We start from the raw sequence: 51,729 nt of genomic DNA, 5'->3' as shown, positions 1-51,729 counted from the left end.
AAGCAATGAACGGGTCATTCTCCCAAAAACAAACGGGACAGATATACCCACAATCTTCATTTGCCGGAACATTATAGGTAAAATATCCGCAGCAAGGACATTGATATTTCATCATTTCGTATTTTTAGCTCCCCATTATAATTTCATATTTGAATAACAGCAAATTATCAAAAATATCATTCCTAAAATCGCAAGACTTTCGCATATAGAAACTATTTTGAAATTCCTCAAACTCATTTTTCCTTTTTTATATTCGTCATAACACAAATAAATTGTAATCGCTGCAAATACAATCGTTATAATCTCGATAACCGGCATCTATATCCCTCCTAAAATTGATTTGTCGCTCGTCATGCAATCTGAAAGTTATTATTTCAAAATAAAGGGTAGTATTATCATAACAATTCCTGATAGAGCAAATAAAATACCGCCAATTTTTGTGGTTTTCAGATATAACTCAGATGGCTCATCTGCACGATAAGATTTCCATGCTTCTGTTAATTTCCACACTAAATCTGGCTTTAAAAAAATAAACACACCTAAAACAAAAATTATAACTCCACCACTAATAGACCATAACATAGGCGTCCCTCCCGTTATTCAAGTCCAGTTTGTTATTGATTTCATTATACTTTATTACCTATCGAAAAGATAGCGTATTTTATGAAACTTGTCAGATGGGAACAGCTTGCAGCGCAAGGTGTCCCCAGATGGCAAGTCCACAAAAGGGTAGCTGGCGGCAGCCAGCGCAGGGGAAGCGTAGCGTCCCCTGTTTGATTTGGAGCAGACCATGACTGCGGAAAATCACAGCCCTCCGGCGAGGAGCCTTCGGAGAACGCAATGCACCAACCTTTGGGTGGTGTATAATTGCGCCCTTAGTAAACTAAGGGGTTTCCGGCTTCTCCCGTTCCAGCAGTTTCTTCAATAGTTCCTGCGTGTCCTGCCTGTGAAAAATGAGTTTCAACAACAGCATGACATCATCATCTGTCAGGCGTTCCGGCTCTTGCAGAAAACTTTCCAGCATACCGCCACGAGTACAGAGCCGGTGCGTCCGTTCCTTTCGGGTAAGCTGCTTTAACTGGTGCTGCAATGCCTTTTCATCATTGATGGCTTTCCGCAGTTTCTTTTCGCTTTTCTCCAGCTCCCGGTTGAGCTTTTCCAGCTTTGAGGTATCAGGCAAGGGCAGCGTCCTCCTTTCCCGGTATCAACACATAAATCCTGTTTGGTTCTCCAACGCCCTGACGCACCCGCATGATAAGTCCGGCGTTTTCCAGTTCATTCAAAGAACGCTTGACCGTCATAGAGCTGCGGGACAGGACTGCGGCAATGGCTGTGACAGGGAAGCAGACAAACAGGATTCCGTTCTCGTCCTCCTGCCCATTGGAGAGCATAGCGTCCAACATCCGGCAGTACATGACCTTTGCGGTGCTGCTGACTGGAAACCCTGTCAACGCTCTTGGAAAAGCCATACAGGGCGGCAATGGTGTGTCTATCGTCATAAATTCAAAATTCATTCGGTGTGTTCCTCCTTTTTCTTTGCTCGTTTGGATAAATAACGGGGGCAGTCAATCACAACCGCCCGGAAGCTCTGCTTGCACCCATGCTGGCATTTCCGGCATAATTCGTTGTAAGTGACACGCCCCCGGTCATTGAGGTAAAAAGAAAGCTCATGCTTCCTCTTTTTGCTCATTCTCGGCATATTGCGCTTCCTTCCGTTTTCGTGTATGGTTTCGGGGCGATTTTCGGCAAAATTACAGCCATAGAGCCGCCTAAAATCTCCCGAAGTATCAGCGATAGGGTAGACTATCCCCCTATCAGATTGTCGTGTTTCGGTATCATTTCGGTGTCAGTTCGCCAGTTCTCCCCGGTGTCGTTCCTCCCCTGAATCTCACAGCGGCGTATCGCTCCCTTTGGTATGCTCGTTTCGGTCAGGGTTCCTCCACATCCCTGCCAAAAGTCATGGCACTACATCGCCGGGGAAGCATATCCCACACAGGCTGGTCATTCGATTGGAATAATCCATCGATGAACTACCTGTATCATAGAACATTTTTGTGCCCTGTGCCGTATGTCCACAAAGTAGGAATTAGGGGTAAAAATCAGAAATTTCCACGATTGCGGAATTGATATGGTATAATCAATTCAACGGTTATAAATGTTGTCAGAAGGGGGAACTGCTTCAATGAACGGAGCTACTACAATACAGGAACGGCTAAAAGATTTACGATTAAACAAAGGATTAAAACTGGAAGAACTGGCAGAGCAAACGGGTATTTCAAAATCGGCTCTTGGCAGTTATGAAAAAGATGACTATAAGGAAATCAATCATGGCAACCTTATCCTGCTGGCAGATTTTTATGAGGTGTCCCTCGATTATCTCTTTTGCCGGACAGAGAACCGGGCGGAGATCAACACGCCATTAAGGGAGCTGCATTTGAGTGATGAGATGGTAGCACTTCTGAAAAGCGGTCGGATTAACAACCGTCTGCTGTGTGAACTTGCCACACATAAGGATTTTATCAAGTTTCTTGCAGACATTGAGATTTATGTGGACGGGATTGCCACCATGCAGATTCAAAACCTCAATGCACTTGTTGATACCGTCCGGCATGAAATCATTGAACGGTATCGCCCCGGCGAAGATGACCCCCATTTGAAAGTGCTGCAAGCCGCCCATATCAGTGATGATGAATATTTCAGTCACATGGTACGGGATGACCTCAATCTCATTATCCGGGATATTCGAGAAGCCCATAAAAAGGACAGTGAGAGTGCACCCCAGACCACCGTTGCCAATGAACTGAAAGAAAATCTGGAAGCGGTCGAAAACTTCAAGGGTAGCCGGGATGAAAAGCTCGTTGTCCTTTACTGCAAACAGCTTGGTATCAACTATAAAAATCTGTCAGATGAAGAATTTCGCTGGCTAATTCGGATTCTCAAAAAGTCAAAGAAAATGGGAACGCCTATCAGCCAGAGGAAAAAACGATAAAGAAAAACCGCTGTTGCATGGTTTGTTGGCTTCCATGTAGCAGCGGTTTGTGCTGGGGTTATTCAGTTAAGTTTTCAGAGTGGAAAACTGGAAGTTACAGCACCATTTTCCATAACAATGATGAAATAAATGGTTGAAGGAAGAACATAATAAGTGCTACCGATACACATATTATGTAAAAGTCACCCATTTTTGAATTTGAAAAGATTCGCTTCGTAAAATTATCAGTTATCCTATGTACAATAAAATATCCAATTATAGTACCAACAGTATTTGTAATAATATCGTTTATATCACTCGTTCTAAAAGTAAAAATCTGTGATATTTCAATTAAACTTGTAACTATAAATCCCATTAAGGCAATATTTTTAATGTTTCTAAATTTATCCCACAATATCGGCAAAAAGAAACCAAATGGAACAAATAAAAGTATATTCAAACAAGCATTAATGAAATCCGAAACCATATCCAAAAACGGGATAATGTTCACTGCAAAATCAATTTTCAGAGATGCTATATTAGGAAAGCCTACAAGTGCTAAGACTGCAGTAAAATAAAACCCAAATACCATATAAATAATAGTTCGTTTCCAGCTATGAAAACATAACTTGTTATATATGCACCAAATAGGAATTATAAAAACAGCTGCCGCAACAATTTCGATAAGTGCACTATATATTCTATACACGTTTTTCTACCTCCAAAACTTCTAATTTGTCATAATCATTCTACGCGTGTTTTCCCAATAACAATGTAAAACAACGGTATCATTATAATCATTGCTGCTATGATATGTACATATATGAAACTTTGTGTTCCTGTAACAAGAAACAAACTTGTTATTGTATAATTCCATAACCAATGAAATCCTGTGGGCATCCAAATACTCTTTGTAGTGTAAAACATTTCATTAGCAAATATTCCATATAGAAAAGGAAAAATAAACATTACCAGAACAGAAATATTATCGGTATTAAAAATATGTGGTAGTGTAAAAATAAGTGCAGCTATTACGCAACTCAAATACTTATTTTTACATTTTTGCAGCAACAGCCCAAAAATAATTCCTCTAAAAATAACTTCTTCAATAAAGGACACGAAAAAGTAAAATATGAATTTCCCTTTATGATTCATCAACAGTGATAAAAAATCAGTGTCTTGAAGAATTATATTTGATTTGACTGATGAATAAACTATAAACAATACAATGATTGGCATTATAGCTCCAACTGCAAAATTCAGAAAGTCTATTTTTCTAAAATATAACCCTATGCTTTTTAACATAACGCACCTTTTAACCTCTGATTTGTCATAATCCTGACACCATACTATTATGAATAAATTATCTCATGCAAAACAATTTCTTCTGCCCGATTGTGGATATTATTGCACCGCCGCACCCATTCCATTTGACGGGTACACTTTAATTCCTCGGTTACGCCCTCGGCAATTTTCATCTGCTCCATGATGGTGTCTAACCGTTCCTGTGCCTGTTCGTTCAGGTCTGAAAGATATGTCCATAACTCCCCAGTCAAGGTCAATGTGTTCAATCGGGCTGGATGGATTTCCCTTAAATATTCCCGGTGCAGCCGTCCATACTTTCCAATGGGGCGGTGTTCTTCCGGCAGTTTCAGGTCTGGGATGTAGTAATCTCCAACAAAGATATAATCAATTCCGTTTTCCGTTATTCTTGGTTTCAATTCGCTCATGTTTTAATCTCCTCATTCTGGCTCATTTTTTTGCAAGTCTGGCTCTCCAGAAATATTGGTAAATCTTTGGTAAATTTGAGACTGAAGCACAAAAAACGCTTAAAAACGGGGCTTATGAGACGATTTGAGACTTTTCATCATGCCCGGTAAATCCTGCCGTGGCAGATGAATAATACTTTTATCATTGTTTTATTTCTCCTTGATTTTCCCCGGAATGCCCTGTTTTGCAAGGGATTCCGGGGATTTGTAGAATGTGTGTTTGGGATGGCATCTTGGCAAAATAGGGCAAGATGGAGCAAGTTGTTGCGGGCTGTTAGTAGTAAAATTAGTAGTAAAACGAGGTAGGCTTACTACTAAGGATTTTAAATACACATATCAAACTCTGTAATGGTCTTAACAAATTCTTGTAACTCTGTTAGCGTTGAAAATTCTCTAAATGACTTTTCTTCACTTCTTGGTTGTTGCTGAAGAATCGCATCAAACAAGGCTTCCAAACTCACTCTAGGATTTTTCCACAGCATTGTTTCTTCAAATTTATTACAATACAGAAACATTTTTACATCATAAAATTCAGACCATTTTTTTCTCTGCTCACCTTCATTTTTTGCCAAATTTATAATTGTAAATGGAGCAATATCTTTCATCTGGCTTAAATGATTGGCTGATTTCATCAATTCCACCGCTTCAACATCCGTAACAGGAGCACCATAACCATATACTGTAATCCCCGCCGCCCTAGACAACACAGATTTCGCCAAATTCCATTCATTAACAATTATCGGCTTGCTATTATAGTCTTTCTTTCCTATAGGATATAGCAATGGCATTTGCTCAAGTTCTTTAAAACATTTCGGACAAAGACAATTTGCATACCCTTTTATTTTGCACTCATAGCACAAACCGACTCCAGCATTACCATGCGGAAATATTAACTCAGGTAAATTCCCAACACATATATTTCTTTTATATGCTTGCATCAAAAATGGATCCCAGTTAAATGATATTATTGCATCTTTTTCAGTCAACGACAAAATCAAATAATCATATAATGTTGGTTCATCTGGAATCTGCAATTTGCTAAAATAATCGCACACTTCATATTCTAATTTTTTCTGTAAATCTCTATACTCAGTTTTTCCATTTATATCAGAAAATAATTTTTCAAAATCCTCCATCTGTTCATCCGAAAAATTATATTTTTTCAATTCATCCGTAAGGCCAAGAATGTTGTGTATATTTTTTAATAATGGAACTTTCTTTCCATTTTTATCTATCTCACAAGCAGCAATAGATGCACCTGCACCTACAATGACCACATGCGGATCTATCAAACGCTTTCCTACATGATTCGGTAATCTATATGGTAAAATATCTTGAAGTGACATTTGATAACCTCCTATCTGCAGCCATTATAAATGAGCTAACTAATGCTGCTTAATTTCCCAACATATTAGCCTTTGAATATAATGTTTTAATGGTTTCCATAACTTCATCTGAACTGAGGATTTTCTTCAATGCATCTTTAAATTCATCTATATTTTTACATTCATACTGCGGGCAAAAAAAATCCATATCCTCAGAGAAAGATTTCCCTACTGAAATCGCAACTGGATAATTCTGTTCAAAATTAGAATACATAATTAGCACTGTCTTACTATAGTCATCCAATGCCGGAACTATTACATTAAATATTGTTGCTGCACCATATTCAACTTCATGATTTGTCACTTTCATATAAATAGGTTTTCCATAAAGCACAAATCCCGTTTTATCTCCTAATGCAGATATCTGCTCTTTTAAGATTGTTTCTGGAAAGTCGCTAGTATTTTTTTCCAAATCTTTTACATTTTTAAATCCCCATAAATCTATAGCCATATTTTCATCCTCCTATAATTTCAAATTTTATTGGCAAATGATCAGAATATTTTTCTTTATCAATTGTTGTATTGGGAACAAAGTTGTGATTCTCTGTCTTTTCTATTATTTCAAAGTAGTCCCAGTTAAACTTATCAATATAACATGGTCTTAATAATACTGAATCAAATGAATACCAGTATATTGCATGGTCATCTTTGTCTCCTGAATTATAGTAAGAACCTTGAACTAATTTATTTGCACCCATTAAAGCCCAGATAGGATTAAAATAAAGATATGTTGTTCTCCCATCAATTTTTCTAGTTTTCTTAGCCGCATGACTAGCTGACATTGTTGCATTAAAACCATAACCGCTACATATTCCAGCCTCATATGGTTGCATATTAAAATCCCCTACTATAATTGTCCGTTTTTCATTATTTTCAAAAAATTCTTGTTCATATTTATTCAATTCCCTAGCTATGTCATTCGCACGGTTATATTGTGCCTCATTAGATTTTGTCTTTTTACTCAAAAGATGAACAACTACTAATAGACAATCAACTTTATCATATTTTTTTATCTTATAAATGGAATAATGCCCATCTTCTTTATATGGAATAATCTTAATTTCTTTCTTTGCCAACACTCTAATATCATTTTGCGGGCTAATCTGAATATCGTTCCATTCATTACCACTTAATTTGAGATGATTCAATATTGCAGTTATATCCAAATTTTCAGCTTCAGCCAAAGAAACTATATCTAATTGATTTTCCTTTATCATATCAATTAGTGGACTAATTAGATTTTTATTATATATGTTCCAAAATAGAATTTTGATTATTCTCACCTCTTTTTCATATAAACTTCCAATTATATTATACCAATAGATTATTTGCAACGGTGTACAAAGGGAACATAATAAAAAACTTAATAATGGACTGCCAATCTTACACAAAGTACCGCCCAAACGAGACTACGGGCGGTATTTTTGTATCATGGCGGAGAAAGGAGGAACTTCCCACGGGGGCTTGACTGAAAAGTTGAGCCCCTTTTTTCATGCCAAAAAACAGGAGGTAAATGCTTATGGCAGATGATAAAACCACAAAAACGCCGGAACAGCCGGTAACGGATAGCGGGCCGGGCAAGGAAACACCGCCTAATCCCCCAAAAGAGTCGGAGAAGGTTTCCGTTTCCCCGGAGCCGGAAAAAAAGACGGAACCAGAGGTAAAGACCCCACAGGTTTCTGTCTATAACTTCGCTGAAATTATGAAGGAAAAGAAAGCCGAGGAACGAGCGGCAGCTCCCGGCGTGGAAAAGCCTGACCCGGCAAAAGCGGAGAAACCGGAAAAGCAGCCGGAGGCTCCGAAAAAAGCAGAGGAAAAACCCAAAGAGCCGGAACAGCCGAAGCGCCGGGGCCGTCCCCCGAAAGCAGATAAGGACAAGGACGCAGCCTCGAAATCCAAAGCTCCCGCACAGAAAACGGAAAAGGCGGTCAAAAAGGAACCGGAGAAAAAAACGGCTCCAACGGTACAGGCCGCTCCCGCTCCGAAGGAACCCGAAAAACCGAAGGATGCTCCACGCCGGGGCAAGGAGCAGATCGTCTATATCAAGCTGAACGAACTCCACGCCTTCAAGAACCATCCCTTTGAAGTCCGGGACGATGAAGAAATGCGGGCTATGGTGTCCAGCGTTAAGGACAAGGGCGTGACCCAGCCCGCTATCGTCCGTCCCCGTGAGGATGGCGGCTATGAGATCGTGTCCGGCCACCGCCGCCAGAAAGCCAGCGAGCTTGCCGGATATGCGGATATGCCCTGTATCGTCCGAAACCTGACAGACGATGAAGCCATCACGCAGATGGTCGAGGATAATCTCAACCAGCGTGAAGAAATCCTCCCCAGTGAGCGGGCCAAAGCCTTGAAAATGCAGCTTGAGGCTATCAAGCACCAGGGCTCCCGCACTTCGGGCCAGATTGACCCGAAGGACGCAGGAAAACGCTCCAACGAAATTGTGGCCGAGCGTAATAAGATGGCGGTCAAACAGGTGCAGCGGTATATCCGGCTCAATGAGCTGGTTCCCGACTTGATGAAGCTGATGGATGAAAAAAAACTGGGCTTTACTACGGCGGTGGAGCTTTCCTATATCGGCAAGAAGAACCAGAACTATATCGCCGTTGCCATTGACAGCCAGCAGTCCTCGCCTTCACAGGCGCAGGCAAAGCGTATGCGGGAACTGGACGAAAAGAAGCTGCTCAACGGGGATGTGATCGACGGCATTATGATGGAGGACAAAAAGGAGGTAGACAAAGTGATTTTGACAGGTGCGGAACTGAGCAAGTATTTCGGCAAGGAAACTACGCCGAGGGAAATGAAGGACCAGATCATCAAGCTGCTGGACGACTGGAAGGGTCAGCAGAAGGAACACGAAAAACCGGAGAAGAAAACCGAACAGGAAAAGTAAGCTAAAACTTCGGGTCAGCATGGCCCGAGGATTGCGGGGCTCTGCCCCGCGCCCCGAAGCTCTGGAGATATAAATGATTCCCCGTCGCCAGTTATTCCGTAGCATAGCCGGGAAAATCAGTCAAGGGCAGCGCCGCCGCAGGCGGTGCCAGAGGCACCCTTGACGGATTTCTCCCGGTTATGCTTTTTCCCGGTCAAGCGACGGGGATATAAATTCTCCAGAGCCGTTCCCCTTCCCGGGGGAAGGGGCGGAGGGATTGGGCGAACTCTTGCTTTTCCCTAAACCAAAACAGAAATGGAGGCTCAACCAATGAAACGACCTTTAGCGTACCTGACCGCCGCATGGAGCGGCGAGCCGGATGTTGATATGGAGCTGGCGGCTCACTACTGCCGCCTTGCTTATGAGGCGGGCTTTTCCCCGATCTGCCCGCTCTTGTACCTGCCGCTGTTTTTGAATGACAGCGTTCCCGAGGAACATAAGGCCGGGATTGATATGCGCCGGGATATGCTGCGGCGTTCTCATACCCTGATCGTCTGCGGCAGCGTTGTGGACGAGGATGTGAAAAACGATATTGCGGTTGCCGGACGGCTGGGCATTGCGGCGACAACGCTGGAAGGGGTGCTTGCCGTGAAGGGACACGGCACCCCGGGCCATGCCGGACATTAAGCTGGGGAGCCTTTTCGACGGGATCGGCGTGTTCCCTCTGGCTGCTTCCCGGTGCGGTATCCGTCCGGTCTGGGCCAGCGAGATTGAAAAAGCGCCCATCTCCATAACCAAAAGGCACTTTCCCGATATGGCGCATTTGGGAGATATTACGAAGGTGGACGGCGGGAAAATCCCGCCGGTCCATGTGATAACCTTCGGTTCCCCCTGTCAGAACCTTTCTCTGATCGGCAACCGCTCCGGCCTTGCCGGGGCAAAATCAAGCCTGTTCTATCAGGCGTTTCGTATCATACAGGAAATGAGGGATGCTACTGATAACCTATATCCAGCTATCGCTGTTTGGGAAAACGTCATGGGAGCGTTTTCTACAAATGACCGGATGGACTTTAGAGCCGTCCTATCCGCCTTCTCGGACACCGAAGTTCCAATGCCTCCTTCGGGAAGATGGGGAAATGCCGGAATGGTGCGAGGGGGAACGCCTGATGTGTGCTGGCGGCTCATGGACGCCCAGTATTGGGCAGGCACCCGAAGGCTGGCACGAAGGCAGCGGATTTTCGTCGTGGCGGATTTTGGAGGCAGACGTGCCGCAGACATACTATTTAAGCCCCGTCCAATGCTCCCACTTCCTCCGCCTTGCGGAGAGGGCGGGCGGGCCGCCGCCGAAGGAGATCGAACAGCTTCTTTTGAAACAGGGCGGCAGATACCAGTCATCCACCCCTTTCAGTGCTTCCGTATGCGGGGAGCGGCAAAAAGGCAGGAAGAAACGGCCTTCCGAAACAGCTTCGGATTACCAACTGACCCTTTTCCCACTCTTTTAGCCAGTGACGTGACGCCCTTCGCCTTCTGGTATGAGGGCGACCCGGAGGGCGGCTGTATCCGTTTTCTGACGGAAACGGAAAGCGAACGGCTGATGGGGCTGCCAGAGGGCTGGACAAAGTACGGGGCGGACGGCGTGGAGATCCGGCCTCTGCAACGCTACAAGGCGCTGGGGAACGCGATTGCCCTCCCTTGCGCCGATTACATTATGGCCGGGATCTATGAGGTGCTGGCTGACCGGGCCGGAAAGGAGGAATGAGCCCATGTTTGAAGCCTATATAACCAACACCGCCCTGTACCCCTTGATGGGGATTGAGGTAGGGACAACGGTACATTTCCCCACGACGACACAGGAGTTGCAGGCCGCCCTTGCCAAAATCGGGATAGACGGGAAACGGTACAGCGAAGTGTTCTTTACCAGCTTTGACAGCGATGTGCTGGGGCTCTACGATCATCTCTACGAATGTGAGAACATCGACGAGCTGAACGAGCTGGGCCACGCCCTGCTGGAAGTACGGGATAAGGGCGGACTGGAAACCTTTGAAGCCGCTCTTGTCTTGGGAAACCACACACGGAGCGTGAAGGATTTGATAAACCTGACGCAGAACCTTGACCTTTACCGCTTTTACCCGGATATTTCCGATGATGAAGGGCTGGGCCGCCTTTACGCCGACGAGCTTGGGACCATCGACATACCGGAGCACATTCAGAACTACTTCGATTATGAAGCATACGGGCGGGATGTGCGTATCAACGAGGGCGGCGTATTCGCTCCCGGTGGATATGTGTCGGCAGTCCCGGAGGGCTTCAAGGAGTATTACCACGGGCCGCAGGACATTCCGCCGGAACACCGGATATTTGCCTATCCTGAAAAGGCCGAACCTGTCCACTCCATTCTCGTTGCACTCAAACGGTTTCAAGAAGCCCCGCCCGCTCCGAAAAAGGACAAGGCGGGGCCTTCCCATGAAGAACGGTAGGACTTCGGGCCAGCATGGCCCGAAGCATGAAGGAGGTGCATACCATCAACTATTACCCTATCAATGAAGGAGCCGCCCGCCGGGCAAAGGAAATGAACAGCTTTTCCGACTACAAGGAAGGGAGCGCAACGGCGGAATACCGGGCAATGGTGGACAAGGCCGCCGCCATAGCGGAAAAGCAGAAATCCCGGGTGGCCCCCATGTACCATGAGAAGATCGACCATTTGTTAGACACCTATGCCCGAAAGCTGGCTGAAAACATGAACCAGGGCTTTGCCATTGACGCAAGGGTTCCCTCTGTGATGATCGCCGGACCTGCCAATTTCCCGGTGGGGAAGAAGGAAAAACAGAACCGGGCCCGGGACAGCAACATGGAGGAATGGCAGTATATTCAAGGGCTGCTGGATAAGATACGCAGTACCGGCATGGGCGGGATCAGCGCCGATGACCCGGCAGCGATTGAAAAGCTCCAGAAGAAGCTGGACGGGCTGGAACGCTCCCAGCTCATTATGAAGGAGGTCAACGCCTATTACCGCAAGCATGGCAAACTGGATGGCTGTGCGCTGCTGTCGCCGGACCAGATCGAAAAGCTGAAAGCAAGCATGGCGTCAAGCTGGCGGAGCGACCCGAGGCCCTTTGAAAGCTACCAGCTTACCAACAACAACGCGGAGATCCGCCGGGTAAAGGCCCGTATCGAACAGCTTTCCAAACAGGCACAGCAGGAATTTTCCGGCTGGGAGTTCGATGGGGGTCGTGTGGAAATGAACCGGGAGGACAACCGCTTGCAGGTGTTCTTTGACGGAAAGCCTGACGCGGACACCCGGGCCGAGCTGAAAAGCAGCGGCTTTCGTTGGGCTCCCAGCGTGGGTGCATGGCAGAGGCAGCTCACGGACAACGCCATCCGGGCGGCTGACCGGCTGGAATGTATCAAGCCGCTGTCCGGCGAAAAGCCCTCCCAGCTTCAAAAGAAGCCCTCTATCTTGCAGACCATGCGGGAACAGGGCGAAAAAGTCCAGACGGAGCCGGAAAAGAAAGCTCCGTCCGGCAGGGATGCCGAGCGGTAAGCCTCGGGCCACATTGGCCCGAGGCTTTCTGTTCGCCGAGATTGTACGGGGGCCTCCCGGATAGCGGGAACCCCGACGGAAAGGAGGTTTTATGCAGGAAGAAGTAAACCAAAAAACGGTTGCCCTTTCGATCAGGACAACGAAGCTCACGGGAAAAGTGCTGGCTGCCGCTCTTGGGAAGGTGGTGCGGACGCTGCAAAAGCACCACCGGAAGGCGCTGACCCCACAGGGACGCCAGAGTGTGAAAAAGCTGATGAACCACTATGGCGGCAAAAGCGCCATGCCCTATGTGGGAGCCCCGAAGGATTTTGACCGGATCGCGAAGGAGTTCCATGTGGACTACGCTTTCCATAAAGTGAGCCCCGGCCATTACCTGCTGTTTTTCAAAGCCAATCAGGCGGACGCTATCACGGCGGCCTTCCAGAAGTACAGTGCAAAGGTGCTGGACAAAGAGCAGGACAAGCCTTCTATCCTCGGCCAGCTTCGGAAATTCACGGAGCAGATCAGGACGCAGGCAAAGGAGAAGCAGCGGACCAGAGAGGCGGTGAAGGACGGACGTTGAGTGACAAGATCAGAAAATATGTGCTCCCCAACCTGCCGTACCTCTTTGTGTTCTGGTTTTTTTCCAAAATCGGGACGGCCTACCGGACTGCACCCGGCACAGACTTCGGGACAAAGCTCATGGGGATGCTCGACACCTTCCCGAAAGCCTTTGAAACCTACTGGCCGGGGCTGGGCGGTATTGACCTGCTGGTGGGCCTTGCCGGTGCGGCTGGGATGTATCTGCTGATACAGTCAAAGATCAGGAAGGCAAAAAAATTCCGGCGGGATGCGGAGTACGGCACCGCCCGCTTTGGAACAAAGGAGGATATAAAGCCGTTTGTAGACCCTAAATTTCAGAACAATGTCATTTTAACCGGGACGGAGTTCCTTACCATGAACACCCGTCCGAAGGTACCTGCCAATGCCCGGAACCTAAACGCCTGTGTCATCGGCTCGTCCGGCTCGGGAAAGACAAGGTTCTGGCTGACCCCGCAGCTCCTTCAAGCCCATTCCTCGTATGTGGTGGTAGACCCGAAGGGCGGCACCCTCGACCAGTGCGGGCGGTTCCTGCAAAGGGAAAAATACAGGGTGCGGGTGTTCAACAGTATCGACTTCTCCAAATCCATGCACTACAATCCGCTGGCCTATATCAAGACGGAAAGCGATGTTTTGAAATTCGTTACCGCCCTGATTGCCAATACCAAAGGCGATGGCAAGGAGGGCGACGAGTTCTGGACAAAAGCCGAAACCCTTTTGTACTGCGCCCTTGTGGCCTATATCGTCTTTGAGGGGCCGGAGGAAGAACGCAACATGAATACGCTGGTGGAAATGATAAACAGCATGGAAGTCCGGGAAGATGACGAAACCTTCAAAAATGCGGTTGACTATATGTTCGATGGGCTGGAACGCCGCAGTCCCCAGCACTTCGCTGTGAGACAGTATAAGAAATACAAGCTGGCCAGCGGCAAGACAGCTAAAAGCATACTGATTAGCTGCGGAGCCAGACTTGCCCCCTTTGACATTCCCCAGCTTCGGGAGATCATGTCCTATGACGAACTGGAGCTTGATAAGCTGGGGGATGAAAAATCAGCGCTGTTCTTCCTTATCAGCGACACGGACACCACCTACAACTTTTTGGTTGCCCTCGCTTTTTCGCAGATGTTCAACCTTCTGTGTGAACGGGCTGACAATACCTATGGCGGGCGTCTGCCCTACCATGTGCGGGTGCTGTGGGACGAGGCTGCCAACACCGGGCAGGTGCCGGGGCTGGAGAAAATTGTGGCTGTCATCCGTTCCCGTGAGATCAGCCTGACACTCTTTTATCAGGCTATGAGCCAGTGCAAGGCATTGTACAAGGACCATTCTGAAACCATCATGGGCAACATGGACAGTATCGTGTTCCTCGGAGGCCGGGAGGCTTCCACCCTAAAGGATATTTCGGAAAACTGGCTGGGCAAGGCCACCATCTCCATGCAGACCGAAGGCCGGAGCCGGGGGCAGTCTGAAAGTTACAGCCAGAATATGCAGCGGCTTGGCCGGGAGCTGATGACTACCAGCGAGATCACCACCATGCCCGGGGATAAATGTATCTTGCAGCTTCGGGGGCTCCCGCCCTTCCTGTCCCCGAAGTATGACTTGAAAAAGCACCCGAATTACAAGTACACAGCCGAATTTGATAAAAAGAAAAACGCCTTCCGCTTGGAAAGCCTGTTCCGCCACCGGCCATTGAGACTAAAGCCGGAGGACGAATACACGGTGTACGAAGTGGACGGCTCCGACACGGACGAAGAAGCTGACCTGTTGAACTTCGATGATCTGGACAGCGACGAGTTCGTGTAACTTCGGGCCATGATGACCCGAAGCGCCGCCGATGTGGGCGGCTTTTTTTGTACCCAAAACCATCAAACAAACAAAATGGAGGAACGTATATGGAATTTTTCAATCAGGCAATCGACATTCTTAAAATTCTGGTCATGGCTCTTGGCGCCGGTCTGGCGGTGTGGGGTGTCATCAACCTTCTGGAAGGTTACGGGTCGGACAACCCTGCGGCAAATGCTCATGTACGGTAAAGAAGCAAGCAACCGAAAACAATAGATAGACCGCCAGCACTACACTATTCCGAACCAAAGACCAAAAGATAAGCATTTTGAGAAAATCTAAACTTTTGGATTTTCCTACAATGCCGACTACGGCGGAATCCCTCCCACTCCTTATATATTTCTTTCTGTATACATTGAATTTGTATTTAGTAAAATGCAGACAACACCACGGATCGGCTTTTGGCTGGACAATTCCAACCAAACACCGCAGCAGACAGTAGAAACCATTCTGAACGTTAGGAAGCCGGTATGATTGTTACATATAAGGGGAAGAAAAATTTCTTTTAGATACTTGTTTTCCTAAAACTGATGTGATATAATAATTAAACTGATGTGATATAATAATTCAATTCCAGAAAAGGAGTAAAAAATATGCGGCAAGGTATTCTTAAATAAAACTATAATCAAATAGTGGGAACAAAGGATTATGATAGTCCCTTTTGTAGGGGCTTAGTTTTTTGTACCCAATTTAAGAATACTTTTGCCTTATCAATTTTGACATATCCCCAAAAACAGCACTCACAAACAGGTGTATGCTGTATATGTGTATGTCCGCAAATTATCATCCCCAGTGGTAAAAGTATTTTACTGCTGGGGATTTTTATGCCCTTCGGGGCAGTAAAGGGAGGACAATCACATGAAAATAATCAATATTGGAATTCTTGCCCATGTAGACGCTGGAAAGACGACCTTGACGGAGAGCCTGCTATATGCCAGCGGAGCCATTTCAGAACCGGGGAGCGTCGAAAAAGGGACAACGAGGACGGACACCATGTTTTTGGAGCGGCAGCGTGGGATTACCATTCAAGCGGCAGTCACTTCCTTCCAGTGGCACAGATGTAAAGTCAACATTGTGGATACGCCCGGCCACATGGATTTTTTGGCGGAGGTGTACCGCTCTTTGGCTGTTTTAGATGGGGCCATCTTGGTGATCTCCGCTAAAGATGGCGTGCAGGCCCAGACCCGTATTCTGTTCCATGCCCTGCGGAAAATGAACATTCCCACCGTTATCTTTATCAACAAGATCGACCAGGCTGGCGTTGATTTGCAGAGCGTGGTTCAGTCTGTTCGGGATAAGCTCTCCGCCGATATTATCATCAAGCAGACGGTGTCGCTGTCCCCGGAAATAGTCCTGGAGGAAAATACCGACATAGAAGCATGGGATGCGGTCATCGAAAATAACGATAAATTATTGGAAAAGTATATCGCAGGAGAACCAATCAGCCGGGAAAAACTTGTGCGGGAGGAACAGCGGCGGGTTCAAGACGCCTCCCTGTTCCCGGTCTATTATGGCAGCGCCAAAAAGGGCCTTGGCATTCAACCGTTGATGGATGCGGTGACAGGGCTGTTCCAACCGATTGGGGAACAGGGGAGCGCCGCCCTATGCGGCAGCGTTTTCAAGGTGGAGTATACAGATTGCGGCCAGCGGCGTGTCTATCTACGGCTATACAGCGGAACGCTGCGCCTGCGGGATACGGTGGCCCTGGCCGGGAGAGAAAAGCTGAAAATCACAGAGATGCGTATTCCATCCAAAGGGGAAATTGTTCGGACAGACACCGCTTATCCGGGTGAAATTGTTATCCTTCCCAGCGACAGCGTGAGGTTAAACGATGTATTAGGGGACCCAACCCGGCTCCCTCGTAAAAGGTGGCGTGAGGACCCCCTCCCCATGCTGCGGACGTCGATTGCGCCGAAAACGGCAGCGCAAAGAGAACGGCTGCTGGACGCTCTTACGCAACTTGCGGATACTGACCCGCTTTTGCGCTGCGAGGTGGATTCCATCACCCATGAGATCATTCTTTCTTTTTTGGGCCGGGTGCAGTTGGAGGTTGTTTCCGCTTTGCTGTCGGAAAAATACAAGCTTGAAACAGTGGTAAAGGAACCCACCGTCATTTATATGGAGCGGCCGCTCAAAGCAGCCAGCCACACCATCCATATCGAGGTGCCGCCCAACCCGTTTTGGGCATCCATCGGACTGTCTGTTACACCACTCCCGCTTGGCTCCGGTGTACAATACGAGAGCCGGGTTTCGCTGGGATACTTGAACCAGAGTTTTCAAAACGCTGTCAGGGATGGTATCCGTTACGGGCTGGAGCAGGGCTTGTTCGGCTGGAACGTAACGGACTGTAAGATTTGCTTTGAATACGGGCTTTATTACAGTCCGGTCAGCACGCCGGCGGACTTCCGCTCATTGGCCCCGATTGTATTGGAACAGGCATTGAAGGAATCAGGGACGCAACTGCTGGAACCTTATCTCTCCTTCACCCTCTATGCGCCCCGGGAATATCTTTCCAGGGCTTATCATGATGCACCGAAATACTGTGCCACCATCGAAACGGTCCAGGTAAAAAAGGATGAAGTTGTCTTTACTGGCGAGATTCCCGCCCGCTGTATACAGGCATACCGTACTGATCTGGCCTTTTACACCAACGGGCAGAGCGTATGCCTTACAGAACTGAAAGGGTATCAGGCCGCTGTCGGCAAGCCAGTCATCCAGCCCCGCCGTCCAAACAGCCGCCTGGACAAGGTGCGCTATATGTTTCAGAAGATAATGTAACGTCTTGCGCAATGCAAGCGTTCATTGCTGGCTATTGCGAAATATCATTGATAAAATCAGTATCAGAGAGGAGAAACTATTTTGAACCAGGAACAGACGAATATTACAACAGGAAAGCAAATACGTCATCTGCGAACACAATTGGGAATGACACAGGAAGAACTAGCCGGGGAATTGAATGTTACCCGGCAGGCACTATCGAATTGGGAGAGAGATGTTAATGAACCCGATTTAAATATGTTGAAAAAAATTTGCTTTCTTTTTGGAGTCAACATGGACGATTTTGCGAAGGAGGTAATAACAAAGATGGAAACATATGAAAAAAAGGAGAAACGACAATTTAATAAGTACGATATGGCAATTGGACTTTTTTATGGTGTCGGGATATTTCTTGGCATTGGTATTTTCTTTGTTGGCGGTTTTATGACAATGTCGGGTGCAGGGTGGGGAGCATCACTATTTGGCGGTGGCTGTTTTTCTCTTGTATTTGGCTTGATATGCCATGCAGTTATTACATTGAGAAGAAATGACAAATGATGACATATCCTGCTTTCTAGACTTTTCGGTCATATCGCGTAAAAAAGCCGCTGCTTTTGGCTTTCCAATAGCGGCGGCAAAGGGAAATATCCTTTGAATACCTTACAGAAGAAAAGTTTTGCAGCATTATAAAAATAAAAGCCTATACCATTTTGGAAAGAAAAGATACATAATAGTCAAGACGGCAACAATCAGAAGTTATGGAGGGTAACAATGGAATATAGTAAGGAAGATTTAATGGAAGCAAAAAGGCAAATTTTGGGAGTGGGAGAGAACATGGGAACAGAGGAAAGTAAAAAAATCTGGGAGAAAAACGCACAATTTTGGGATAATGCAATGGGTGACAAATCTAATGAATTTCACAGAGAGGTAGTGCGTCCCAAAGTAACGGAACTTCTATCTCCTAATCCTGCGGATTACATTTTGGATATTGCGTGTGGCAATGGAAATTATTCTTCGTATCTTGCACAAAGAGGCGCTTCGATTGTCGCTTTTGATTACAGCAAAAAAATGATAGAATTGGCTAAAAGACGGCAATCACAATATGCAAAACAAATTGAATTTTGTGTAGCGGATGCGACCAATAGAGAAAGTATATTAGAATTAAAAAGAAATCGAGCCTTTACGAAAGCAGTTTCTAATATGGCAATTATGGATATTACGGATATTGAACCACTTCTTATGGCTGTTTATGAACTGTTGGAGGAAAGCGGAATTTTTGTCTTTGCAACGCAACACCCTTGTTTTATCACGTTGACTGAAAAATATATGACACCGCACAGTTACTATGGTATAGCGATTGAAGGGCAACCGGAGGAGCAGATTTATTATCATCGTTCCATACAAGATATTTTTAACCTTTGTTTTAGAGCTGGATTTGTCATTGATGGATTTTATGAAGAATGTTTCAAAAACAACAAAGAAATTCCTATGGTAATGATAGTAAGGCTTAAAAAGGTAAAACGTGATAGCTTAAAATAAATTCAAGTTTGCCGGATAAATAGCAAACCTGGCCGAGCCAGTCAACGGTCAAGATGAACGGGCTTCGCCCGCCGTTGACAGCCCCGCCCGGTTTTGCAGTTAGGCAGTCAAGGAGCGACAGCCTAAAGTGCTGCCGCCCCTTACTATCATAAAAAGCAACTACTAACCAGCCACAGCCCTTTTGGGAGGAAAGGGGGATTTTCCATGACCTGTACAGAAGAATATCGGGAACATATCGAGTACACTTTCCATGCCTTTTGCAAAGTCGTTATCCGAAATGCAACGATCAACGCAGCGAGGACACGGAGCAGGAAGCACAAAAGAGAAATATCCCTTGAATACCTCACAGACGAAAAGCACTACCCTTTAGGCACGACAGATGAATATTTCCAAGCCCCGGAGCCGGACGAGGAATACATACTTACCCTTTGCGGCGATACGGTCATTTTCAGCAGCGGCTTACTTGCGGAAGCCCTGTCACGGCTGGACGAACGGGAGCGGGAAATGATTTACCTGTCCTTTTTCAAGCGTATTCCACAGCACGAAATTGGCAGACAGTACGGGCGCAGCCGCAGCACAGCGGGCTACCATATCCGAAAAGTCCTACGGCAGCTCCAAGCGGAAATGGAGGGAATGGCATATGAGAAATAATAGGCTTCTCCCCTATGAAACAATCGTCCAAGCCACCAGCGGGGAGCCGGAAGCGGTGGGAACTGTATTGCAGTATTACCGCCGCCGCATACAATGTGCCGCCCGTGTGAATGGACGGGTAGACCAAGATACAGAGGACTACATCACCCAGACGCTTCTCACAGCTATTTTCAAGTTCCGCTTTGGGAGATAGCCCTACCGCCTACAACTGAATAACCGCCGCTTCGCCGGCAACCAGAAAGCAGTAAATCTATTCAACAGATTTGCTGCTTTTTTTCGTTCCTGTTTGGCATTTTTGAAAATCCCCAGTATGAAAAAACAAAAGGGAAAATTGCCGCCGCAGTTGGCAAAATCCCTTACTTATCCGTGGAGGGTATCAAAGAAAAAAATACTGCCATTGTCCGCCTTTTTCGGCTTGCGTGGTGTTGTAGGGAATAAGGGGAAATTCTAAAAATCTCCGTCCATTTTGCTTTGCGTGGTGTTGTAGGTAGTGAAAGGAAAATTTTCAAGATATGCCGGAATAGCGGGTAGCAAAGCCCTTTTGAAACGTCTTGTTAGCGGAAAGTACGGAAGCCGGGGAACGCCGGAGTTTTTCAGAGCAAGATTCTACCGCAGTACCAAAATTCGCTTATCGCTCATTTTGCCCCTGCGGGAATCTTGTTGGGGAGTGCCTTCCCCAAACCCTGCTTATGCGGCTTACGCCGCTGGAAAATCCCTCAAAATAATTTTTCGGATTTTTCAAAAACAGTTCCGCTTTACACCCTGTTTTTCTCCTATTAGTGAGAGGACACCACGCACAGCCGAAGGAGGTTTTACCATGCGAAAACGATATAACACGCCGCACCGCAGCCGGGTAGTCAAGACACGCATGACCGAGGAAGAATACGCCGAGTTTGCGGAAAGGCTTTCTGCTTACAACATGAGCCAAGCCGAGTTTATCCGGCAAGCCATAACCGGGGCAGCCATACGCCCCATCATAACCGTTTCCCCCGTCAATGACGAGTTGCTTGCCGCTGTCGGGAAGCTGACCGCCGAATACGGCAGGATCGGCGGCAACTTAAACCAGATAGCCCGGACGCTGAACGAGTGGCACAGCCCCTACCCGCAGCTTGCCGGGGAGGTACGGGCGGCGGTTTCCGACCTTGCTGCCCTAAAGTTTGAAGTCTTGCAGAAAGTGGGTGACGCTGTTGGCAACATTCAAACATATCAGCTCTAAAAATGCGGACTATGGCGCAGCGGAAGCCTATCTCACATTTGAGCATGACGAGTTTACCATGAAGCCCACCCTTGATGAAAACGGGCGGCTGATACCGAGGGAGGATTACCGCATTTCTTCCCTCAACTGTGGGGGCGAGGATTTCGCTGTTGCCTGTATGCGGGCTAATCTCCGCTATGAGAAAAACCAAAAACGGGAAGATGTGAAAAGCCACCACTATATCATCAGCTTTGACCCACGGGACGGGACAGACAACGGCTTGACCGTAGACCGGGCGCAGGAGCTGGGCGAGCAGTTCTGTAAAGAGCATTTCCCCGGACACCAAGCCTTAGTCTGCACCCACCCGGACGGGCATAACCACAGCGGCAATATCCATGTGCATATCGTCATCAACTCCCTGCGGATTTATGAAGTCCCGCTTCTGCCCTACATGGACAGACCAGCCGACACACGGGAGGGCTGCAAGCACCGCTGCACCAACGCCGCTATGGAATATTTCAAGAGTGAAGTCATGGAGATGTGCCACCGGGAGGGGCTTTACCAAATCGACCTCCTAAGCGGCAGCAAGGAACGGATAACCGAACGGGAATACTGGGCGGCAAAGAAAGGACAGCTTGCCCTTGATAAAGAGAACGCTGTCAGAGAAGCCGCAGGACAGCCGACCAAGCCCACCAAGTTTGAAACGGACAAGGCGAAGCTGCGCCGGACGATACGGCAGGCACTTTCCCAAGCTGGCAGCTTTGACGAATTTTCTTCCCTTTTGCTGCGGGAGGGTGTGACCGTCAAGGAGAGCCGGGGGCGGCTTTCCTACCTCACGCCGGACAGGACAAAGCCTATCACAGCCCGGAAGCTGGGGGACGATTTTGACAAGGCTGCTGTCCTTGTCCTGCTTACGCAGAACGCCCACAGAGCCGCCGAACAGAGCAAAGCCATACTCGAATACCCTGCCGCGGTTAAAAAGCTGTCACAAGGGGAAAAAACCACAAAAACCACCCCGGCAGACAACACCTTGCAGCGCATGGTTGACCGGGAAGCCAAGCGAGCCGAGGGCAAGGGCGTGGGCTATGACCGCTGGGCGGCAAAGCACAACCTAAAGCAAATGGCAGCTACCGTTACCGCCTATCAGCAGTACGGCTTTTCTTCCCCGGAGGAACTGGACGAAGCCTGTTCTGCCGCCTATACCGCCATGCGGGAAAGCCTTACAGAGCTGAAGCAGATGGAAAAGACGCTGAACGGGAAAAAGGAGCTGCAACGGCAGGTGCTTGCCTATTCCAAGACCCGCCCTGTCCGGGACGGGCTGAAACAGCAGAAAAACGCCAAAGCAAAAGCAGCCTACCGTCAGAAGTACGAAAGCGACTTTATCATAGCAGACGCAGCCGCCCGCTATTTCAGGGAAAACGGCATTTCCAAGCTGCCGAGCTATAAAGCCCTGCAAGCAGAGATTGAAACCCTTATCCAAGAGAAAAACAGCGGCTACAACGATTACCGGGCAAAACGGGAGGAATACCGCCGCTTACAGACTGTCAAGGGCAATATCGACCAGATTTTACACCGGGAGCGCAAGCCTGTGAAAAGGCAGGAACAGGAACGATAAAAACCGCCCCAAAATGTACCCGAACCTATACAGAACAAGGGGGCTGCCCCGTACCCTATCCGCAAATACCAAAGGATTTTTTAACGGGCTTATAGGGCAGAAAAAACCCGAAAATGATACCGAGATGATACAGAATTACCGCCGATACCGCCACACCAGCGGAAACGGCAGAAAGGAGCGCACCCATGCCAAGAATGAGCAAGAAACGGCGGCTGGAATGGTCTTTTTTCCTGCGGCAAGTGAAAGTCGGGAATTCCACCTGCGATCGTATCACATACAATGACCTCTGCCGGGGCTGTACCCATAGCTGCAAGCAGAGCTTCCGGGCGGTTATCATACTCTGCCCCCACTACTACTCCAAACGCCGGAAAAAGGAGGACAGGGACAATGGCAGATAACCGCAAGTATTACTACCTCAAGCTGAAAGAGAACTTTTTTGACAGCGACTCCATTGTGCTGCTGGAAGATATGAAAGACGGGATTTTATACTCCAATATCCTCTTGAAGCTGTACTTAAAATCGCTGAAAAACGGCGGGAAATTGCAGCTTGACGAGCATATCCCCTACACAGCGCAGATGATAGCGACACTGACCCGCCACCAGATAGGGACGGTTGAGAGGGCTTTAGAGATTTTCCGGCAGTTGGGGCTTGTGGAGCAGCTTGACAGCGGGGCTTTCTATATGACCGACATTGAGCTGATGATAGGACAGTCCTCTACCGAAGCCGAGCGGAAACGGGCTGCAAGACTGGAAAACAAGGCACTTTTACCGCCCCGGACAAAAGGCGGACATTTGTCCGACATTCGTCCACCAGAGATAGAGATAGAGTTAGAGAAAGAGATAGAGATAGAAAAAGAGAGAGAGGGAGAAACGGGACACCCCGCCCCCGCCGCTTATGGCAGATACAACAATGTGATACTGACCGATACAGAGCTTTCCGGGCTAAAAACAGAGTTGCCCGACAAGTGGGAGTATTATATTGACCGGCTTTCCTGCCATATCGCTTCCACCGGGAAACAGTACCACAGCCATGCAGCCACCATTTACAAGTGGGCGCAGGAGGACGCTGCCAAAGGCAAGGCTGCCCCGAAACAGGGCATACCCGATTATTCATGCAAGGAGGGCGAGAGCTTATGAAAAACGGAATTGAAGCTATGATTACGGACATTACAGCCACTACCGCCGAAGCGGAGGACTACACAGGCGAGGACGGGCTTTTATACTGCGGTAAGTGCCATACGCCCAAAGAAGCCTATTTTGCAGAGGGAAAGACTTGTTTCGGGCGTGACCGCCACCCGGCAGAGTGCGACTGCCAGCGGGCAGCCCGTGAAAAGCAGCAAGCCGCCGAAAGCCGACAGAAGCACCTTGAAAAAGTGGAGGACTTGAAACGCCGGGGCTTTACCGACCCTGCTATGCGGAACTGGACATTTGAGCATGACAACGGCAGAAACCCGCAGACCGAAACCGCCCGCTTTTATGTGGAGAGCTGGGAAACCATGCAGGCTGAAAATATCGGCTACCTGTTTTGGGGCGGCGTGGGGACGGGAAAAAGCTACCTTGCCGCCTGTATCGCCAACGCCCTTATGGAAAAAGAGGTTGCCGTCTGCATGACAAACTTTGCAACGATACTGGGTGACCTTGCCGCCAGCTTTGAGGGCAGGAACGAATATATTTCCCGCCTTTGCAGCTACCCTCTGCTGATACTTGATGATTTCGGTATGGAGCGAGGAACAGAATACGGGCTGGAACAGGTTTACAGCGTGATTGACAGCCGTTACCGAAGCGGCAAGCCGCTGATCGCCACGACCAACCTCACGCTGGAGGAATTGCAGCACCCGCAGGACACGCCCCACGCCCGTATCTATGACAGGCTGACTTCCATGTGCGCCCCCGTCCGCTTCACGGGCAGCAACTTCCGAAAGGAAACCGCACAGGAAAAGCTGGAACGCTTAAAGCAACTGATGAAGCAGCGAAAGGAGAGCCTATGACAGAAACGAAACAGACAAGCACCACCAAAACAGACCGCCGCCCGGACTGTGTGACGGAAATCCGCATGGGCAACTCCGTCCTTACCGTTTCCGGCTTCTTCAAGCAGGGCGCAACCGACACCGCAGCCGACAAGATGATGAAAGTGCTGGAAGCGGAAGCTGCTACACAAAAAACGGCGATTTGACCGACCATAAAGAAGCAGATTTGACGCTTTTGCCGCTATACAGACAGCCGCCCCATGTGGTACAATCAAGGTACGGAATAGTGGGGCTGGCTGTCGGAAACGGAGGATTTTATGTTAAGACAGACCAACCAACAACCAATTACCGCCCTTTACCCAAGACTATCCCATGAGGACGAGCTGCAAGGCGAAAGCAATTCCATTTCCAATCAGAAGCGTATCCTTGAAACCTATGCAAAGCAGAACGGCTTTTCCAATCTGCGCTGGTACACGGACGACGGTTATTCTGGTGCGAACTTTCAAAGACCCGGTTTTCAAGCCATGCTTGCGGACATTGAAGCCGGAAAAGTCGGGACAGTTATCGTAAAGGATATGTCGAGGTTAGGGCGAAACTACCTGCAAGTGGGAATGTACACGGAAATGATTTTCCCACAGAAAGGTGTCCGCTTCATCGCTATCAATGACGGAGTGGACAGCGCACAGGGCGACAATGACTTTGCCCCGCTGCGGAATATCTTTAACGAATGGCTGGTGAGAGATACGAGCAAGAAAATCAAAGCAGTAAAACGCTCAAAAGGCATGAATGGCAAGCCCATCACAAGCAAGCCTGTGTATGGCTACCTCATGGACGAGGATGAAAATTTCATTATTGACGAGGAAGCTGCACCCGTAGTCAAGCAGATATACAACCTCTGTCTTGCCGGGAATGGTCCGACCAAGATAGCCCGTATGCTCACAGAGCAGCAAATCCCCACGCCGGGAACGCTTGAATACCGCAGGACGGGCAGCACCCGCCGCTACCACCCCGGCTATGAGTGCAAGTGGGCGACCAATACCGTAGTGCATATCCTTGAAAACCGGGAATACACAGGCTGTCTGGTAAATTTCAAGACAGAAAAACTTTCTTACAAAGTCAAGCACAGTGTAGAAAATCCCCCGGAAAAGCAAGTGATTTTCGAGAACCACCACGAGCCTATCATAGACACCCAAACATGGGAACGGGTGCAGGAGCTTCGCAAACAGCGCAAACGCCCAAACCGCTATGATGAAGTGGGTTTGTTCTCCGGCATACTGTTCTGTGCGGACTGCGGCAGCGTGATGTATCAGCAGCGATACCAGACGGACAAGCGCAAGCAGGACTGTTATATCTGCGGCAACTACAAGAAACGCACCCATGACTGTACGGCGCACTTTATCCGCACCGACCTCTTGACCGCTGGTGTACTCTCCAATCTGCGGAAAGTGACCAGCTATGCGGCAAAGCATGAAGCCCGGTTTATGAAACTCTTGATTGAGCAGAACGAGGACGGGGGCAAACGCAGGAACGCCGCCAAGAAAAAGGAACTGGAAGCCTCCGAGAAACGCATAGCCGAGTTATCCGCTATCTTCAAGCGGCTGTATGAGGACAGCGTGACCGGGCGCATATCAGACGAGCGTTTCACAGAGCTGTCGGCAGACTATGAAGCAGAGCAACGGGAGCTGAAAGAAAGAGCCGCTGCTATTCAAGCGGAGCTTTCCAAAGCACAGGAAGCCACCGTGAACGCAGAAAAGTTTATGAATGTTGTCCGGCGGCATACCAGCTTTGAAGAACTTACCCCTACTCTGCTGCGGGAGTTTGTAGAGAAAATCGTTGTGCATGAGTGCAGCTATGACGAGAACAAGACCCGCAGACAGGACATTGAGATTTATTATTCTTTTGTTGGCAAGGTGGACTTGCCCGAATAACCGCCCGACCTATCCGACACAATGCGCAAGTGCCGGATAGGAACGGCAAAATTTTTTACACTTCTATTACTTCTTTATCGCACATCAGTAAAATCACAGGGCATTAAGCAGCTCATGGCTGGCGGCGGTGTCGTTCTGATCGGCCTTCAGCTTATCCCTCTGCTGTCCGGTCTGTTCAGCTAAGTGTCACCCGTTGTCCCTTTTTCCAGAAGGAGCTGATGTATGGACTTTATCATCGACGCAATCGTTGAATGGCTGAAAGGTCTGCTCGTCGATGGTATCATGGGAAATCTGGACGGCCTTTTCGATAACGTCAATCAGAGCGTTGGCGAGATCGCCACACAGGTCGGCACGACCCCGGCGGACTGGAACGCCGGGGTCTTTTCCATGATACGACAGATCTCTGAAACTGCCATCCTGCCAATCGCCGGGGTCATCCTCACTTTTGTAATGACCTATGAGCTGATACAGATGCTCATAGAACGCAACAACCTCCATGAAGTTGACACATGGATGTTTTTTAAGTGGGTGTTCAAAACCTTTGTGGCTGTGATGATCCTGACGAATACCTTCAATATCGTGCTGGCGGTCTTTGATGTGAGCCAGCATGTGATACAGCAGTCAGCGGGCATTATCCAGAACGGGACAGAGATCACGCCGGATGTGCTGGACAGTCTACGGACAGAACTTGAAGCGATGGAGTTGGGTCCTCTGTTCGGACTCTGGCTACAATCCTTCCTGATCCAGCTTACCATGATTGCCTTAAATATCGTGATCTTCGTCATCGTATATGGCCGTATGACTGAAATCTATTTACTCACAAGTTTAGCGCCTATCCCGTTTGCCACAGTCCCCAACAGGGAAACCGGACACATGGGGCAGAACTATTTCCGCTCCCTCTTTGCGGTGGGCTTTCAAGGTCTGTTGATCTTAGTCTGTGTCGCAATCTATGCGGTGCTGATCCAGAGTATCGCCACCGACGGCGACCCCATCGGGGCGATCTGGGGCTGCGTGGGATATACGGTGCTGCTGTGTTTTACCTTATTCAAAACAGGCAGTCTTGCAAAATCCATCTTCGGCTGCCATTAAGAGACTTCGGGCCATGCTGACCCGAAGCGGAAAGGAGGATCATGCCGAAAGAAAAATTTTCGATAATCTATGCAGATCCACCGTGGCGGTATGAGCAGAAAAACAGGCAGGGATCAGCAGAGCTTCATTATCCCACTATGAGTATTGAAGAAATTTGTTCCCTTCCAGTGGCCGACTTGGCTGCAAAAGACAGCGTTTTGTTTCTGTGGGCAACATTCCCACAACTGCCGGAAGCCTTAAAGGTCATTAAAGCATGGGGCTTTTCTTATCGTTCTGTGGCTTTTGTATGGATAAAGAGGAACCGGCGCTCCTACTCATGGTTTTACGGTCTGGGGTATTGGACCAGAGGCAATGCAGAAATTTGTCTTTTAGCAGTAAAAGGACATCCGAAGCGTAAGTCTACCGGTGTTCACCAGCTTATTGTTTCCCCGATAGAGCGCCACAGTAAAAAGCCGGACGAGGCCAGGCGGAAAATTGTAGAACTGATGGGCGATATACCACGAGTGGAATTGTTCGCCAGAGAAAAAAAGCCCGGATGGGACGTGTGGGGAAACGAAGTTGAAAGCACTGTAAACTTGTAACAGCTTCGGGTCATGCTGACCCGAAGCGGAAAGGAGAAATCCATGCAGGAAAAAAATGCGGGCGGAACACCAGCTGCCCCTATAAAGCTGGATGTAAGCGTGCGGGTCATCGAACCTGTGAAAAACCTCATGGGCTTTGCCAGCGTGAAATTCAATGACTGCTTTGTGGTGGAAAATCTGAAAATCGTACAGGGCAGCAAGGGGCTCTTTCTTGGGATGCCCAGCCAGCCAGACGGCAAAGGCGGCTACCGGGATATGGCCTACCCTGTCACAAAGGAGTTCCGGGAACAGCTCAACACCGCTGTTCTGCAAGCCTATGAGGCAAAGCTGGAACAGATGGCGGAGCGTGGCTCTGTGGGGCGTGCATCCATCAGCGACCAGCTCAAAGCCGGAAAAGCGGCTGCCGAACAGGCAAAGGCAGAACGGCCTCCGAAGGAAAAGCCCAGCCGCAGCGCAGAGCGTTGACCTCGGGCCATGCTGGCCCGAAGCAGAAAGGAGGCGGGAACCATGCCACGCAAACGGACGGGCTATGACGCGGCCTGCTATTACGACGGAAAACTGCTGGGCCGCTGTACCAAAGCGGACAGCGATGCCTATACCCTGTTGATGAACGCCTGCGGCGGGGAGGCCGCCCGTGTCCTGCGGGAATACGCCTACTTTTCCCCGGAACTTCGCGCCATATTGGAAAAGGCGGCGCTCATGCAGGCGGACCGGAGCCGGACGGGCGGAATGTTCCATGCGCCGAAAAGTTCCCCGTGGGGTGATGTGCAGAGCTGTGAAACCCTCTGTCCAGGGGTGTTTCTGGTATCTACCGCCAGCCACGGCGGAACGATGGTGGCAAACGAGGTAGCCGCCGTCCTCTCCCCAGCAGCGAAAAAGTGCGGCTTCAAGGATAAGGGCTATATCTGCTATGAGGAGGACGCGCAGGAAAGTGTGGTGCTCCGGGAACTGTTGGACAAAAAGCTGTGGAACATACCTGACCGCATTAAGGACAAAGGGCAGTTTGAAGAAAACCTCAACCAGTCCATCCGGCAGTATAATCCCGAATACTGGCGGGCAAGGCAGAGCGGACGTAAGGCCGCCGAAGCCGCCCGCAGTACAGCCCCGGCCAAAGAGGCCGCAAGATGACCTCGGGCCATGCTGGCCCGAAGCAGTAAAGGAGGTGTACCCAAATGGCCTATGTGCCAGTACCAAAAGACCTTTCCAAAATTAAGACAAAGCTGGCCTTCAATCTGACGAAGCGCCAGCTTGTTTGTTTTTCCGGCGCAGCGGCGGTGGGGCTCCCGGCCTACCTGCTTTCCCGTGACAGTATCGGGAACAGCGCCGCCATGTTCCTAATGATCGGCCTCATGCTCCCGTTCTTCTTTCTGGCTATGTATGAGCGGGACGGCCTGCCATTGGAAAAAGTGCTGAAAAACATCATCCGCACCCGGTTCCTCTATCCCCGGGTGCGGCCTTACAAAACCGAAAACTTCTATGCGCTGCTTAGCGCCAGAAAGGAGGCGCAGCCGATTGCAAAACAGCAGAAGGGCCGGAAAGCCCGCAGGCAGAAAGCCTGAAAAGCAGGGCCTTACCGGCCTGTTCACAAAGGGAAAGAACATTCCCACCACCGCCCAGCAGACCCTCCCTTACCGGGAAATGTACCGGGATGGGGTGTGCCGGGTAACGGACCGCTATTACACCAAAACCATTGAATACGAGGACATCAACTACCAGCTCGCACAGTCCGAAGATCAGGCGGCCATCTTTGACGGGTGGAGCGCCTGCCTCAACTACTTTGACAGCAGCCTTCCGTTCCAGCTTTCCTTCCTCAACCACCGAAGCCGCCCGGGCAGCCGGTACAGCGTGAACATCCCCATGCAGGATGACGATTACAACAGCGTCCGGTGTGAGTATGTGGAAATGCTGGAAAACCAGATCGCCAAAAGCAACAACGGCATTGTCCGCACAAAGCTCCTGACCTTCGGCGTGAACGTGGACGACCTTTCCACCGCCAGGGCAAGGCTGGAACGTGTAGAGGCGGACATTTGCGGGAACTTCAAAAAGCTGGGCGTCAAGTGCCGCTCCCTTTCAGGGCTGGAACGGCTGGAGCTTCTTCACGGGCAGCTCCACCCCGGCAGCGGCTCCCCCTTCCGGTTTTCATGGGATATGATCCCCAAAACCGGGCTTTCCACCAAAGACTTTATCGCCCCGGACAGTTTCGATTTTCGTTTCAGCCGACTGTTCCGGGTGGGGACGACTTGGGGCGCTGCCTCCTACTTGCAGATTTTGGCCTCGGAGCTCTCGGACAAGCTGCTGGCGGAGCTTTTGGAAATGGATGCGGAAATGACCATCACCCTCCATATCCAGACCGTTGATCAGGCCGCCGCCGTAAAATCCATCAAGGCCAAAGTCTCCGACATTGACAAGATGAAGGTGGAGGAACAAAAGAAGGCAGCCCGGTCAGGGTACGACATGGACATACTTCCGCCCGACCTCGTAACATACAGCAACGACGCAAAGACCCTTCTGGAAGATTTACAGAGCCGGAATGAAAGAATGTTCCTGCTGACCTTCCTTGTGGTAAACATGGCTCCGACCCGCCGGGAGCTGGACAATGACCTGTTCACGGTGTCCGGTATCGTCCAGAAATACAACTGCACCTTGAAGCGGCTGGACTTCCAGCAGGAGGACGGTTTTCTTTCCAGCCTTCCGCTGGGCCATAACGGCATTGAGATCAAGCGCGGCATGACGACCAGCTCCACGGCCATTTTCGTTCCCTTTATGACGCAGGAGCTCCGCATGGATGGCGAAGCCGTCTATTACGGGCTCAACGCACTTTCCCATAACGTCATCATGGCGAACCGGAAAAAGCTCAAAAACCCCAACGGCCTGTTCCTCGGCGTGCCTGGCTCCGGCAAATCCTTTGCCGCAAAGCGGGAGCTTGTGAATGTGTTCCTTGCCACAAAAGACCGCATTATCGTGGTGGACCCGATGGGCGAATATTCGCCCCTTATCAGGCGGCTGGGCGGACAGGTCATCGAGATCGCCCCGGACAGCCCCCACCACATCAATCCGATGGACATTGATTTGAGCTTCGACGAGGAAAACCCGATGGCGCTGAAAGCCGACTTTATCCTGTCGCTGATGGAGCTGATCGTTGGCGGCAAGGACGGCTTGCAGCCGGTGGAGCGTACCGTCATTGACCGCTGTGTGCGCCAGATGTACCGGGAACACTTGCAGGACCCGGAAACAAGCAAAATGCCGACCCTCCAAACCCTGTATGACCTGCTCTGTTCCCAGCCGGAGGGCGAGGCGGTGCGGCTGGCGACGGCTCTTGAAATCTATGTGTCCGGTTCCCTTAACGTGTTCAACCATGAAACCAACGTGGACTTAAACCGCCGTCTGGTATGCCTTGACTTAAAAAAGCTGGGAGCCGGGCTTCGGACGATTGCCATGCTCATTATGCAGGACTTGGTAAACTCGCAGGTGTCCATGAATTTCCTCCGCGGTATCGCTACATGGTGCTACTTTGACGAATTTCATGTGCTGCTCCGTGACCGTCTGACGGCAAGCTATTGTGTAGCGATCTGGAAAATGCTGCGGAAAAAAGGGTGCGTTCCGAGTGCTTTAACGCAGAACGTAAAGGATTTTCTGGCAAGCCCGGAGATCGAGAACATCTTTGAAAACTCGGACTTCCTTGTGCTGCTCTCGCAGGCACAGGGGGACCGGCAGATTTTAGCCAAACAGCTTGGGATCAGCCCCCACCAGCTTTCCTATGTGACCCATACCAATTCCGGCGAAGGGCTGCTGTTCTTCGGGAACACCACCATCCCGTTTGTTGACCGCTTCCCGCAGAACACCGAGCTGTACGCCATTATGACCACCCGCCCGGAGGACAAAAAACAGGAAATGAACCGGGCATAACACACTTCGGGCCATGCTGGCCCGAGGTTTGGAAAGGAGGGATACATCATCGGAAAGAAACCGGACAAACGGAGTTTTCAAAGGCCGGGGCCGACGGAGGATACCGGGGGCAATCGCCCCGGACCGGCGGAACGGGAAGGGCCTTCCCCTGCACCATCCCGACGCCTGCGGTTTGAGGACGAGGATACCGGGCAGGACAGCCCTTCGGGCCACGATGGCCCGAAGTCCAAAAGCGGCAAGTTTCAAGAGGACAGCCGCAAAAGCCGTCCCTCTGACCGCATGAGGCAGGAGGATGAAGCGGGCGGGCCGCAGGATACCAGCAAGGCACAGGAGCCGGAGGGCTCCGCAGAGAATGCCGGGAGCAAAAAGGACAAGTACCAGAAAGCACAGGCAAAAGCGGAACACGCCGGGAAAAAGCTGGGAAAGGCTCGGGAGAAACTGGACAAGACCGAGGCAAAACGGGCAGCGAAGAAACCGCCGGGGCTTGCAAAAAAGGCAGTCCGGGGAGCCCGTACAGAAGCATGGTTCTATGTCCACAACAAGATCCACGAAGTCGAGCATGAAAATGTGGGTGTGGAAGGAGCCCATAAGTCGGAACTTGTGGCCGAGGCCGGAGCCCGGAAACTGACCCGGTATGCCAAACGCCGCTGGCAGGAACACCCGGCCCGGAAGGTGGCAAAGTGGGAACGGAAGGACATAAAAGCCCGGGCCAATATGGATTTTCAGAAGATGGCCTCCGAGCACCCGGAGCTTGCCAGCAATCCGCTTTCCCGTGTGCAGCAGAAATGGAAACTGAAACGCCGGTATTCCAAAGAAGCAAAGGCGGCTGCAAAACAGGGCGCAAAGGCCGCAAAGAAAACCGCTGCCGCTTCGGGAACTGCGACCCGGCGGGCGGCGCAGTTTGTGACCCGTCATCCCGTGGCGGTGCTGGTCCTGCTCCTGCTGTTGCTGCTCTGTTTTCTTGTGTCGGCGGTAAGCTCCATCTTCCCCACGCTTGGCAGCGGCCTTGCCAATGCGTTATCCGGCACCTCCTACGCCTCGGAGGATACGGACCTGCTGGGCGTAGACGAGGACTACACGGCGCTGGAAAACGAGCTGGCGCAGACGGTGGCAAACATCGAAAGCACCCATCCCGGCTATGACGAGTACCGCTATTCCGTGGACGAGATCGGCCATAACCCCTATGAGCTGGCGTCCTATCTCTCGGCAAAGTACCATGTGTATTTCCGGGAACAGGTGCAGGACGAGCTGCGGGAGATCTTTGAGGCACAGTATGAACTGACCTTGACGGAGGAAGTCGAGATACGCTACCGCACCGAAACCAGCACCGACCCGGAGACAGGGGAAACCACCACCGAGGAAGTCCCCTATGAGTATTACATCTTAAATGTGACCCTCACAAACAAGACGCTGCCTGCCGTGATCCTGCCGAGGCTTAACGAACAGCAGCGGGAAATCTACACCGTTATGCAGCAGCTCAAAGGCAACAAGCCCTATCTGTGGGAAGGGATTTACAACGGCGGCGAAGATACCGGCCCCAGCTATGAGATACCCGGCGAGGCGCTGGATGACCCGGCTTTTGCGGCGCTCATGGAAGAAGCCACAAAGTATATCGGCTGGCCCTATGTGTGGGGCGGCTCCAGCCCGTCCACCTCCTTTGACTGTTCGGGCTTTGTCTGCTGGGTGTACACGGCCAGCGGCGTCCACAACCTGCCCCGTACCACGGCGCAGGGCATTTACAACCAGTGCGCTATCATTTCTCCCTCCGAGGCAAAGCCCGGCGACATTATCTTTTTCACGGGAACCTATGACAGCCCCGGCCCTGTGTCCCATGTGGGGATTTATGTGGGCGACGGGATGATGCTTCATTGTGGTTCGCCCATCCAATACGCAAACATCAATTCAAGCTACTGGCAGACACATTTCTATGCCTTCGGGCGTTTGTGAGCCAGAGGAAAGGAGTCCTTGCATGAACAAGATCGACAAGCTCGATAAGGAACTGGAAAAAGCCCGGGAGAAGGCAGCCGAGTGGCAGGCCAAAATCCGGGAGCTGGAAAAGCAGAAACAGGAGGAAGAAAACAGCCAGATCGTGCAGGCGGTGCGCTCGCTCAAACTGACCCCCGCCCAGCTTATGGCTTTTTTGAATGACCCCAAAAACAGCCTTACCGCTTCGGGCCATACTGACCCGAAGCCGGAGGCACCCGAAAAGGAGGACACAGCCCATGAAGAAAACTAAATACCGCAGGCTGGCGGCGATGGCTGCCAGCCTTTTGTGTTGCCTGATCTTTACGGTCCCGGCCTACGCCCAGAGCAGCGAGCCGCAGCCGGAGACAGCTCCCGCCCCGGTGGAAACCGAAGCGGAGCCGGAAACCCAGAACCCCTTTACCCCGGACGGGACGGGAACCGTGGTGGACAACGCCACCGACGAGGACGGTAAAGAGTTCTACACCATCACCACCGCAGACGAGAGCGTGTTTTATCTGGTGATCGACAAACAGAAAACCAGCGAGAACGTCTATTTCCTCAATACCGTTACCACAGACGACCTTCTGCCTCTTGCCGAACAGGGTAAGGAACCGCCCCAAGAAGTGACCCCGGAGCCAGAGCCAAAGCCCACCGAACCTGTGGAGGAAGTACCGGAACCCGAGCCGGAGAAAAAGGACAGCCCCCTTCTCTCTCTGCTCCTGATCGGTGCGGTGGTGCTGGCCGGCGGTGGGATTGGTTACTATTTCAAGATTTACAAGCCGAAGCATGAGGCCCCGGATTTGGAGGATGATTACTGCGAATATGAGGACGGGGAGCTGGAGGAGATCGCAGAGGAACCCGAGGACGAAGATACCCCGCCGTGGGAGGAAGATACGGAGGAATGAGAATGAATTTTACAAGCAGCCCTTTTGAACGAATGATGAAGGAAGTACCGCACCCCGGCTGGGACAATGACGATCCTTGTAAGGGATGCCGTTACTACAAGGAGTGCAAAGGAAAGAAAAAACAGTGCCGGAAGAAGTTCCGGGCGCTGATCGTGGAGCCCCGCCCTTCGGGCCATCGTGGCCCGAAGTCATAAATGGACGCCCGGGAGCTGACCCGTGACGAGAAGAAGAAAATCCGCACTCTGGTCACGGGGATGTGCGCCAACTATGACCGGGAAAGCGGCCTGTGCCTTCCTCTTGACTGTGCCTGCTATATGCTGCACAAGTGCTGGACAGGGGCGTACTGCCGTTATTTCCGTGAGGCTGTCCTGCCTCTTAACCCGGAGCTTCAAGCGTCGCTGACAACGGAAGGCATCTCCCCGGAGCTGCGGGCCTGTGCGGTCTGCGGAAAGGCGTTTTTGCCCGAGGGGCGTCAAGCCTACTGTTCCGACGCCTGCAAGGCCGAAGGGAACCGCCGGAAAAGCCGGGAACGCATGAGGAAAATGCGGGAGAAAAGGCCGGGCGGCTGTTACGATTTGCCGCCTCCAAAGGCTTGACATTCCGGGCTTTTTTGAGGGTGTTTCCGGGGTGGGAATATCTTATTACATTCCTCCCCGGTCTGCCCTCTTATTTCGTAACATCCAGCACTTCGGGTCATGTTGGCCCGAGGCACAGAAAGGAGGGATCTCTTGGAGACAGTACAAGGATATGTGATTTTGAAAGCTGCCACCTTTGAAACTGGACACGGCTTTGCGCTTGGGCATAATCCGGGAGCGCCGAGCCCCTTTGTGACCTGGCAGTTTACCGAGGGGGAAAACGGCCATCGGGATTACTACTGGGGCCGCTATGGAAACAGCCAGGCATGGGCGCAGCGGGATTTTGACCGCCGGGTGGACGATTATCAGCAGCTTTACCATGCGGCGGTCAAGCATACCGAGCTGGGACCGGAAGGCGTTTACCGCTATTATTCCACCCAGCGGCCCGTGGACATAGGAACTTACCCGAAGCCGCCGGATAACCAGCCTCTTTCCATTGTCAACTACGACGATGACAGGCGGCGTCCTGTGGCAGACGGCAGGCTGATGGCATGGGGCGAACTGACCTACACAAAGCCGCTGACCGAAAAGCAAATGGAGGATTATGAACTGAAACCAGCACCGGGCAATCCTGACCGGGTGCGCTCATCCATTACCGCCCGGCTCAAAGAAGGAACCAGAGGGCAGGAACCCCCGAAGGAGCCCGGCCAGAAGCGGAGCCATAAAAACCATGAGGAACGATAAAGGAGGATCGCCATGCACGAAAAAGACAACTATCTGAAAACCGCCGAGCTCTCCACGGAGCAGAACTGCAACATGATTGACGGCGTACCCAACAACACGCCCATCCAACCCACGCCCCCGGAGCTGGACGCAAAACCGCTGGATAAGGTAAAGGAACCCAAAAAGCGCCGGAAAGGCCGGGAGCTGGAACGATGATGGAGAACCGCAAGCGGAATGTCCATCTGCACGTCATGGTAACGCCGGACGAGCTGGCAGCCATCCATGAACGGATGGCCGAGGCGGGCATTTCCAACGCCGGGGCCTATGTACGGAAAATGGCTCTGAACGGGTATATCCTGCACATCGACCTTGCGCCCGTAAAAGAATTGATCTCTCTGCAACGGCGCTGTTCCAACAATCTCAATCAGGTCGCCGTACACGCACACACCTATGGCGTGTACCCGGAGGAAATCGACGGATTGAAGCGGGACTATGAAAAGCTGTGGGGCGAGGTGTCAAAAGTGCTGCGGGAGCTTTCCGAGCTGGTGGCAAAGTAAGACGAGGGCGGCAGGCTTCCGTTGTGGGGCTTGCCGCCCTGCTCTTTTTTTACCACTTCGGGCCAGCATGACCCGAAGCCCGTCATAAAAAATTCAGATTTTCAAGATTGTAGAACCAGCTCTATAATGATATAATAATTCAAGAAGGGAGGCTGATACCATGCTGAAAATGGTTATTCGCATGAATGATGATAAAATCACAGCCGAAAATAAGTACCGGCTGGATGGCATTTACAACACAATCAATCATACATTCCAAACCGTGGGCCTTCCCCGTATGGAGGATGGTTCCGGCGCTTTGGTATTCCGTGACTGCGGCAGAGCGAGGGATTTTAGTCTGTTCGGCCGGATCGTCAATACCTTGAAGCGGCAGACATGGTTCATGGATAATGTTTCTGTGTGGCGTCTTTGTGACAGTGACGATTCTGACAGTCCAGATGATTTCAATGAAGAAGATCTGTTGACCCACTATCAGGAAAAAACAGCAATGAGGGCTTGAGTTTTGGAGAGAAAATATTTCAAAGCCTTAAATTTTGATCTGGACACCCATCAATTAAAAGAGCATTACCCCGGAGCCAATTACCGGCAGGCGTATGACGACTTGCGCCGGTTCTTCAAACGGCATCGTTTTTCTCACCGTCAAGGCTCCGGCTACATATCGGATGATAAGCTGGCAACTGCTGATATATACGACTTGATGGATGAATTAAGCAGACAGTTTCCGTGGATTGGAATATGCGTGAATAAAATTGATGTGACCAACGTGGGACGGCAGCACGATTTGACAGAGCTCTTGAAACCAGCAGAGGATATTGTTATCGACACTTCGCTGCTGACAGTTCCCGATTGCCCGCAGCAGGAAACAGAATAGCAGAAATTTGGCAGGACATGAATGTGTCCTGCTTTTTCTGTTTTCGGGCCATCATGGCCCGAAGGTTTGGGACAGGATTCACTAATCTTTCGCAACATTTATGTCCCCGGGCAGGCATGATAAAATAGAGGTAGGAAGGATAGATAAAGGAGGTTTTGGAGATGAAGATACTGCTGAAAATATTGGTTGCTCCCTTTGCTTTAGCGTTGTCCCTTCTGGCGGCTCTGCTGGTATTCCTGTTTGATATTTGTGCCGTCCTGCTGACGATTGCCTCTGTGATTCTGGTGGTGCTGGGTGTCGCTCTCTTTTTCACGCCGACGCCCATAGGCGGGATTGTATTTCTGTTTCTCGCTTTCCTTCTTTCGCCGTATGGACTGCAAGCGGCGGCGGGCTCCCTTCTTTGGGCGCTGGACGGAGGCAAATCCGCTCTGTACCGGTTTCTGGCAAGTTAAACAGCCTCGGGCCATGTTGGCCCGAAGTCGGGGCGGTCTGGATGGGCCGCCCTTTTCTCATGGAAAGGAGGGATGATTTCTGGCTACCACAACTTTGTTGCAGCGCCATGCGGGCGAAGGCGAAACGATTGCCGAGGCAATCCGGGATTGTCTGGACTATGGCAAGGACCCGGAGAAAACAGAAAGAGGAAAGTATATCTCCGCTTATGAATGTGATCCGGCCACCGTGGCGGACGAGTTCCTTTTGGCAAAAGCCAGCTATGCCGCTATGACGGGCCGGGAACAGAAAAAAGAAAATGATGTGCTGTGCTATCAGATACGACAATCCTTCTATCCGGGCGAGATCACCCCGAAGGAGGCGAACCGTATCGGCTATGAGCTGGCTATGCGCTGGACAAAGGGGCGGCACGCTTTTATCGTTACCACGCACACCGATAAGCAGCACATCCATTGTCACATTTATTACAACTCCACCACCCTTGACTGCACCCGGAAATTCCGAAACTTTTGGGGCTCCAGCTTCGCCCTCCGGCGGCTCTCTGACAGGCTGTGCCTTGAAAACGGGCTGTCCATTGTAGAGAACCCGAAGCCCCGGAGCAAGGGCAAGTATCGGAATTATGGAGAATGGCAGAAAGAACGAAAAGGGCCGCTTTCCTATCAGGACAGACTGCGCCTTGCCATTGATACTGCGCTGGCGGAACGCCCCGCTGATCTGGACGAATTTCTCAATCTGATGAAGCGGGCCGGATATGAGGTCAAGACGGTTCGGGGCGGCGGTATCAGTTTCCGGCTGACCGGGCAGGGACAGGAACGCTTTACCCGTCTGCGGGCTTCCACGCTGGGAGACGGCTACGACTTGCAAGATGTTCTGTCTGCCATTGAGGGCAAAGAAAAACGCCCCGGGCGCTCGGAACGGAAAATCAGTCTGGCGGTGGATATTCAAGCAAAGCTGGCTGCCGGTAAGGGGCCTGGATATGAACGCTGGGCGAAGGTATTTAACATTAAGCAGATGGCCGCCGCTCTTGCCTATATACAGGACAATAACCTGACCGATTATGAGCAGTTGGCGCAGAAAGCCACCGAGGCGGCAGACCGTTTCCATGCTATTTCCGAGCAGGTCAAGCAGACGGAACAGGCTATGAAAACCAATGCCGGGCTAAAGGCTGCAACGGTTCAGTATGCCAAAACCCGCCCAGTCTTTGAGCAGTATAAGGCGACGAAGTACAGCAGGAAATTCCTTGCGGAGCATGAGGCCGACCTTGAACTGTACCGGGTTGCACAAGCGGAAATGCGCTCTCTGCTGGGCGGGGCAAAGCTCCCCAAAATGGATGTGCTGAAGGAAGAAGGCCGTAAGCTCACAGCAAAGAAAAAACAGCTCTATGGAGAATACCAGAAGGCACGACGGGATATGCAGGAGATCGTCACAATCAAGGCGAACATTGACACTCTGATGGGCTACACCGAGCCGGGAAGAAAGCAGGAAAAGGAGCGTTAAGGTTATGAAAATAAGGAGCAAAGCGACGCTGACACTTCGGGCCATGTTGGCCCGAAGATATGGGTTTGGGGCGAGCCCCAACAAGCAGCCTTTGTGCCACTTGTGGCCACAGAGGCATTGCTTGCCATTTAGCTATTTAGCAATATACTGCAAAAAAGATTATTGAGTTTATACAACATCTATTGTTTTACGCAATACCTCCTTAAAATATCTATATTAAGAAAATTCGCCACAAATTTTCGGTGATTTATCAATCGCTTTTCGAGTTTTTATATGTTTATGCAAAAAGAATGATATTTTTTTTATATCAACAAGTTCTCTTTCTTTTTATCGTTTTAACTCAAACATCAAAACACAAAACTTGAATACCCGGTTTTTATATCAGAAAAATATACGATATATGTTGATAATTAACAATTTATTAAGTTTTATTTACCATTTTTAGATTATATTGCATATATAGGGATTCTGTGGTATACTACAGTTAGTTATAAAAAGCTCATAACCGATTAGTAAAGGGAGGGATACCATTGGGGCTATAGAGGAGGAGAATTTGAGAGAATAGTGCCTTACATAATGGTGGGCGCTAAAAAATCTGAGTTTGTTACTATGGTAAAGTCTCAAGGAGGTCATTTATGAAGAAAGGTTTGAAAAAGGCATTGGGTCTGTTGGTAGCGCTGAGTCTCATGGTAGTTGGTAGCGCATTTAGTGCTCTTGCTGCTGATTCTCCAGAACAGAGACAAACATTCAGTGTCGATCTGAATAATTTTGACGAAAGCCAGCCCTATTCGGAAACATTACATTTCGAGAAGGACGGTCAGCCGGTAACAGTGACACTTAGCTATACGCCTCCTTTAACTCGTGATCCTGCTACTGAAGGAACGTGGAAATCGGATGCATTTTGGGGTGTCGCAGGTATGGATTACAGATTTGACTTATCAAAGAGTGGTAGCCAGTGGAAAATTTCTAATGCACGTGATTTAAATACCTACTGTGTTGGCGGAACGGTTGAAGATGAAAGTTTAGCCATTGGCCGTGCAACATCTACCTCAAGCAAAGCGGCCGAAGTGACTGGCTCTATGAGAGCAAATGTAGTCGGCGGAGTAGGAACACTTTCTTTCGCTTTAAGAACGGAAGTTTTTAATGGAGAAGTTTCTACCGTATTAAATTAAGAATAATATAAGTAGAGTCCTATTCAAAAAGGTGTTGATGTAAATATGTCGGCAATGTCTATATTTTTTCTAGTTGTATGCTCCGTCCTTGGACTTGGTGTTTTATACTGTATAGCTCGAATTATAGGATGGCTATTCAATCAGATAAAAAATAATGCTGATTAAGTGAAAGCAATTATACAATTTAAAAGGGTTGTTGCAAAGAGAAAAGTAATGTTCTGTATATGGTAGATTTAATAATTGACATATACTATATATAGTAAATTGAGTCTGTTTTGTAACAACCTTTTTAAAAGAAAATTTTTAGTAACAATTAGATAGAGTAGAGGTACGTTAACCATTAACATATCCTCTACTCTATTTTTTTATTTTTGCCTCCTATCTACGACAAATTTTGCAAAAAATACATTATATGATAATAAAAGAACTACGAGATTTTTACGCGGAGGTTGCTAATAACATGAGTTAGATTATTGAGAAAAAATAGATGAAGCAACGCCCCTTTTGCTTTACCTCCTCCTAGATGGGAGGAGTTTTATTCCAATTTAAACTTTTTTAAGGCTCAAACAAGCTGTTATTTGTTTGAGCTTTTTTTATGTTCGACACCTTATTTCAGGATTTGCTATCGAAACAGAGCCAGTCTTGAGATAAGCTGTCGAGGCTTTTTTAGAACGAGTAGCCATCTTTACTATTTTATAGATTTTTCACTGTTATTTTTTGAAAATTTCAGAAATTTCAGCCTACATATACGCTCCCCGCCGCTTCTGTTTTGTTGTCCATCCATCACAAAACAAAGCGGAGGTTCAATATGGCTATTATAAATTTACGGGACTATTACCCTTTTTATACGTCAGACTACTTTATGGAAGTACCAGAAGATGTTGTTGAAATGTTCAAGGAGTTTGACCGGAAGGAAGCCGCTTACCGTCTGCGTACATACCGGCACAAAGCCTATTACTCCCTGGATCGGAATGATGGAATTGAGCATGAGGCGCTTTTCGTTGCGTTCTCTCCCTATGAACTGTATGAGCGTAAAGTGACGATACAAGAACTCTATACCGCCATCTCACGACTGCCCGACAAACAGGCAAAGCGCATTTACGCTCATTTCATTCTCGGCTTGACGAAACAAGACATTGCCCGGGCCGAGGGTGTGGATGAAAAGGTCGTGCGGCTCGCCATTGAGCGCGGCCTTCGGAACTTGGAAAAAATTTTAAAAAAATTTTTATAAGGTGTACCGATTTCGCCTCAAAAATGAAATGGCTTATGAGAGGCAGTCAAAGCCTCGGGCCACATTGGCCCGAAGCGGGACACGCCTCACGCAGATTGAAAACTGAATAAAAGATAGACGGATACGAAGGGTGCTTGTGTCCAGTGACAGGCCCGCCATGACCTCTATTTTTACACTAGAGAGAGCGACCAGGCCCATGCCGTAGGCAGACTGTGGCAGGTCTGCCGGACAAAACACAAAACCCGGATACTTGCGATTAGTCACAATCCGAGCGTGCAGCGGTGTTGCGAACCGTGAGCCGTCGCAGGTAATGAGATCGCCTTGCCATCAGAATGGGGAGAGCTGAAATGCTATGGGACAAAAAGCCAACTGTCCGTCCGGTCTATCTGAAAAAACTTTCTAACCTGTGGGGCCCTTCCTCTATTACTGTCTGATGATAGGGCAACCGTTCTGGCTGGGCCCCATATTTTTCTATGAACAGGAGAATTTTATGAAGGAAAATATATCTAGTCCAGAATTAACGCTGAATATATGGAGTAATGACGCCTGCCGGGGCTATGTGATTATGGCCATGCAGGACTGTGGATTCACCCATAAAGATATTAGCCGTGTAGTAAATCAGCTTTATGGAGTGTTTGACTTATACACACTCAACGAGGCTGAACAGAAATATTATAACGGCGATTATTAGCTTCGGGCCAACGTGGCCCGAGGCTGGGGAAAGCTCAAAGGGCAGTTCCTTCCAGGGAGCCGCTTTTTTAGGTTTCCCCAGCAGACAAGAGGGAAGCTGGCCGCTGTTCATCCGTACTGAAAAGTGGAGGTTTTCGATGGTTCAATCTGTTACATACCAAAGCGAAAAACAATCCGTATATTTTCAAGGGAAACTTATCGTATTGGAAAATCTAATTCCGGTACTATCCCCGGATGAAAAGAACAAGCGAAAAAGAGAAATCGAAAATCACTTATATGATGTGTTCAGTAAATACACGGACAGATTTTACTAATCAACCGCAACATTGTTGTCCGGGGCTGCCTATGGTATAATATAATTGTAAGGTTGGTAGCTCCATTCCATACGGAAGGAGCCCAATATGGACATTATCAGAGAAGATTGTATATACGCGAGACAGTCGGTAGACCGTAAGGACAGTATCAGCATTGAAAGCCAGATTGATTTTTGTAAGTATGAGCTGAAAGGCGGAAGCTGTAAAGTATTCAAGGATAAAGGCTATTCCGGGAAGAATACGGACAGGCCGGAGTTTCAAAAGCTGTTAGGAGAAATCCGAAAGGGCCGGGTGCGGCGGGGAATCGTTTATAAGCTGGACAGAATCAGCCGTTCCATTCTGGACTTTGCAAACATGATGGAGCTGTTCCAGGAATATGACGTGGAGTTTGTTTCGTCCACAGAAAAGTTCGACACCTCAACCCCAATGGGGCGGGCCATGCTGAATATTTGTATCGTATTCGCACAGCTTGAACGTGAGACAATCCAGAAACGCGTCACGGACGCTTACTACTCCCGGTGCCTGAAAGGTTTTCACATGAGCGGACAGGCCCCCTATGGTTATCAGTTGGAGCCGACAGTGGTTGAAGGTATCCGCACAAAAAAGATGGTGGCAGACCCCGAAACTTCCCAATATGTAAAGCTCATGTTTGAAATGTATTCCGAGCCGGAAACGTCTTTTGGTGACATTACACGGTACTTTGAGGAACAGAACATCAAAGTTTACGGTAAATCGCTATTCCGTACCTTTATTTCACAGCTTTTAAGAAATCCTGTTTACGCACAAGCAGATTTAGAACTCTACGAATTTTTTAAAAGCCAGGGGGCGGCTATTGTCAATGACGCTTCCGATTTTGCCGGAACCAATGGCTGTTATCTCTATCAGGGCCGGGACGTGAAGGAGGATAAAGACAGGAGCCTGAAAGACCAGATACTTGTAATCGCTCCACATGAAGCGCTCATACCGTCTGATGTATGGCTGAAATGCAGGAAGAAGCTAATGACAAATAAGAGTTTTCAACAAGGACGTAAGCCGAAAAATACATGGCTTGCCGGAAAAGTTAAATGCGGGTGTTGCGGATATGCCTTAAAGGCAACACACGTTCCGAACAGCGAAGGCTATTTTCGCTGTAGTAAACGGACTGAAAATAAAGGCTGCCCGGGCTGTGGTAAAATCCGTAAATCTGAATTTGAGGAATTTATTTTCAGTGCTATGCGGGCGAGATTTAAAAATTTTCAAGTCCGCCATAGCCGGGAGGAAAAAGTCAATCCCAAACTGACCGCCCATCAAATTGAACTGGCGCAAGTTGAAGCCGAGATTGAAAAACTACTTGATACGCTAACCGGAGCCAACGCAACACTTCTTGCCTATGCTAACAAAAAAATTGAAGAACTGGACACTCGCCGCCAGACCATTTCAAAGGAGATTGCGGAAATGTCCATTGAAACAATGTCACCCCAAAAGGAGCAGGAACTCTCTTATTACCTCGACCATTGGGACAGCATTGAATTTGACGACAAAAGGAAAGCCGTTGACGGCCTGATTATTTCAATCAGCGCAACTAGCGACCACGTTCAAGTAGAGTGGAAAATCTAAGCTCTAACTTCTGGATTATCCCACTCTACTTACTTTCAAATCTATCTTTTCTTTTTAATCTTGTTTGTACCCCTTGTACACCGTTGCTTCTTTTTCCATAGAAAAAACGCCCCAGCCAAGCCGGAGCATTATCTATCTTCTATATCAAATTACCTTAAACATCTTCTGCGACATCGGTTTCTCCTTCTTCTGTTCAACCTCCGCCTGTGCCTTTCCGAAGTCTTCCATTCGCTTCAGTTCTTCCTCAGCATCGTCAAATCCGATATGTGTATAAATGGGGTATAGATAAAGATGCAGAATATTGGGATGTGTCTACCAATATTCTTGGAAGTTTTACTTTCGCTGTAAAAGAGATGAGAGATGATTTAGAAAAACTGTACCGTGACACTCTTGTTGTCCTTATGTTCAAAAAATGTCTGGAACAGCTTGATGTTTCTGCAGAACTTGCACAGATCACATGGACAAATAAATTTGCAGATTTTAATTCATTTCCTATGCAGAAACATCTCGGTAAAATATCTGCTTACCTGAATGAAATGAGTGGAGTAACCATGAAGCTCGGATTAGATGAGAATGGAGAATTGAAGGTCATGCCGGATTTTCACTCTGTATTCGATGCTGCCCGATTCGCCCTGTCGCAATATGTATCTATCCCTACGGATTATCCGATTGCTTATGCGGACCGGGTTGGTGTTGCCACCTGTGAGTGCTGTGGCCGCCTATTCATCAAGAACGGAAACCGTCAGAAATACTGTGACAATCCAGAATGTAAAAAGGAACGAAACCGCAGAAAATCCCGCACAGCTTATCACAGAAAAATACAGGAAGAAAATGACAACCTCTGGGCGTGACCACGGCTGTTTTCACACTGGGGCAAGATGTGGCAAGTAATATAGGTTATTTTCTATATAGGCTCTATAAGAATAAGCTAAATCATCTGCCACAAGTTGCCCCAACTGATTTTTCATAGAAAAAGGGCATTGGTCCGCACCGACACCCCAGTGTGATTTTATCCTTATTTCTCATAACGAAATGCTGAATTTCCAGTCAGATTTCTAAGCAAAATCTTCCTTGCTGTCTTATATTCATTTCCGATAAAGCCAAGCCTGAGCAAAAAACATCGGAAAGCATATTTGTCATTGTCTGTTTCGGTCGGCTTTGATGATACTCTTTTTGCATCTTTTGCCATATCACACAGTCCTGTGATAAATTGCGTGTATGCTGCTATCTCGTCACCATCTTCCGTATATGGAAACCATGCAAAGTTAATTTTCTCCTCTGTGATTTCAACCTCGGTGCTGTCCGTCTGAAATGCCTTTTGGAAAAGCGTCTGCTTATTTGTTATGATCTTCTGTAGATTTTCCAATGCCGTATCCGTAAGGCATGCTCTCGGAACTGCTATTGTGAGCTTGTCCTGCTGCATTGGGACTTCTTCAGTAAATTCCGCATCATCCTGAAAACCACACTCTCGTAATTGCCGAATTAAGTGTTCTACCATTTCTACCGCTACTCCCTCTGGGATGTGCAGCACGCCCTCTTTGTCCAGTCGGTATCCTGCAATATCGTATGCACAGCTTGGCACCCGCTCATAATTCGGTGCTGTTCCAAGTATTTTGCCAATCTTCTGTGCCAGCTTCGGTCTTTGCTTTGGTTTCAGTGTAAATCTGATTCCATTTTTCATAATATGTACCTGCCTTTCTTTTTCGGTAGTACATATATCACTCTGACGGCACAGAATAGCAGTAAACGCTCCATAGCAAGTACCTGTTCCTCCACTCCTTTTTCTGCCATAATAGTCTCACACTATACAGAGTCAAAAAAGTTAAGTACTCAACTTTTTTGACCGCCTATGGAGGTCTAGCTATGAGCAGTCAAACAAGTTTGGTTGCTGAACAGGTTCGGTTGCAGCAATGGGCGGCACAGATCCAGGATTGTAAAAACCGCCCTGCAGATATGAAAGTAGAAACCTGGTGCAGTGAGCATGGCATCACAAAAGCGAATTATTATTATCGTCTGAAAAAAGTCCGCAAAGCATGTTTGGAGGTCTACAATCCAGAACCGGCGTTTGTGGAACTTCCTCAGCCGACAGAGAAAGCTCTGCCCCAGGAAGACAGCAGCTTAAAACCGACAGCTATTTTGCGAAATTCCAGAGGATTGGCACTTGAAATTTATAATCCTGTCTCTAAAGATATGCTTCAGTGTATCCTGGAGGTTCTGTCTAATGCTGAATGACGCCACAGGTCTGAAAAAGATCTATCTTGCAGCTGGTTATACCGATCTGCGGAGAGGAATGGATGGTCTCGCAACGATCATCCGGTTCCGGTTTCAGCTCGATCCGTATGATAAAAATACGCTCTTTCTTTTTTGCGGGAAGAAGACGGACCGGATCAAGGGACTCTTATGGGAAGGGGATGGGTTCCTACTTCTTTACAAGAGACTGAACAACGGTGCCTTCAACTGGCCACGTTCCGTAGAAGAGGCGTTGGAAATATCCCCGGAACAGTATACGATGCTGATGCAAGGGCTTGAAATTCTCCCCAAACATCCGATCAGGCCAAATGATCCGCCTAAAAGATTGATGTAACATTTGTGCATTATGGAGAAAAAATTTCCATATTTCACAGAAGAAAAGAGAATCTCTTCCGTTTCATAAAGCTTATCCACAGAATTCAGTCCGCAGGAATCAAACCACACGGTTTCGGGCAGAAAAATCGTTCTGAATCTGTGGATAGCAGTACAGAACATCTGGAATCCTGAAAAGCTATCCCAGGTGCTCTGTACTGTTATCCACCGTCATTATGCCGAAAGGAAAACAGGCTCCAAGTGGCAGAAAACGTACAGATCTGGTACAATGGACTCATTGAGAAAAGGAGTTCCTGCCATGACGATGAAGTTCACAGAAGAACAGTTAAACAGCTTTGATAAATCTATGCTGATCCAGTTATTTTTGAATCAACAGGAACAGTTAGGAAAGGTCAGTGCCGACCTGCATTCCCTGGATACGAAGATGCAGGCAATGATGGAACAGCTGATCCTGGCTAATAAGAACCGGTTTGGACGTTCCTCTGAAAAAATGGAGGATGCCCAGCAACTCCGTTTTGCTGAAGTGGATGGAACCATTGTGTTTTTTAATGAAGCCGAAGCTGTCTGTGATCTGGAGGCACCGGAACCAGAGACTCTGGAGCCGGCACCGGAACGCAGAAAAAAAGCAACCGGTAAGAAAGCACAGGATATGTCCGGGCTTCCTACAAATCGGATCGACCACTACATGACCGAAGAAGAATTAACAGTAGAATTCGGTGAAAACGGCTGGAAACAGCTTCCAGATGCTATTACACGCAGATATCGTTTCATTCCGGCAAAAGTCGAGGTGGATGAGCACCATGTTGGTGTATATGCCAGCAAAACAGACGGGCACATGATAAAAGCAAAGCATCCCAAAAGCCTGCTTCATGGAAGCCCCGTATCCGCTTCGCTCGCTGCTGCGGTCATGAATGGAAAATACGTAAACGCGGTCCCTCTTTATCGCCTTGAACAGGAATTCCTTCGATATGGCCTTGCCATAACCAGGCAGAACATGGCGAACTGGATGATCCGGCTGGGAGAAGAATATCTCGCCGTTTTGTATGATCACCTTCATTCGCTACTTTACAGATATCATGTCATCCAGGCTGATGAGACACCGGTATTGGTAAAACGGGATGGCCGCAGTGCCGGTTCCAAGAGTTATATGTGGGTGTACCGTTCTGGCCACATGTATCCGGAAAAACAGATCATCCTTTATGAGTATCAGCGGACAAGAAATGCCTCTCATCCCCGGGAATTCCTAAAGAATTATTCCGGCATTTGCGTGACGGATGGCTATCAGGTCTACCATACACTGGAAAAAGAGCATGAAGACCTGACGATAGCCGGGTGCTGGGTCCATGCCCGCAGGCGCTTTGATGAAGCGCTTGCAGTAGTACCGAAAGAACGCCAAAAAGAATCCGCATCCTATCTGATCTTAAAGCAGATCCAGACGATCTACAGAAAAGAAGGAAAGCTAAAGGATCTCTCATCGGAAGAACGGCTTTCCCAGCGTCAGGTGGCTATAAAGCCACTGGTAGACGCTTTGTTTGCGTACCTAAAGCAGCATGAAAGCGAGGTCGGAACAGAAAAGCTGAAGGATGCTTTCAGTTACGCTCTGAATCAGGAAAAATATCTCCGGATTTTCCTGACAGATGGGGATGTCCCTATGGATAATAACGCCTCTGAGCGCGCGATCCGCGGATTCTGTGTTGGAAAGAAGAACTGGCAGATGATCGATACGATCAATGGTGCGAAAGCATCCGCGATTATTTACAGCATCGCAGAGACGGCAAAAGCGAATAACCTAAAACCATACGAATACTTTGAACACCTTCTGACAGAGATCCCCAAGCGCATGGATGACAGCGACCGGTCATTCTTAGATGACCTGCTTCCATGGTCGAAAAAGTTGCCGGACGTTGTCAGAAAACCGAAAAAGCAATGAAGTAGAGCCGCGGAAGCGGCTTTTAGCTTATAGGGTACTTGGTATGGAGCGTTTACGAATAGCAAGGTATTTCTGATTATATTTCTGCAAAAAAATACGCATAAAAACTGTGTTTTTTCTATTGTTTTACACACGGTTTTTATGCGTATTTCGGTACTATCCGGCAAAACAAAATCGGCTAAAGAAGCGGTATTCTATGGGAATTTTCATATAATATGGATTCTGTGGGTATCCCCCTGTTTAATTCTGCGAAAATTCGCACGTAGGGGACCATCGGTCTTCAGGCAGAAATACTGTAGAGATTTGGATACCCCACTATTTTTTAAAATATTCCTCACATTCTTCTTGGCTTAAATAACTGACAAATTTTATTTACAGTTGTTCCAATCAAACTATATTATTCTTGTATACTGGATGCGATATTAGATTCTTTTATTCTATTTCCATCTCCAATATTTACGCTATTGTCGTTAAATATTATTACTTGTAATTGCTTAACTATTTCTATTCTCTCATCTTTAGATTTTGAGTCTATATCTATGTCTAAATCATCTAATACTCCAAACTCTTTTTCCAAAAGAATCAAAGCATCAAGTAATCTATTTTCTATGGTAGATAAAATATTATGAATACATTGACTTGAGATTTCAACCATTGCCGATGTAATCATCATATATGGATCTTTATTATAGTGTACTATTACTGGAAAAAAATCTGCATTAATCTGTTTTCCTAATTGTATACTTGATGAATCACATTTTTCCACAAGTTGTCTTAATGCTTCTACTCCCTCTCGAAAACTAACATTTAGCAAAGAATCCTGTAAATCTTCCGGCATCTTTCCTAATGGAATTGAAACATGATTCCATGTCATATGTGATGCCATTGAACCTTTAAAATATGACCCCATAAGACTTCCACGTACTATTCTATATGTAGGTATCTTTGCATCCTTAGGATATCCTGTTATCTCATTATTAATCCAAGTATTTAATTCAACATTATCAAACCCAGTTAATAACACCTTTGTTCTTTTAAGTGCTATAAGCGTATCCACAGTCCCGTTTGCAAGTTCCTTGATAATTTTACTTTTTGGCATTAAAACACCCCCTCTATCAAATTTACAATTCTATCCCAGAATGAAAATAATAATACAATCCCCGCCACTAAAGAAATCAGGAATCCACATATTACAGGATGCTTTTCATAAAATGATTTCTTAACAGATTGATCATCATTAATCTCAAGTCTTTCCGCAATATTAGCATTTTTAATTTTATTATTATCACCAATGTTAATCGACATATCACATTCTCCTATTTATAATTAATGAACACAAATCTGCTCAGATGCAATTCTATTAAAGCTATGTATCAAATGCACTTTTTGTATTTTTATATGTTTATTAATATATTCCAATAATTCCGTCCCATCCAAATACATGTACATCTGCGGTGCAACAAATCCCGGAACGGCATGTCTTAAATCATCAAGTGAAATCTCTGTGGTTTCTTGAAATTCATCAATTTCCATAGCGTATCGATATGATTCTTGATATTTTTCAATACGTGCAACAGCATCTTTATCATTTTTAAACTCTTCTCTCCAGTCAGATAATAGATGTCGCTTACCTAAATATACTATACCTGTAACTGCCTTAACGGGCGAACTAACATACATATATGCCATAATTGGCTCATCCGGGAAATTTCTTCTATGTTCAAATATTTTCTTCCCAGACTTTATTTTCTCGTATACCTCCGGCTTGAAGCTTAAAAGCATTTTTCTCATTTACGCTACCGCCTTAATTCCACTTACATTCTATATTAAGAACTTCTATTGGCATACTAATAAACTGAACATCAAACTTAAGACTTGGTTCAACTTTTGTACTTGCATTGTGAATTCTGAAACTAAGCTGCCAACCATTATCGAGATACATTTCTACTGTATTATCACTGTTAGGCTTAAATTCAAGTGCTACAAGTCTTGTAGGTAATTTCACAATAGGTACTGTGATTGCAGATACCTTGTTCTTTGCAGGCTTATTCAACGTATCGTGCATATTAAATGTATGAATCATTGTAAGTCTCTTGCTATCCTTACTCACAACTTTATAATAATCTTCAATTCCAATTAAATATTCAATCATTTTTCTTGGCATTGTATTGTCTTTCTCATTTGCTCGATTCACTTCATCAATAAAAGCCTGCAACAATGGGATATACACATTCTGACTCTTGTTCCCAATTTCAGACCACTTTGTGCCATTATCTTTTTCCTGTTTTAAAAAGTTAAATATTGGTTCAACTGCATTCCAATATTCATCAGAACAAGGCATATCAAACCATTCATTTCCAAAATCTAATTTATAGCTTAATCTGCTATGCTTAACCGCATCATGATTGTGCTTAATACTTAAGCCAATCTCAGACTGTAGACAAACTTGGTGCTGGGTGTTATGCCCAGTACCATTTTTCTTTAAA

At 48.1% G+C, this 51,729-nt stretch carries 61 protein-coding genes and 2 pseudogenes; 48 read left to right on the top strand and 15 right to left on the bottom strand.

Annotation, left to right across the window (positions count from 1 at the left end):
• Window positions 1–369: 369 nt before the first annotated feature.
• From DW931_RS15440 to DW931_RS15425, 4 genes are all read right to left on the bottom strand, one after another.
• Window positions 370–582 (bottom strand): DUF6199 family natural product biosynthesis protein, encoded by a 213-nt coding sequence (locus tag DW931_RS15440; protein ID WP_118468456.1) that lies wholly within the window; start codon window positions 580–582, stop codon window positions 370–372.
• 301 nt (window positions 583–883) lie between these two features.
• A complete protein-coding gene (locus DW931_RS15435; RefSeq protein ID WP_002594808.1) occupies window positions 884–1,180 on the bottom strand; it encodes a DUF3847 domain-containing protein in 297 nt (98 codons plus the stop codon).
• Complete coding sequence (locus tag DW931_RS15430; protein WP_005930726.1) at window positions 1,173–1,514, bottom strand: DeoR family transcriptional regulator; 342 nt, start codon at window positions 1,512–1,514, stop codon at window positions 1,173–1,175. Before DW931_RS15430 ends, DW931_RS15435 begins: the two co-directional genes overlap by 8 nt.
• Window positions 1,511–1,699 carry a hypothetical protein gene (locus tag DW931_RS15425; RefSeq protein ID WP_002304353.1) on the bottom strand — a complete coding sequence of 63 codons (189 nt, stop codon included), beginning with the start codon at window positions 1,697–1,699 and terminating at the stop codon, window positions 1,511–1,513. The genes DW931_RS15430 and DW931_RS15425 overlap by 4 nt, the downstream gene beginning before the upstream one ends.
• 483 nt (window positions 1,700–2,182) lie before the next feature.
• On the opposite strand from DW931_RS15425, the gene DW931_RS15415 reads away from it, so the two are divergent.
• A complete protein-coding gene (locus DW931_RS15415) occupies window positions 2,183–2,989 on the top strand; it encodes a helix-turn-helix transcriptional regulator (protein WP_118468458.1) in 807 nt (268 codons plus the stop codon).
• A 94-nt stretch (window positions 2,990–3,083) separates the two neighbouring features.
• Here DW931_RS15415 and DW931_RS15410 read toward each other — a convergent pair whose 3' ends face one another.
• The 6 genes from DW931_RS15410 to DW931_RS15385 all read right to left on the bottom strand — a co-directional run bounded on the left by DW931_RS15410 (window position 3,084) and on the right by DW931_RS15385 (window position 7,306).
• Entirely contained in the window at window positions 3,084–3,677 is a 594-nt protein-coding gene (locus DW931_RS15410) for a VanZ family protein (RefSeq protein WP_118468460.1), read from the bottom strand.
• 35 nt (window positions 3,678–3,712) lie between these two features.
• On the bottom strand, window positions 3,713–4,273 hold the full coding sequence (locus DW931_RS15405) for a CPBP family intramembrane glutamic endopeptidase (RefSeq protein ID WP_118468462.1): 561 nt from the start codon (window positions 4,271–4,273) through the stop codon (window positions 3,713–3,715).
• 47 nt (window positions 4,274–4,320) lie between these two features.
• Entirely contained in the window at window positions 4,321–4,698 is a 378-nt protein-coding gene (locus DW931_RS15400; protein ID WP_118468464.1) for a TnpV protein, read from the bottom strand.
• Window positions 4,699–5,060: 362 nt separating this feature from the next.
• Window positions 5,061–6,083, bottom strand: a complete 1,023-nt coding sequence (locus DW931_RS15395) for a hypothetical protein (protein ID WP_118468466.1) — start codon at window positions 6,081–6,083, stop codon at window positions 5,061–5,063.
• Between the two features lie 49 nt (window positions 6,084–6,132).
• Window positions 6,133–6,573 carry a hypothetical protein gene (locus DW931_RS15390; RefSeq protein WP_118468468.1) on the bottom strand — a complete coding sequence of 147 codons (441 nt, stop codon included), beginning with the start codon at window positions 6,571–6,573 and terminating at the stop codon, window positions 6,133–6,135.
• A gap of 4 nt (window positions 6,574–6,577) precedes the next feature.
• Complete coding sequence (locus tag DW931_RS15385; protein WP_207664455.1) at window positions 6,578–7,306, bottom strand: hypothetical protein; 729 nt, start codon at window positions 7,304–7,306, stop codon at window positions 6,578–6,580.
• A gap of 329 nt (window positions 7,307–7,635) precedes the next feature.
• On the opposite strand from DW931_RS15385, the gene DW931_RS15375 reads away from it, so the two are divergent.
• The 44 genes and pseudogenes from DW931_RS15375 to DW931_RS15140 all read left to right on the top strand — a co-directional run bounded on the left by DW931_RS15375 (window position 7,636) and on the right by DW931_RS15140 (window position 45,581).
• Complete coding sequence (locus tag DW931_RS15375) at window positions 7,636–9,015, top strand: ParB/RepB/Spo0J family partition protein (protein WP_107001186.1); 1,380 nt, start codon at window positions 7,636–7,638, stop codon at window positions 9,013–9,015.
• A gap of 309 nt (window positions 9,016–9,324) precedes the next feature.
• Window positions 9,325–9,681 carry a hypothetical protein gene (locus DW931_RS15370; RefSeq protein ID WP_009901612.1) on the top strand — a complete coding sequence of 119 codons (357 nt, stop codon included), beginning with the start codon at window positions 9,325–9,327 and terminating at the stop codon, window positions 9,679–9,681.
• A complete protein-coding gene (locus DW931_RS15365; protein ID WP_107001185.1) occupies window positions 9,668–10,753 on the top strand; it encodes a DNA cytosine methyltransferase in 1,086 nt (361 codons plus the stop codon). Before DW931_RS15370 ends, DW931_RS15365 begins: the two co-directional genes overlap by 14 nt.
• A gap of 4 nt (window positions 10,754–10,757) precedes the next feature.
• Window positions 10,758–11,471, top strand: coding sequence for an antirestriction protein ArdA (locus tag DW931_RS15360; RefSeq protein WP_107001184.1), 714 nt, complete (start codon window positions 10,758–10,760; stop codon window positions 11,469–11,471).
• A 14-nt stretch (window positions 11,472–11,485) separates the two neighbouring features.
• Window positions 11,486–12,535: a hypothetical protein gene (locus tag DW931_RS15355; protein WP_107001183.1), complete on the top strand. Its 1,050-nt coding sequence runs from the start codon at window positions 11,486–11,488 to the stop codon at window positions 12,533–12,535.
• 91 nt (window positions 12,536–12,626) lie between these two features.
• The gene (locus tag DW931_RS15350; RefSeq protein ID WP_107001182.1) at window positions 12,627–13,097 is read left to right on the top strand and encodes a PcfB family protein; all 471 of its coding nucleotides are present in this window, start codon (window positions 12,627–12,629) and stop codon (window positions 13,095–13,097) included.
• A complete protein-coding gene (locus tag DW931_RS15345) occupies window positions 13,094–14,917 on the top strand; it encodes a VirD4-like conjugal transfer protein, CD1115 family (RefSeq protein WP_107001181.1) in 1,824 nt (607 codons plus the stop codon). The genes DW931_RS15350 and DW931_RS15345 overlap by 4 nt, the downstream gene beginning before the upstream one ends.
• 89 nt (window positions 14,918–15,006) lie before the next feature.
• Window positions 15,007–15,135: pseudogene (locus DW931_RS15340) on the top strand (Maff2 family protein); the annotation flags it as partial.
• Between the two features lie 679 nt (window positions 15,136–15,814).
• Window positions 15,815–17,734 (top strand): tetracycline resistance ribosomal protection protein Tet(W), encoded by a 1,920-nt coding sequence (gene tet(W), locus DW931_RS15330; protein WP_000691721.1) that lies wholly within the window; start codon window positions 15,815–15,817, stop codon window positions 17,732–17,734.
• A gap of 81 nt (window positions 17,735–17,815) precedes the next feature.
• Entirely contained in the window at window positions 17,816–18,271 is a 456-nt protein-coding gene (locus DW931_RS15325; protein WP_001071126.1) for an XRE family transcriptional regulator, read from the top strand.
• Between the two features lie 213 nt (window positions 18,272–18,484).
• The gene (locus DW931_RS15320; RefSeq protein WP_003505400.1) at window positions 18,485–19,252 is read left to right on the top strand and encodes a class I SAM-dependent methyltransferase; all 768 of its coding nucleotides are present in this window, start codon (window positions 18,485–18,487) and stop codon (window positions 19,250–19,252) included.
• A 204-nt stretch (window positions 19,253–19,456) separates the two neighbouring features.
• Window positions 19,457–19,903, top strand: coding sequence for a sigma-70 family RNA polymerase sigma factor (locus tag DW931_RS15315; RefSeq protein WP_003505338.1), 447 nt, complete (start codon window positions 19,457–19,459; stop codon window positions 19,901–19,903).
• Entirely contained in the window at window positions 19,893–20,096 is a 204-nt protein-coding gene (locus tag DW931_RS15310; RefSeq protein WP_003505336.1) for a helix-turn-helix domain-containing protein, read from the top strand. Before DW931_RS15315 ends, DW931_RS15310 begins: the two co-directional genes overlap by 11 nt.
• Window positions 20,097–20,720: 624 nt before the next feature.
• A complete protein-coding gene (locus tag DW931_RS15305) occupies window positions 20,721–21,119 on the top strand; it encodes a plasmid mobilization relaxosome protein MobC (protein ID WP_002569238.1) in 399 nt (132 codons plus the stop codon).
• The gene (locus tag DW931_RS15300; protein ID WP_002569237.1) at window positions 21,091–22,713 is read left to right on the top strand and encodes a relaxase/mobilization nuclease domain-containing protein; all 1,623 of its coding nucleotides are present in this window, start codon (window positions 21,091–21,093) and stop codon (window positions 22,711–22,713) included. The genes DW931_RS15305 and DW931_RS15300 overlap by 29 nt, the downstream gene beginning before the upstream one ends.
• Window positions 22,714–22,898: 185 nt before the next feature.
• Window positions 22,899–23,111, top strand: coding sequence for a hypothetical protein (locus tag DW931_RS15290; protein ID WP_002569236.1), 213 nt, complete (start codon window positions 22,899–22,901; stop codon window positions 23,109–23,111).
• Complete coding sequence (locus DW931_RS15285) at window positions 23,101–23,850, top strand: phage replisome organizer N-terminal domain-containing protein (protein WP_002569235.1); 750 nt, start codon at window positions 23,101–23,103, stop codon at window positions 23,848–23,850. Before DW931_RS15290 ends, DW931_RS15285 begins: the two co-directional genes overlap by 11 nt.
• Window positions 23,847–24,701, top strand: coding sequence for an ATP-binding protein (locus tag DW931_RS15280; RefSeq protein WP_002569234.1), 855 nt, complete (start codon window positions 23,847–23,849; stop codon window positions 24,699–24,701). Before DW931_RS15285 ends, DW931_RS15280 begins: the two co-directional genes overlap by 4 nt.
• Window positions 24,698–24,886: a transposon-encoded TnpW family protein gene (locus DW931_RS15275; RefSeq protein WP_002569233.1), complete on the top strand. Its 189-nt coding sequence runs from the start codon at window positions 24,698–24,700 to the stop codon at window positions 24,884–24,886. Before DW931_RS15280 ends, DW931_RS15275 begins: the two co-directional genes overlap by 4 nt.
• Window positions 24,887–24,997: 111 nt before the next feature.
• A complete protein-coding gene (locus DW931_RS15270; RefSeq protein ID WP_002569232.1) occupies window positions 24,998–26,608 on the top strand; it encodes a recombinase family protein in 1,611 nt (536 codons plus the stop codon).
• Between the two features lie 90 nt (window positions 26,609–26,698).
• Window positions 26,699–26,791 (top strand): annotated as a pseudogene (locus tag DW931_RS16515) (Maff2 family protein); the annotation flags it as partial.
• 39 nt (window positions 26,792–26,830) lie between these two features.
• Window positions 26,831–27,697 (top strand): VirB6/TrbL-like conjugal transfer protein, CD1112 family, encoded by an 867-nt coding sequence (locus DW931_RS15260; protein WP_009901636.1) that lies wholly within the window; start codon window positions 26,831–26,833, stop codon window positions 27,695–27,697.
• 41 nt (window positions 27,698–27,738) lie between these two features.
• A complete protein-coding gene (locus DW931_RS15255) occupies window positions 27,739–28,278 on the top strand; it encodes an MT-A70 family methyltransferase (RefSeq protein ID WP_107001180.1) in 540 nt (179 codons plus the stop codon).
• Between the two features lie 42 nt (window positions 28,279–28,320).
• The gene (locus tag DW931_RS15250; protein ID WP_227589684.1) at window positions 28,321–28,743 is read left to right on the top strand and encodes a SpoVG family protein; all 423 of its coding nucleotides are present in this window, start codon (window positions 28,321–28,323) and stop codon (window positions 28,741–28,743) included.
• 9 nt (window positions 28,744–28,752) lie between these two features.
• A complete protein-coding gene (locus DW931_RS15245) occupies window positions 28,753–29,406 on the top strand; it encodes a hypothetical protein (RefSeq protein WP_107001178.1) in 654 nt (217 codons plus the stop codon).
• A 44-nt stretch (window positions 29,407–29,450) separates the two neighbouring features.
• Complete coding sequence (locus tag DW931_RS15240; RefSeq protein ID WP_016306500.1) at window positions 29,451–29,837, top strand: PrgI family protein; 387 nt, start codon at window positions 29,451–29,453, stop codon at window positions 29,835–29,837.
• Window positions 29,838–29,916: 79 nt separating this feature from the next.
• The gene (locus DW931_RS15235; protein ID WP_107001296.1) at window positions 29,917–32,184 is read left to right on the top strand and encodes a VirB4-like conjugal transfer ATPase, CD1110 family; all 2,268 of its coding nucleotides are present in this window, start codon (window positions 29,917–29,919) and stop codon (window positions 32,182–32,184) included.
• Between the two features lie 279 nt (window positions 32,185–32,463).
• Entirely contained in the window at window positions 32,464–34,131 is a 1,668-nt protein-coding gene (locus DW931_RS15225) for a C40 family peptidase (protein ID WP_107001176.1), read from the top strand.
• Window positions 34,132–34,153: 22 nt separating this feature from the next.
• On the top strand, window positions 34,154–34,420 hold the full coding sequence (locus DW931_RS15220; RefSeq protein ID WP_005927622.1) for a DUF4315 family protein: 267 nt from the start codon (window positions 34,154–34,156) through the stop codon (window positions 34,418–34,420).
• On the top strand, window positions 34,407–35,054 hold the full coding sequence (locus DW931_RS15215; protein ID WP_107001175.1) for a DUF4366 domain-containing protein: 648 nt from the start codon (window positions 34,407–34,409) through the stop codon (window positions 35,052–35,054). Before DW931_RS15220 ends, DW931_RS15215 begins: the two co-directional genes overlap by 14 nt.
• A complete protein-coding gene (locus tag DW931_RS15210; protein WP_005927616.1) occupies window positions 35,051–35,248 on the top strand; it encodes a hypothetical protein in 198 nt (65 codons plus the stop codon). Before DW931_RS15215 ends, DW931_RS15210 begins: the two co-directional genes overlap by 4 nt.
• Complete coding sequence (locus tag DW931_RS15205) at window positions 35,249–35,650, top strand: cysteine-rich VLP protein (protein WP_050005650.1); 402 nt, start codon at window positions 35,249–35,251, stop codon at window positions 35,648–35,650.
• A 132-nt stretch (window positions 35,651–35,782) separates the two neighbouring features.
• Entirely contained in the window at window positions 35,783–36,373 is a 591-nt protein-coding gene (locus DW931_RS15200) for a hypothetical protein (RefSeq protein ID WP_227589686.1), read from the top strand.
• Window positions 36,374–36,385: 12 nt separating this feature from the next.
• A complete protein-coding gene (locus DW931_RS15195) occupies window positions 36,386–36,568 on the top strand; it encodes a DUF4316 domain-containing protein (protein ID WP_107001173.1) in 183 nt (60 codons plus the stop codon).
• Window positions 36,568–36,909: a plasmid mobilization relaxosome protein MobC gene (gene mobC, locus DW931_RS15190; protein ID WP_015553878.1), complete on the top strand. Its 342-nt coding sequence runs from the start codon at window positions 36,568–36,570 to the stop codon at window positions 36,907–36,909. The genes DW931_RS15195 and mobC overlap by 1 nt, the downstream gene beginning before the upstream one ends.
• A 160-nt stretch (window positions 36,910–37,069) precedes the next feature.
• Entirely contained in the window at window positions 37,070–37,408 is a 339-nt protein-coding gene (locus DW931_RS15185) for a hypothetical protein (RefSeq protein ID WP_016306492.1), read from the top strand.
• A 3-nt stretch (window positions 37,409–37,411) separates the two neighbouring features.
• Window positions 37,412–37,780 carry a VapD family protein gene (gene vapD / locus DW931_RS15180; protein WP_016306491.1) on the top strand — a complete coding sequence of 123 codons (369 nt, stop codon included), beginning with the start codon at window positions 37,412–37,414 and terminating at the stop codon, window positions 37,778–37,780.
• Window positions 37,781–37,941: 161 nt separating this feature from the next.
• Window positions 37,942–38,232, top strand: coding sequence for a CD1845 family protein (locus tag DW931_RS15175; protein WP_023042378.1), 291 nt, complete (start codon window positions 37,942–37,944; stop codon window positions 38,230–38,232).
• 79 nt (window positions 38,233–38,311) lie between these two features.
• Window positions 38,312–39,727, top strand: coding sequence for a relaxase/mobilization nuclease domain-containing protein (locus DW931_RS15170; RefSeq protein ID WP_107001172.1), 1,416 nt, complete (start codon window positions 38,312–38,314; stop codon window positions 39,725–39,727).
• 635 nt (window positions 39,728–40,362) lie between these two features.
• Window positions 40,363–40,899 (top strand): hypothetical protein, encoded by a 537-nt coding sequence (locus DW931_RS15165; protein WP_107001171.1) that lies wholly within the window; start codon window positions 40,363–40,365, stop codon window positions 40,897–40,899.
• A gap of 808 nt (window positions 40,900–41,707) precedes the next feature.
• Window positions 41,708–42,130 (top strand): sigma factor-like helix-turn-helix DNA-binding protein, encoded by a 423-nt coding sequence (locus DW931_RS15160; protein WP_107001170.1) that lies wholly within the window; start codon window positions 41,708–41,710, stop codon window positions 42,128–42,130.
• Between the two features lie 490 nt (window positions 42,131–42,620).
• Window positions 42,621–42,821, top strand: a complete 201-nt coding sequence (locus DW931_RS15155) for a hypothetical protein (RefSeq protein WP_107001169.1) — start codon at window positions 42,621–42,623, stop codon at window positions 42,819–42,821.
• 400 nt (window positions 42,822–43,221) lie between these two features.
• On the top strand, window positions 43,222–44,730 hold the full coding sequence (locus DW931_RS15150) for a recombinase family protein (protein WP_118627008.1): 1,509 nt from the start codon (window positions 43,222–43,224) through the stop codon (window positions 44,728–44,730).
• A gap of 353 nt (window positions 44,731–45,083) precedes the next feature.
• Complete coding sequence (locus tag DW931_RS15140; RefSeq protein WP_227589495.1) at window positions 45,084–45,581, top strand: hypothetical protein; 498 nt, start codon at window positions 45,084–45,086, stop codon at window positions 45,579–45,581.
• A gap of 164 nt (window positions 45,582–45,745) precedes the next feature.
• Here DW931_RS15140 and DW931_RS15135 read toward each other — a convergent pair whose 3' ends face one another.
• A complete protein-coding gene (locus tag DW931_RS15135) occupies window positions 45,746–46,411 on the bottom strand; it encodes a hypothetical protein (RefSeq protein ID WP_118468472.1) in 666 nt (221 codons plus the stop codon).
• A 182-nt stretch (window positions 46,412–46,593) separates the two neighbouring features.
• Between DW931_RS15135 and DW931_RS15130 the strand changes: the two genes are divergently transcribed.
• The 3 genes from DW931_RS15130 (at window position 46,594) to DW931_RS15120 (ending at window position 49,243) form a co-directional block, all read left to right on the top strand.
• A complete protein-coding gene (locus tag DW931_RS15130) occupies window positions 46,594–46,962 on the top strand; it encodes a hypothetical protein (RefSeq protein ID WP_118482576.1) in 369 nt (122 codons plus the stop codon).
• Window positions 46,952–47,314: an IS66 family insertion sequence element accessory protein TnpB gene (tnpB, locus tag DW931_RS15125; RefSeq protein WP_118523178.1), complete on the top strand. Its 363-nt coding sequence runs from the start codon at window positions 46,952–46,954 to the stop codon at window positions 47,312–47,314. Before DW931_RS15130 ends, tnpB begins: the two co-directional genes overlap by 11 nt.
• Before the next feature lie 297 nt (window positions 47,315–47,611).
• Entirely contained in the window at window positions 47,612–49,243 is a 1,632-nt protein-coding gene (locus DW931_RS15120; protein WP_118482575.1) for an IS66 family transposase, read from the top strand.
• Window positions 49,244–49,640: 397 nt separating this feature from the next.
• Here DW931_RS15120 and DW931_RS15115 read toward each other — a convergent pair whose 3' ends face one another.
• The 4 genes from DW931_RS15115 to DW931_RS15100 all read right to left on the bottom strand — a co-directional run.
• Window positions 49,641–50,342, bottom strand: a complete 702-nt coding sequence (locus tag DW931_RS15115) for a hypothetical protein (protein ID WP_118468480.1) — start codon at window positions 50,340–50,342, stop codon at window positions 49,641–49,643.
• On the bottom strand, window positions 50,342–50,548 hold the full coding sequence (locus DW931_RS15110) for a hypothetical protein (RefSeq protein WP_118468482.1): 207 nt from the start codon (window positions 50,546–50,548) through the stop codon (window positions 50,342–50,344). The genes DW931_RS15115 and DW931_RS15110 overlap by 1 nt, the downstream gene beginning before the upstream one ends.
• A gap of 21 nt (window positions 50,549–50,569) precedes the next feature.
• A complete protein-coding gene (locus tag DW931_RS15105) occupies window positions 50,570–51,034 on the bottom strand; it encodes a hypothetical protein (RefSeq protein WP_118468484.1) in 465 nt (154 codons plus the stop codon).
• A 13-nt stretch (window positions 51,035–51,047) separates the two neighbouring features.
• Window positions 51,048–51,729, bottom strand: a 682-nt coding sequence (locus DW931_RS15100; protein ID WP_118627007.1) for a HaeIII family restriction endonuclease, incomplete at its 5' end; no start/stop codon positions are given.

Source organism: Clostridium sp. AM43-3BH, assembly GCF_003479985.1.
GTDB lineage: Bacteria > Bacillota > Clostridia > Lachnospirales > Lachnospiraceae > Otoolea > Otoolea fessa.
The sequence above is the reverse complement of the archived record's forward strand: the minus strand, read 5'-3'. Positions and strand labels throughout refer to the sequence as shown.

What these genes read in the sequence shown, in the direction of transcription:
- DW931_RS15140 (WP_227589495.1), top strand. Translation starts at nt 45,084, where the DNA reads ATGAGAGATGATTTAGAAAAACTGTACCGTGACACTCTTGTTGTCCTT.
- DW931_RS15205 (WP_050005650.1), top strand. Translation starts at nt 35,249, where the DNA reads ATGGACGCCCGGGAGCTGACCCGTGACGAGAAGAAGAAAATCCGCACT.
- DW931_RS15370 (WP_009901612.1), top strand. Translation starts at nt 9,325, where the DNA reads ATGAAACGACCTTTAGCGTACCTGACCGCCGCATGGAGCGGCGAGCCG.
- DW931_RS15225 (WP_107001176.1), top strand. Translation starts at nt 32,464, where the DNA reads ATGAGGCAGGAGGATGAAGCGGGCGGGCCGCAGGATACCAGCAAGGCA.
- DW931_RS15375 (WP_107001186.1), top strand. Translation starts at nt 7,636, where the DNA reads ATGCTTATGGCAGATGATAAAACCACAAAAACGCCGGAACAGCCGGTA.
- DW931_RS15210 (WP_005927616.1), top strand. Translation starts at nt 35,051, where the DNA reads ATGAGAATGAATTTTACAAGCAGCCCTTTTGAACGAATGATGAAGGAA.
- DW931_RS15165 (WP_107001171.1), top strand. Translation starts at nt 40,363, where the DNA reads ATGAAGAAAGGTTTGAAAAAGGCATTGGGTCTGTTGGTAGCGCTGAGT.
- DW931_RS15415 (WP_118468458.1), top strand. Translation starts at nt 2,183, where the DNA reads ATGAACGGAGCTACTACAATACAGGAACGGCTAAAAGATTTACGATTA.
- DW931_RS15220 (WP_005927622.1), top strand. Translation starts at nt 34,154, where the DNA reads ATGAACAAGATCGACAAGCTCGATAAGGAACTGGAAAAAGCCCGGGAG.
- DW931_RS15195 (WP_107001173.1), top strand. Translation starts at nt 36,386, where the DNA reads ATGCACGAAAAAGACAACTATCTGAAAACCGCCGAGCTCTCCACGGAG.
- DW931_RS15215 (WP_107001175.1), top strand. Translation starts at nt 34,407, where the DNA reads ATGAAGAAAACTAAATACCGCAGGCTGGCGGCGATGGCTGCCAGCCTT.
- DW931_RS15320 (WP_003505400.1), top strand. Translation starts at nt 18,485, where the DNA reads ATGGAATATAGTAAGGAAGATTTAATGGAAGCAAAAAGGCAAATTTTG.
- DW931_RS15150 (WP_118627008.1), top strand. Translation starts at nt 43,222, where the DNA reads ATGGACATTATCAGAGAAGATTGTATATACGCGAGACAGTCGGTAGAC.
- DW931_RS15235 (WP_107001296.1), top strand. Translation starts at nt 29,917, where the DNA reads ATGTACCGGGATGGGGTGTGCCGGGTAACGGACCGCTATTACACCAAA.
- DW931_RS15160 (WP_107001170.1), top strand. Translation starts at nt 41,708, where the DNA reads ATGGCTATTATAAATTTACGGGACTATTACCCTTTTTATACGTCAGAC.
- DW931_RS15240 (WP_016306500.1), top strand. Translation starts at nt 29,451, where the DNA reads ATGGCCTATGTGCCAGTACCAAAAGACCTTTCCAAAATTAAGACAAAG.
- DW931_RS15260 (WP_009901636.1), top strand. Translation starts at nt 26,831, where the DNA reads ATGGACTTTATCATCGACGCAATCGTTGAATGGCTGAAAGGTCTGCTC.
- DW931_RS15120 (WP_118482575.1), top strand. Translation starts at nt 47,612, where the DNA reads ATGACGATGAAGTTCACAGAAGAACAGTTAAACAGCTTTGATAAATCT.
- DW931_RS15275 (WP_002569233.1), top strand. Translation starts at nt 24,698, where the DNA reads ATGACAGAAACGAAACAGACAAGCACCACCAAAACAGACCGCCGCCCG.
- tnpB (WP_118523178.1), top strand. Translation starts at nt 46,952, where the DNA reads ATGCTGAATGACGCCACAGGTCTGAAAAAGATCTATCTTGCAGCTGGT.
- DW931_RS15110 (WP_118468482.1), bottom strand. Translation starts at nt 50,548, where the DNA reads ATGTCGATTAACATTGGTGATAATAATAAAATTAAAAATGCTAATATT.
- DW931_RS15365 (WP_107001185.1), top strand. Translation starts at nt 9,668, where the DNA reads ATGCCGGACATTAAGCTGGGGAGCCTTTTCGACGGGATCGGCGTGTTC.
- DW931_RS15400 (WP_118468464.1), bottom strand. Translation starts at nt 4,698, where the DNA reads ATGAGCGAATTGAAACCAAGAATAACGGAAAACGGAATTGATTATATC.
- DW931_RS15395 (WP_118468466.1), bottom strand. Translation starts at nt 6,083, where the DNA reads ATGTCACTTCAAGATATTTTACCATATAGATTACCGAATCATGTAGGA.
- DW931_RS15305 (WP_002569238.1), top strand. Translation starts at nt 20,721, where the DNA reads ATGCGAAAACGATATAACACGCCGCACCGCAGCCGGGTAGTCAAGACA.
- DW931_RS15355 (WP_107001183.1), top strand. Translation starts at nt 11,486, where the DNA reads ATGGCCCGAAGCATGAAGGAGGTGCATACCATCAACTATTACCCTATC.
- DW931_RS15250 (WP_227589684.1), top strand. Translation starts at nt 28,321, where the DNA reads ATGCAGGAAAAAAATGCGGGCGGAACACCAGCTGCCCCTATAAAGCTG.
- DW931_RS15390 (WP_118468468.1), bottom strand. Translation starts at nt 6,573, where the DNA reads ATGGCTATAGATTTATGGGGATTTAAAAATGTAAAAGATTTGGAAAAA.
- DW931_RS15360 (WP_107001184.1), top strand. Translation starts at nt 10,758, where the DNA reads ATGTTTGAAGCCTATATAACCAACACCGCCCTGTACCCCTTGATGGGG.
- DW931_RS15115 (WP_118468480.1), bottom strand. Translation starts at nt 50,342, where the DNA reads ATGCCAAAAAGTAAAATTATCAAGGAACTTGCAAACGGGACTGTGGAT.
- DW931_RS15425 (WP_002304353.1), bottom strand. Translation starts at nt 1,699, where the DNA reads ATGCCGAGAATGAGCAAAAAGAGGAAGCATGAGCTTTCTTTTTACCTC.
- DW931_RS15245 (WP_107001178.1), top strand. Translation starts at nt 28,753, where the DNA reads ATGCTGGCCCGAAGCAGAAAGGAGGCGGGAACCATGCCACGCAAACGG.
- DW931_RS15155 (WP_107001169.1), top strand. Translation starts at nt 42,621, where the DNA reads ATGAAGGAAAATATATCTAGTCCAGAATTAACGCTGAATATATGGAGT.
- DW931_RS15290 (WP_002569236.1), top strand. Translation starts at nt 22,899, where the DNA reads ATGCCAAGAATGAGCAAGAAACGGCGGCTGGAATGGTCTTTTTTCCTG.
- mobC (WP_015553878.1), top strand. Translation starts at nt 36,568, where the DNA reads ATGGAGAACCGCAAGCGGAATGTCCATCTGCACGTCATGGTAACGCCG.
- DW931_RS15285 (WP_002569235.1), top strand. Translation starts at nt 23,101, where the DNA reads ATGGCAGATAACCGCAAGTATTACTACCTCAAGCTGAAAGAGAACTTT.
- DW931_RS15255 (WP_107001180.1), top strand. Translation starts at nt 27,739, where the DNA reads ATGCCGAAAGAAAAATTTTCGATAATCTATGCAGATCCACCGTGGCGG.
- DW931_RS15315 (WP_003505338.1), top strand. Translation starts at nt 19,457, where the DNA reads ATGACCTGTACAGAAGAATATCGGGAACATATCGAGTACACTTTCCAT.
- DW931_RS15280 (WP_002569234.1), top strand. Translation starts at nt 23,847, where the DNA reads ATGAAAAACGGAATTGAAGCTATGATTACGGACATTACAGCCACTACC.
- DW931_RS15270 (WP_002569232.1), top strand. Translation starts at nt 24,998, where the DNA reads ATGTTAAGACAGACCAACCAACAACCAATTACCGCCCTTTACCCAAGA.
- DW931_RS15130 (WP_118482576.1), top strand. Translation starts at nt 46,594, where the DNA reads ATGAGCAGTCAAACAAGTTTGGTTGCTGAACAGGTTCGGTTGCAGCAA.
- DW931_RS15105 (WP_118468484.1), bottom strand. Translation starts at nt 51,034, where the DNA reads ATGAGAAAAATGCTTTTAAGCTTCAAGCCGGAGGTATACGAGAAAATA.
- DW931_RS15350 (WP_107001182.1), top strand. Translation starts at nt 12,627, where the DNA reads ATGCAGGAAGAAGTAAACCAAAAAACGGTTGCCCTTTCGATCAGGACA.
- DW931_RS15405 (WP_118468462.1), bottom strand. Translation starts at nt 4,273, where the DNA reads ATGTTAAAAAGCATAGGGTTATATTTTAGAAAAATAGACTTTCTGAAT.
- DW931_RS15430 (WP_005930726.1), bottom strand. Translation starts at nt 1,514, where the DNA reads ATGAATTTTGAATTTATGACGATAGACACACCATTGCCGCCCTGTATG.
- DW931_RS15310 (WP_003505336.1), top strand. Translation starts at nt 19,893, where the DNA reads ATGAGAAATAATAGGCTTCTCCCCTATGAAACAATCGTCCAAGCCACC.
- DW931_RS15175 (WP_023042378.1), top strand. Translation starts at nt 37,942, where the DNA reads ATGAAGATACTGCTGAAAATATTGGTTGCTCCCTTTGCTTTAGCGTTG.
- DW931_RS15135 (WP_118468472.1), bottom strand. Translation starts at nt 46,411, where the DNA reads ATGAAAAATGGAATCAGATTTACACTGAAACCAAAGCAAAGACCGAAG.
- DW931_RS15440 (WP_118468456.1), bottom strand. Translation starts at nt 582, where the DNA reads ATGTTATGGTCTATTAGTGGTGGAGTTATAATTTTTGTTTTAGGTGTG.
- DW931_RS15185 (WP_016306492.1), top strand. Translation starts at nt 37,070, where the DNA reads ATGCTGAAAATGGTTATTCGCATGAATGATGATAAAATCACAGCCGAA.